This is a genomic window from Streptomyces sp. NPDC086766 (assembly GCF_044746005.1).
GTDB lineage: Bacteria > Actinomycetota > Actinomycetes > Streptomycetales > Streptomycetaceae > Streptomyces.
The window spans coordinates 168,768-222,641 of record NZ_JBIVBI010000011.1; the positions used below are offsets into that span (position 1 = coordinate 168,768).

At 71.5% G+C, this 53,874-nt stretch carries 56 protein-coding genes, 1 tRNA gene and 1 pseudogene; 30 read left to right on the top strand and 28 right to left on the bottom strand.

Annotated elements, in window-relative coordinates; all coding sequences use genetic code 11:
* Positions 1–144 precede the first annotated feature (144 nt).
* Positions 145–1,986 (top strand): FAD-dependent oxidoreductase, encoded by a 1,842-nt coding sequence (locus ACIPM1_RS21275; protein ID WP_402436957.1) that lies wholly within the window; start codon positions 145–147, stop codon positions 1,984–1,986.
* Between the two features lie 68 nt (positions 1,987–2,054).
* Here the strand turns inward: ACIPM1_RS21275 and ACIPM1_RS21280 are convergent.
* Positions 2,055–2,128 (bottom strand) — tRNA-Thr (locus tag ACIPM1_RS21280).
* Positions 2,129–2,360: 232 nt separating this feature from the next.
* Between ACIPM1_RS21280 and ACIPM1_RS21285 the strand changes: the two genes are divergently transcribed.
* The 3 genes from ACIPM1_RS21285 to ACIPM1_RS21295 all read left to right on the top strand — a co-directional run bounded on the left by ACIPM1_RS21285 (position 2,361) and on the right by ACIPM1_RS21295 (position 5,209).
* Positions 2,361–3,497, top strand: coding sequence for a sn-glycerol-3-phosphate ABC transporter ATP-binding protein UgpC (locus tag ACIPM1_RS21285; protein WP_356186307.1), 1,137 nt, complete (start codon positions 2,361–2,363; stop codon positions 3,495–3,497).
* A gap of 252 nt (positions 3,498–3,749) precedes the next feature.
* Positions 3,750–4,220, top strand: a complete 471-nt coding sequence (locus ACIPM1_RS21290) for a hypothetical protein (protein WP_402436959.1) — start codon at positions 3,750–3,752, stop codon at positions 4,218–4,220.
* 257 nt (positions 4,221–4,477) lie between these two features.
* Complete coding sequence (locus ACIPM1_RS21295; protein WP_402436961.1) at positions 4,478–5,209, top strand: NDP-sugar synthase; 732 nt, start codon at positions 4,478–4,480, stop codon at positions 5,207–5,209.
* A gap of 133 nt (positions 5,210–5,342) precedes the next feature.
* On the opposite strand, the gene ACIPM1_RS21300 is transcribed toward ACIPM1_RS21295, so the two are convergent.
* From ACIPM1_RS21300 to ACIPM1_RS21330, 7 genes are all read right to left on the bottom strand, one after another.
* On the bottom strand, positions 5,343–7,139 hold the full coding sequence (locus ACIPM1_RS21300) for a DoxX family membrane protein (RefSeq protein WP_402436963.1): 1,797 nt from the start codon (positions 7,137–7,139) through the stop codon (positions 5,343–5,345).
* Between the two features lie 141 nt (positions 7,140–7,280).
* Positions 7,281–8,222, bottom strand: coding sequence for a 23S rRNA (guanosine(2251)-2'-O)-methyltransferase RlmB (gene rlmB / locus ACIPM1_RS21305; RefSeq protein ID WP_402436965.1), 942 nt, complete (start codon positions 8,220–8,222; stop codon positions 7,281–7,283).
* A gap of 97 nt (positions 8,223–8,319) precedes the next feature.
* Positions 8,320–9,720, bottom strand: coding sequence for a cysteine--tRNA ligase (cysS, locus tag ACIPM1_RS21310; protein ID WP_402436967.1), 1,401 nt, complete (start codon positions 9,718–9,720; stop codon positions 8,320–8,322).
* Between the two features lie 122 nt (positions 9,721–9,842).
* Complete coding sequence (locus tag ACIPM1_RS21315; RefSeq protein WP_356186321.1) at positions 9,843–10,247, bottom strand: PPOX class F420-dependent oxidoreductase; 405 nt, start codon at positions 10,245–10,247, stop codon at positions 9,843–9,845.
* Between the two features lie 57 nt (positions 10,248–10,304).
* Positions 10,305–10,817 carry a 2-C-methyl-D-erythritol 2,4-cyclodiphosphate synthase gene (gene ispF / locus ACIPM1_RS21320; RefSeq protein ID WP_402436969.1) on the bottom strand — a complete coding sequence of 171 codons (513 nt, stop codon included), beginning with the start codon at positions 10,815–10,817 and terminating at the stop codon, positions 10,305–10,307.
* Positions 10,807–11,571: a 2-C-methyl-D-erythritol 4-phosphate cytidylyltransferase gene (gene ispD, locus ACIPM1_RS21325; protein ID WP_402436971.1), complete on the bottom strand. Its 765-nt coding sequence runs from the start codon at positions 11,569–11,571 to the stop codon at positions 10,807–10,809. Before ispD ends, ispF begins: the two co-directional genes overlap by 11 nt.
* Before the next feature lie 332 nt (positions 11,572–11,903).
* Positions 11,904–12,386, bottom strand: coding sequence for a CarD family transcriptional regulator (locus tag ACIPM1_RS21330; RefSeq protein WP_003953493.1), 483 nt, complete (start codon positions 12,384–12,386; stop codon positions 11,904–11,906).
* Between the two features lie 665 nt (positions 12,387–13,051).
* Between ACIPM1_RS21330 and ACIPM1_RS21335 the strand changes: the two genes are divergently transcribed.
* Positions 13,052–13,744 (top strand): DUF461 domain-containing protein, encoded by a 693-nt coding sequence (locus ACIPM1_RS21335; RefSeq protein WP_402436973.1) that lies wholly within the window; start codon positions 13,052–13,054, stop codon positions 13,742–13,744.
* 87 nt (positions 13,745–13,831) lie between these two features.
* Here ACIPM1_RS21335 and ACIPM1_RS21340 read toward each other — a convergent pair whose 3' ends face one another.
* Together ACIPM1_RS21340 and ACIPM1_RS21345 are read right to left on the bottom strand one after the other, a co-directional pair.
* Positions 13,832–14,512: a response regulator transcription factor gene (locus ACIPM1_RS21340; protein WP_010358452.1), complete on the bottom strand. Its 681-nt coding sequence runs from the start codon at positions 14,510–14,512 to the stop codon at positions 13,832–13,834.
* Entirely contained in the window at positions 14,509–15,762 is a 1,254-nt protein-coding gene (locus ACIPM1_RS21345; RefSeq protein WP_402436975.1) for a sensor histidine kinase, read from the bottom strand. The genes ACIPM1_RS21340 and ACIPM1_RS21345 overlap by 4 nt, the downstream gene beginning before the upstream one ends.
* A gap of 222 nt (positions 15,763–15,984) precedes the next feature.
* Between ACIPM1_RS21345 and phoU the strand changes: the two genes are divergently transcribed.
* On the top strand, positions 15,985–16,677 hold the full coding sequence (gene phoU, locus ACIPM1_RS21350; RefSeq protein ID WP_402436977.1) for a phosphate signaling complex protein PhoU: 693 nt from the start codon (positions 15,985–15,987) through the stop codon (positions 16,675–16,677).
* Between the two features lie 403 nt (positions 16,678–17,080).
* Positions 17,081–17,236: a hypothetical protein gene (locus ACIPM1_RS21355; RefSeq protein ID WP_402436979.1), complete on the top strand. Its 156-nt coding sequence runs from the start codon at positions 17,081–17,083 to the stop codon at positions 17,234–17,236.
* Positions 17,237–17,355: 119 nt separating this feature from the next.
* Here ACIPM1_RS21355 and ACIPM1_RS21360 read toward each other — a convergent pair whose 3' ends face one another.
* Positions 17,356–17,712, bottom strand: coding sequence for a carboxymuconolactone decarboxylase (locus ACIPM1_RS21360; RefSeq protein ID WP_356186335.1), 357 nt, complete (start codon positions 17,710–17,712; stop codon positions 17,356–17,358).
* A gap of 264 nt (positions 17,713–17,976) precedes the next feature.
* Between ACIPM1_RS21360 and ACIPM1_RS21365 the strand changes: the two genes are divergently transcribed.
* The 6 genes from ACIPM1_RS21365 (at position 17,977) to ACIPM1_RS21390 (ending at position 22,729) form a co-directional block, all read left to right on the top strand.
* Positions 17,977–18,483: a GNAT family N-acetyltransferase gene (locus ACIPM1_RS21365; RefSeq protein ID WP_402437128.1), complete on the top strand. Its 507-nt coding sequence runs from the start codon at positions 17,977–17,979 to the stop codon at positions 18,481–18,483.
* 123 nt (positions 18,484–18,606) lie between these two features.
* The gene (locus ACIPM1_RS21370) at positions 18,607–18,891 is read left to right on the top strand and encodes an SHOCT domain-containing protein (RefSeq protein WP_356186338.1); all 285 of its coding nucleotides are present in this window, start codon (positions 18,607–18,609) and stop codon (positions 18,889–18,891) included.
* Positions 18,888–19,472, top strand: a complete 585-nt coding sequence (locus ACIPM1_RS21375) for a sulfocyanin-like copper-binding protein (RefSeq protein ID WP_402436981.1) — start codon at positions 18,888–18,890, stop codon at positions 19,470–19,472. Before ACIPM1_RS21370 ends, ACIPM1_RS21375 begins: the two co-directional genes overlap by 4 nt.
* A gap of 501 nt (positions 19,473–19,973) precedes the next feature.
* Positions 19,974–21,293 (top strand): phosphatase PAP2 family protein, encoded by a 1,320-nt coding sequence (locus ACIPM1_RS21380; protein WP_402436983.1) that lies wholly within the window; start codon positions 19,974–19,976, stop codon positions 21,291–21,293.
* Between the two features lie 84 nt (positions 21,294–21,377).
* Positions 21,378–22,091 carry a hypothetical protein gene (locus ACIPM1_RS21385; RefSeq protein WP_402436984.1) on the top strand — a complete coding sequence of 238 codons (714 nt, stop codon included), beginning with the start codon at positions 21,378–21,380 and terminating at the stop codon, positions 22,089–22,091.
* 428 nt (positions 22,092–22,519) lie between these two features.
* Complete coding sequence (locus tag ACIPM1_RS21390; RefSeq protein WP_402436986.1) at positions 22,520–22,729, top strand: hypothetical protein; 210 nt, start codon at positions 22,520–22,522, stop codon at positions 22,727–22,729.
* Positions 22,730–23,645: 916 nt separating this feature from the next.
* Here the strand turns inward: ACIPM1_RS21390 and ACIPM1_RS21395 are convergent.
* The 3 genes from ACIPM1_RS21395 to ACIPM1_RS21405 form a co-directional block, all read right to left on the bottom strand.
* Complete coding sequence (locus tag ACIPM1_RS21395; RefSeq protein WP_402436988.1) at positions 23,646–23,924, bottom strand: hypothetical protein; 279 nt, start codon at positions 23,922–23,924, stop codon at positions 23,646–23,648.
* Positions 23,925–24,222: 298 nt separating this feature from the next.
* A complete protein-coding gene (locus ACIPM1_RS21400) occupies positions 24,223–24,975 on the bottom strand; it encodes a hypothetical protein (protein ID WP_402436990.1) in 753 nt (250 codons plus the stop codon).
* Between the two features lie 407 nt (positions 24,976–25,382).
* Positions 25,383–26,141 (bottom strand): GntR family transcriptional regulator, encoded by a 759-nt coding sequence (locus tag ACIPM1_RS21405; protein ID WP_402436992.1) that lies wholly within the window; start codon positions 26,139–26,141, stop codon positions 25,383–25,385.
* A 187-nt stretch (positions 26,142–26,328) separates the two neighbouring features.
* On the opposite strand from ACIPM1_RS21405, the gene ACIPM1_RS21410 reads away from it, so the two are divergent.
* The 10 genes from ACIPM1_RS21410 (at position 26,329) to ACIPM1_RS21455 (ending at position 32,514) form a co-directional block, all read left to right on the top strand.
* Positions 26,329–26,658, top strand: coding sequence for a hypothetical protein (locus ACIPM1_RS21410; protein ID WP_402436993.1), 330 nt, complete (start codon positions 26,329–26,331; stop codon positions 26,656–26,658).
* A gap of 2 nt (positions 26,659–26,660) precedes the next feature.
* Positions 26,661–28,007, top strand: coding sequence for an FtsK/SpoIIIE domain-containing protein (locus ACIPM1_RS21415; protein WP_402436995.1), 1,347 nt, complete (start codon positions 26,661–26,663; stop codon positions 28,005–28,007).
* Positions 28,008–28,012: 5 nt separating this feature from the next.
* On the top strand, positions 28,013–28,681 hold the full coding sequence (locus ACIPM1_RS21420) for a DUF2637 domain-containing protein (protein WP_402436997.1): 669 nt from the start codon (positions 28,013–28,015) through the stop codon (positions 28,679–28,681).
* Between the two features lie 19 nt (positions 28,682–28,700).
* Positions 28,701–28,886 carry a mobile element transfer protein gene (locus ACIPM1_RS21425; RefSeq protein ID WP_402436999.1) on the top strand — a complete coding sequence of 62 codons (186 nt, stop codon included), beginning with the start codon at positions 28,701–28,703 and terminating at the stop codon, positions 28,884–28,886.
* Positions 28,887–28,902: 16 nt separating this feature from the next.
* Positions 28,903–29,211, top strand: coding sequence for a SpdD protein (locus tag ACIPM1_RS21430; RefSeq protein WP_402437001.1), 309 nt, complete (start codon positions 28,903–28,905; stop codon positions 29,209–29,211).
* 92 nt (positions 29,212–29,303) lie between these two features.
* Positions 29,304–29,483, top strand: coding sequence for a hypothetical protein (locus tag ACIPM1_RS21435; RefSeq protein WP_402437003.1), 180 nt, complete (start codon positions 29,304–29,306; stop codon positions 29,481–29,483).
* Positions 29,483–29,689: a hypothetical protein gene (locus tag ACIPM1_RS21440; protein ID WP_402437004.1), complete on the top strand. Its 207-nt coding sequence runs from the start codon at positions 29,483–29,485 to the stop codon at positions 29,687–29,689. Before ACIPM1_RS21435 ends, ACIPM1_RS21440 begins: the two co-directional genes overlap by 1 nt.
* Positions 29,690–29,693: 4 nt before the next feature.
* Positions 29,694–31,079, top strand: coding sequence for a replication initiator protein RepSA (gene repSA, locus ACIPM1_RS21445; protein WP_402437006.1), 1,386 nt, complete (start codon positions 29,694–29,696; stop codon positions 31,077–31,079).
* A gap of 2 nt (positions 31,080–31,081) precedes the next feature.
* Positions 31,082–31,276: a helix-turn-helix transcriptional regulator gene (locus ACIPM1_RS21450; protein ID WP_402437008.1), complete on the top strand. Its 195-nt coding sequence runs from the start codon at positions 31,082–31,084 to the stop codon at positions 31,274–31,276.
* Positions 31,276–32,514: a tyrosine-type recombinase/integrase gene (locus ACIPM1_RS21455; RefSeq protein ID WP_402437010.1), complete on the top strand. Its 1,239-nt coding sequence runs from the start codon at positions 31,276–31,278 to the stop codon at positions 32,512–32,514. Before ACIPM1_RS21450 ends, ACIPM1_RS21455 begins: the two co-directional genes overlap by 1 nt.
* Positions 32,515–32,594: 80 nt before the next feature.
* Here ACIPM1_RS21455 and ACIPM1_RS21460 read toward each other — a convergent pair whose 3' ends face one another.
* A complete protein-coding gene (locus tag ACIPM1_RS21460; protein WP_402437012.1) occupies positions 32,595–33,356 on the bottom strand; it encodes a phosphoglyceromutase in 762 nt (253 codons plus the stop codon).
* Between the two features lie 166 nt (positions 33,357–33,522).
* Here ACIPM1_RS21460 and ACIPM1_RS21465 point away from each other — a divergent pair, with 166 nt between their 5' ends.
* Complete coding sequence (locus tag ACIPM1_RS21465; RefSeq protein WP_402437014.1) at positions 33,523–34,839, top strand: MDR family MFS transporter; 1,317 nt, start codon at positions 33,523–33,525, stop codon at positions 34,837–34,839.
* A 95-nt stretch (positions 34,840–34,934) separates the two neighbouring features.
* Here ACIPM1_RS21465 and ACIPM1_RS21470 read toward each other — a convergent pair whose 3' ends face one another.
* Entirely contained in the window at positions 34,935–35,399 is a 465-nt protein-coding gene (locus ACIPM1_RS21470; protein ID WP_402437016.1) for a DUF2000 family protein, read from the bottom strand.
* A 49-nt stretch (positions 35,400–35,448) separates the two neighbouring features.
* Here ACIPM1_RS21470 and ACIPM1_RS21475 point away from each other — a divergent pair, with 49 nt between their 5' ends.
* Entirely contained in the window at positions 35,449–36,258 is an 810-nt protein-coding gene (locus ACIPM1_RS21475; RefSeq protein ID WP_402437018.1) for an AraC family transcriptional regulator, read from the top strand.
* A 100-nt stretch (positions 36,259–36,358) separates the two neighbouring features.
* On the opposite strand, the gene ACIPM1_RS21480 is transcribed toward ACIPM1_RS21475, so the two are convergent.
* Positions 36,359–36,865, bottom strand: a complete 507-nt coding sequence (locus ACIPM1_RS21480; protein WP_402437020.1) for a YbjN domain-containing protein — start codon at positions 36,863–36,865, stop codon at positions 36,359–36,361.
* On the bottom strand, positions 36,858–38,195 hold the full coding sequence (gene mshA / locus ACIPM1_RS21485; RefSeq protein WP_402437022.1) for a D-inositol-3-phosphate glycosyltransferase: 1,338 nt from the start codon (positions 38,193–38,195) through the stop codon (positions 36,858–36,860). Before mshA ends, ACIPM1_RS21480 begins: the two co-directional genes overlap by 8 nt.
* A 365-nt stretch (positions 38,196–38,560) precedes the next feature.
* Here mshA and ACIPM1_RS21490 point away from each other — a divergent pair, with 365 nt between their 5' ends.
* The 3 genes from ACIPM1_RS21490 to ACIPM1_RS21500 all read left to right on the top strand — a co-directional run bounded on the left by ACIPM1_RS21490 (position 38,561) and on the right by ACIPM1_RS21500 (position 42,361).
* Positions 38,561–39,373, top strand: coding sequence for a class I SAM-dependent methyltransferase (locus ACIPM1_RS21490; RefSeq protein WP_402437024.1), 813 nt, complete (start codon positions 38,561–38,563; stop codon positions 39,371–39,373).
* A 223-nt stretch (positions 39,374–39,596) separates the two neighbouring features.
* Positions 39,597–40,739, top strand: a complete 1,143-nt coding sequence (locus ACIPM1_RS21495) for an NlpC/P60 family protein (RefSeq protein WP_402437026.1) — start codon at positions 39,597–39,599, stop codon at positions 40,737–40,739.
* A gap of 287 nt (positions 40,740–41,026) precedes the next feature.
* A complete protein-coding gene (locus tag ACIPM1_RS21500) occupies positions 41,027–42,361 on the top strand; it encodes a PP2C family protein-serine/threonine phosphatase (protein WP_402437028.1) in 1,335 nt (444 codons plus the stop codon).
* Positions 42,362–42,454: 93 nt separating this feature from the next.
* Here ACIPM1_RS21500 and ACIPM1_RS21505 read toward each other — a convergent pair whose 3' ends face one another.
* The 3 genes from ACIPM1_RS21505 to ACIPM1_RS21515 form a co-directional block, all read right to left on the bottom strand.
* Positions 42,455–42,799 carry a DUF2516 family protein gene (locus tag ACIPM1_RS21505; RefSeq protein ID WP_392194308.1) on the bottom strand — a complete coding sequence of 115 codons (345 nt, stop codon included), beginning with the start codon at positions 42,797–42,799 and terminating at the stop codon, positions 42,455–42,457.
* A 121-nt stretch (positions 42,800–42,920) separates the two neighbouring features.
* Positions 42,921–43,580, bottom strand: a complete 660-nt coding sequence (locus ACIPM1_RS21510; protein WP_402437030.1) for a hypothetical protein — start codon at positions 43,578–43,580, stop codon at positions 42,921–42,923.
* Between the two features lie 83 nt (positions 43,581–43,663).
* Positions 43,664–44,218: a helix-turn-helix domain-containing protein gene (locus ACIPM1_RS21515; protein ID WP_402437032.1), complete on the bottom strand. Its 555-nt coding sequence runs from the start codon at positions 44,216–44,218 to the stop codon at positions 43,664–43,666.
* Between the two features lie 169 nt (positions 44,219–44,387).
* On the opposite strand from ACIPM1_RS21515, the pseudogene ACIPM1_RS21520 reads away from it, so the two are divergent.
* Positions 44,388–44,636: pseudogene (locus tag ACIPM1_RS21520) on the top strand (helix-turn-helix domain-containing protein); the annotation flags it as partial.
* Between the two features lie 281 nt (positions 44,637–44,917).
* On the opposite strand, the gene ACIPM1_RS21525 reads toward ACIPM1_RS21520, so the two are convergent.
* The 4 genes from ACIPM1_RS21525 to ACIPM1_RS21540 all read right to left on the bottom strand — a co-directional run bounded on the left by ACIPM1_RS21525 (position 44,918) and on the right by ACIPM1_RS21540 (position 49,911).
* Positions 44,918–47,101, bottom strand: a complete 2,184-nt coding sequence (locus tag ACIPM1_RS21525) for a phosphotransferase (protein ID WP_402437034.1) — start codon at positions 47,099–47,101, stop codon at positions 44,918–44,920.
* A 237-nt stretch (positions 47,102–47,338) separates the two neighbouring features.
* Entirely contained in the window at positions 47,339–48,205 is an 867-nt protein-coding gene (locus tag ACIPM1_RS21530) for a winged helix-turn-helix domain-containing protein (RefSeq protein ID WP_402437036.1), read from the bottom strand.
* Positions 48,206–48,277: 72 nt separating this feature from the next.
* Entirely contained in the window at positions 48,278–49,033 is a 756-nt protein-coding gene (locus ACIPM1_RS21535) for an HAD family hydrolase (RefSeq protein ID WP_356186396.1), read from the bottom strand.
* Entirely contained in the window at positions 49,033–49,911 is an 879-nt protein-coding gene (locus ACIPM1_RS21540) for a FadR/GntR family transcriptional regulator (protein WP_402437038.1), read from the bottom strand. Before ACIPM1_RS21540 ends, ACIPM1_RS21535 begins: the two co-directional genes overlap by 1 nt.
* Positions 49,912–50,116: 205 nt before the next feature.
* On the opposite strand from ACIPM1_RS21540, the gene ACIPM1_RS21545 reads away from it, so the two are divergent.
* Positions 50,117–50,305 carry a hypothetical protein gene (locus ACIPM1_RS21545; RefSeq protein WP_402437040.1) on the top strand — a complete coding sequence of 63 codons (189 nt, stop codon included), beginning with the start codon at positions 50,117–50,119 and terminating at the stop codon, positions 50,303–50,305.
* A gap of 114 nt (positions 50,306–50,419) precedes the next feature.
* Here ACIPM1_RS21545 and ACIPM1_RS21550 read toward each other — a convergent pair whose 3' ends face one another.
* The 3 genes from ACIPM1_RS21550 to ACIPM1_RS21560 all read right to left on the bottom strand — a co-directional run bounded on the left by ACIPM1_RS21550 (position 50,420) and on the right by ACIPM1_RS21560 (position 53,867).
* Positions 50,420–51,331 (bottom strand): GntR family transcriptional regulator, encoded by a 912-nt coding sequence (locus ACIPM1_RS21550; protein ID WP_402437042.1) that lies wholly within the window; start codon positions 51,329–51,331, stop codon positions 50,420–50,422.
* A gap of 355 nt (positions 51,332–51,686) precedes the next feature.
* On the bottom strand, positions 51,687–52,943 hold the full coding sequence (locus ACIPM1_RS21555; RefSeq protein ID WP_402437044.1) for a GNAT family N-acetyltransferase: 1,257 nt from the start codon (positions 52,941–52,943) through the stop codon (positions 51,687–51,689).
* Positions 52,944–53,126: 183 nt separating this feature from the next.
* Entirely contained in the window at positions 53,127–53,867 is a 741-nt protein-coding gene (locus ACIPM1_RS21560; RefSeq protein WP_402437046.1) for a hypothetical protein, read from the bottom strand.
* Between the last annotated feature and the right edge of the window lie 7 nt (positions 53,868–53,874).

Here is a 53,874-nt window from a genome sequence, read left to right on the forward strand (position 1 = left end):
CCGTCGCGATCGGGGCGCGACTCGTATGAACCACGTGGGTGATCACACGGGTGATTGGGCGCGCATACGCACGCGGACCGGCTCCCCACAGGGCATGGAACCAGCGATGCGCCCCGCTCCCGCACCCCTGCTCTGGAGACATCGATGCACCAAGAAGCCGACCACCGGGTTCCCGTCCTCATCGTGGGCGGCTCCCTGGTGGGCCTGTCCACGTCGCTGTTCCTGGGCCGCCTCGGCGTGCCGCACCTGCTGGTCGAGCGCCACTCGGGGACCTCCATCCACCCGCGCGGCCGCGGCAACAACGTGCGGACGATGGAGCTGTTCCGGGTGGCCGGCATCGAGCCGGACGTCAAGACGGCGGCGTCGCTGCTCGCCGACAACCACGGCATCCTGCAGACCCCCACCCTGGTCGGCGACGCCGGTGAATGGCTCTTCAAGCACATCGACCCCGGTGGCGGGATGGCGCGGTTCAGTCCCACCGGCTGGTGCCTGTGCAGCCAGAACGACCTGGAGCCCGTCCTGCTCGAAGGCGCCCGCGCCCTCGGCGGCGATCTGCGCTACTCCCACGAGATGGAGTCCTTCGAGCAGGACCGCGACGGGGTGACCGCCGCCGTCCGGGACCGGGCGACCGACGAGCGCTACACGGTCCGCGCCGACTACCTCGTCGCGGCGGACGGGCCGCGCAGCCCGGTCCGGAACCGGCTCGGCATCGGCCAGACCGGGCCCGGCGAACTCTTCGCCAACGTCAGCCTCACCTTCCGCTCCAAGCTGCTCGCCGACGTGGTCGGCGACCGCCGCTTCATCTGCTGCTACCTCACCCACCCCGAGGCCGACGGCGCCCTGCTGCCCGTCGACAACAAGGAGCACTGGGTCTTCCACGCGCCCTGGCACCCCGAACGCGGCGAGGAACTGGAGGAGTTCACCGAGGAGCGGTGCGCCCGGCACATCCGCCGCGCCGTCGGCGTGCCCGACCTCGACGTGGAGATCACCGGCAAGGCGTCCTGGCGCGCGGCCGAGCGGGTCGCCGACCGGTACGCGGCCGGCCGGGTGTTCCTGGCCGGCGACTCCGCCCACGAGATGTCCCCTACCGGGGCGTTCGGCTCCAACACCGGCATCCAGGACGCGCACAACCTGGCCTGGAAGCTGGCCGCCGTGATGCAGGGCTGGGCCGGCCCCGGCCTGCTGGAGACCTACGACACCGAGCGCCGCCCGGTCGCCCGGGCCACCAGCGCCCGCGCCTCGGCCCGCTCCGTGGAGCACAGCCACCCCGGCTTCGCCCCCGCCCCCGGCGTCGGCGGCGGCCCGCGCGGCGGCATCCTCAACGTCGTCCTCGGCTACCGCTACCCGCAGGGCGCCGTCGTGGGCGCCGATCCGGCGCAGGAGGCCGTACCGGAGAACCTGCGGCTGACCGGGGAGCCCGGCAGCCGGGCCCCTCACCTGTGGCTGCGCCGCTTCGGGCAGCGGGTCTCCACGCTCGACCTGTACGAGCGCTCCATGGTGCTGCTCAGCGACGCCCAGGGCACGGGCGGCTGGCACGAGGCGGCCGGGCGCATCGCCGCGGAGGACGGCGTGGCGCTGCAGAGCTACCGGATCGGCACGGGCGCCGACGCCGACCTGACGTACGACCCGACGGCACCGGGCGGGGGCACGGGACGGCCGGGCGGCGCACCGGTGCCCGAGGCCGGGTCCGGAGGCAGGCCGGGCGGCGCCGGTCGGCCGGGGGCCGGCGACGGCGCGGGCGGGCCCGGCGGGGCCCCCGGGTCCACGGGCGGGCCCGGCGGCGACGGCGGCGCGGGGCGGCCGGGGCCCGGCGGCGACGCGGGCGGGGACCAGGCGCCCGACTGGGCGCGGGTCCACGGCACGACGGCCGACGGGGCGGTCCTGGTGCGGCCCGACGGCTTCGTGGCCTGGCGGGCGCCGGGCGCGACCCCGGACCCGGAGGCGACCCTGCGCTCGGTCCTGCGGGCGGTGCTCAGGACCGGCTGACCCGCGGGAAAGCGACACACACGGCCAAGGCCACCCGCACCGGACGGTGCGGGTGGCCTTGGCATGGGAGCCCCCTGTCGGATTCGAACCGACGACCTACGCATTACAAGTGCGTTGCTCTGGCCGGCTGAGCTAAGGAGGCAGTGCACGGACGTGCCCGTGCAGTGTACCCAGGTCCCCGGAGCGTGCCGTCGAGAATTTCGACGAAGGTCACAGGCCCCGGAGTGCTGACAGAGGAGGTGGAGGCCAGGTAGCGTCCTGTGCCAGTTCACCCTTGTGGACTACACCACAACGGCACCGTCCGTAGTGGACCACCACCTTCCTACAACGGATCGTCCGGCACGTTCCTGCCGGTAGAAGGGGGCCCATTCACCATGGCCACTGTCCAGTTCGACAAGGCGACCCGGATCTACCCGGGTTCCGAGAAGCCCGCCGTCGACGCGCTCAACATCGACATCGAGGACGGCGAGTTCCTCGTCCTGGTCGGTCCGTCCGGCTGCGGCAAGTCCACCTCGCTCCGGATGCTCGCGGGGCTCGAGGACGTCAACTCCGGAGCCATCCGGATCGGTGACCGCGACGTCACCCACCTGCCGCCGAAGGACCGGGACATCGCCATGGTGTTCCAGAACTACGCGCTGTACCCGCACATGACGGTCGCCGACAACATGGGCTTCGCGCTCAAGATCGCCGGCGTCAACAAGACGGAGATCCGGCAGAAGGTCGAGGAGGCCGCGAAGATCCTCGACCTCACCGAGTACCTGGACCGCAAGCCGAAGGCGCTCTCCGGCGGTCAGCGCCAGCGTGTGGCCATGGGCCGCGCCATCGTGCGCGAGCCGCAGGTGTTCCTCATGGACGAGCCGCTGTCCAACCTCGACGCCAAGCTCCGCGTCTCCACCCGTACGCAGATCGCGTCGCTGCAGCGCCGGCTCGGCATCACCACCGTCTACGTCACCCACGACCAGGTCGAGGCCATGACGATGGGCGACCGGGTGGCCGTGCTCAAGGACGGTCTGCTCCAGCAGGTCGACACCCCGCGCAACATGTACGACCGGCCCGCCAACCTCTTCGTCGCCGGCTTCATCGGCTCGCCGGCCATGAACCTGGTCGAGGTCCCGATCACCGACGGCGGCGTGAAGTTCGGCAACAGCGTCGTCCCGGTCAACCGCGAGGCCCTCAAGGCCGCCGCCGACAAGGGCGACCGCACGGTGACGGTCGGTGTCCGCCCCGAGCACTTCGACGTGGTCGAGCTGGGCGGCGCCGCGGCCTCGTCGCTGTCGAAGGACACCGAGGACGCCCCGGCCGGTCTCGCCGTCTCGGTGAACGTGGTCGAGGAGCTCGGCGCCGACGGCTACGTCTACGGCACCGCCGAGGTCGGCGGCGAGCGGAAGGACCTGGTGGTCCGCGTCAACGGCCGCCAGGTGCCGGAGAAGGGCGCGCAGCTGCACGTCGTGCCGCGGCCGGGCGAGACCCACGTGTTCTCGACCTCCACGGGCGAGCGCCTCTCCGACTGACACGGGTGACTGCCGCTCCCGGGTGACACCTTCGGGTTGAAACCCCCGACAACCCGGGGCAATTCACCCAGGTTGACGAAAAGGGCCCCGCGAACTGCCGCGGGGCCCTTCTCCATGCCCTCCAGATACCCCGGCGCACCGGACGTTTCGAGCAGTGTGCGTCAACACGTCACTCCGGGACGGAGGGCTCGCCATCCCCCGAAGAGGTGACCGAATGTCGCCAAATCATTACCGGGCGCTACCCTCACTCGCGTGAAGCACTCCACCACCCCACAGACGCGACGCGGCCGGGGCCCCGCCCGCCGGATCGGCCGCTCCCTCGCCCTCGTCCTGCCCGTCGTCCTGGTGCTCTCCGGGACCCTCGCGGTCACCCGAGTCAACTGGTCGGGGGCCTCCTCGAACTCGGTGCTCACCGCGTCCGACACCGCCGTGACCGGCACCGTGACCGGTGTCTCCCCCCGCACCCGCGCCCGCGCCCCGCAGGACGTGCTGCGCGACCGGCTGATGACGGAGCTGCAGGAGAAGGACCCGGGCGTCGTGCTCACCCACCTCCAGGAGGCCGTCAACGGCCGCCCGTCGCTGGCCCGGCACTGCTCCTCCATCGCCCGCGCCCTCGGCCGCGCCGCGGTCCGCATCTACGGGCCCACCCAAGCGCAGTCGTACGCGCGCCCGGTGTGCGACACGTCCTTCGCCTCCGGCGTGCTGAACGCCGCGCGCGACTGACCGGCACGCACCACTGACCGGCACGCACCGCTGACCGGCACGCACCGCTGACCGGCACGCGCGCCTGAACACCGCGCACCACCGAACACCGGACACGGCCGCCCGGCACGCGCATCCGCACGCCGGGCACGGCCGACCGCCGCCCTTCGCCCGCCTCACCCCCGGCCGGGGAGCCCCGGCAGGGGGTGAGGGCGGTCGCCGAGTGCGGAACGGCCGTGGACGAAGGCGGCGTGCGGGGCGCCACGTACAGTTCGGTCATGACCCATCCGAACGCGGCGTCCCGCCCCACTCAAGCCGTCATCCTGGCCGGCGGCCAGGGTTCCCGGCTGCGCCCCTACACCGACGACCGGCCCAAGCCGATGGTCGAGATCCCCGGCACGGGCACTCCGATCATCGGCCACCAGATCGCCTGGCTCGCCGAGGAGGGCGTGACGGACGTGGTGGTCTCCTGCGGCCACCTCGCCGAGGTCCTGCAGACCTGGCTGAAGGGGGCGGATCTTCCCGTCAAGGTCACCACCGTCGTGGAGACGGAGCCCCTCGGCCGCGGCGGCGGCCTGAAGTTCGCCGCCGCCCATCTCCCGCACCCCGAGCGGCCCTGGTACGCCACCAACGGCGACATCTGGACCCGCTTCTCGCTGCGCGACATGGCGGACTTCCACACCGAGCGCGACGCGGTCGCGACCCTCGCGCTGGCCCGCCCGCGCCTTCCCTGGGGTGCCGTGAAGACGGACGGCTTCGGCCACATCACGGACTTCATCGAGGCACCGCCGTCCACCGTCGAGATCAACGCGGGCGTCTACGTCTTCTCCCCCGAGTTCGCCGGCCTGCTCCCGGAGCGCGGTGACCACGAACGGACGACGTTCCCCCGGCTGGCCCGCGAACGCCGGCTGGCGGGCTTCCCCCTCCCCCAGGGTGCCTACTGGCGCGCCATCGACACCGCGAAGGACCTCACCGAGGCCGCGAAGGAACTCGCCGCCCTGAACCGCTGACCTGCCCTCATCCCGCGGGCTCCGGGGCTCGGGTCTCGGGCGAGGCCACGGCCGGGGCTTCGGCGTCGCCGCGCACGCCGACGGGGTCCCGCGCGTCGTGCGTGCGGGACCCCGTCGGCGTGCTGCGGAGGGACTAGCCGAGAAGGCCGCCCACCAGGCCCGGCTGACCGGAGGAGGCGCCCGAGGACCCCTCGCCGCCGCCGGAGCCCGTGCCGCCGGTCGCGGTGCCGCCGGAGGTCGGGCCCGAGCTGGTGCTGGGGGCCTGCTGGACCGGGGAGGAGTGACGCGGCGGGGTCTGGCCGGTGCCCTGGGTCTCGCTGGGCGAACCGCCGGTGGCGGTACCCGTCTCGCGGGCCGCGCCCGGCGTGGTGGCCGGGCCGCCGGACGGGCTGGCCGAGGAGCTGTCCCGGGTCGGCGAGGTGGAGGCCGACGGCGCCTTCCTCTGCCGCTGCCCGGGCTCCTGCGGGAGCGGCGAGCCGGGCAGCTCGTTGCGCGGGGCCTCGCCGGGGCCGGGCACGACCACCCGGCCGGCGTCACGGACCGCGCCGCCGAGCAGCGACCCGACGAGCAGCGTGAGCCCGGCGACGAGGAGGGTGAGCAGGGCGCCCCGGCGCAGCACGAACTGGCGCAGCTCCCAGATGTCGGAGCGCGGACCGAGCCGCCGCCAGGCGGAGGCGGCGAGGCGGCCGTCGACCGAGTAGACGGGGGCGCCGGCGATGATCAGCGGCGACCAGGCTGCGAGGTAGATGATGTCGGGCGCGTCGTAGGCGGGGACCGTCTTCCAGCTGACGGTGACGATGAGCGCGGCCGAGAGCAGCGCACCGCCGACCGCGGCGACCCGCTGCCAGCAGCCCAGCACCGTCAGGACGCCGATGACGACCTGCAGGAAGGCGATGACGAGCCCGGAGCCGACCGGGTGGTGGAGCGCGAACTGGCGCAGCGGCTCGGCCACTTCCCACGGGTGCAGGGTGTTGAGCCACTTCACCATCGAGCCGCGCTTGCCCCCGTCGAAGTAGAGCGGGTCGCACAGCTTGCCCATGCCGGCGTAGATGGAGATGAAGCCGAGGAAGATCCTCAGGGGGAGCAGGACCACCCCGAGGTTCATCCGGCGGCCCGGGTAGTAGGCGTGGCGGGCCGGGTCGTCGGCGTGCCGCCGGCCCCGGCCGAACTCGTCCTCGGCCGGCTCGTCGAGGTCCTCGTCCGCGAAGTCGTCCTGGTCGTAACCGGGTTCGGCGTGGCCGGGGCCGGCGTAGGCGTGATCACCGTAGGGTGACCCGCCGTACGGCGTGTCCCCGTAGCCCGAGTCGCCGTACGCCGGATCGCCGTACGCGGGATTGCCGTAGGCGGGATCGCCGTAGGCGGGATCGCCGTAAGCGCTGCCGACGGTGCGCATGTGCGGCAGGAGCCGGGTCCCGCCGGGCTCGGGCGTGCGCTGGGCGCCCACGACGGGGGTCTCGACGGTCTGGTCCGGATCGACGTACCCGTCGGGGCCGTAGCCCTGACGGCCGTAGTCCTCGTCGACGCCGATGCGGGGGATGACCCGGGTCGCCCCGGCGCCGGCGGACGGCTCGTCGGCGTACTGGACGCTCCCGCTCCGCGCGGCCTGCAGCAGCCGGTGGGTGCCGGTGTCGTCGGGTGCGGACCTGCCGCTCCAGACGAGCGGACGGCGGTGGGCGGCGGCCCCGGCCCGGCGGGCCGTGCCGGCCACGGGCGCCCGGAAGGGGTCTGCGGTGGCGCTCGGGTGGCGGGCGAGGCGCGAGGACTGGATACGCCGCGTCGCGGCGCCCAACTGCACGCGGAAACTGGCGTGGTTGACGATGACCTGCGCCGGATCGCTCGGCACCTTCACCATGCTCAGCGCGGGAGCGTCGTCGATTCCCGACGAGCGGTCCCCCGTGGGTGTGCGGGGTGTTCTGGTGTCCACACTCATCTAACCGAGTGATGTGGAGTTAGGACACTGCCTTGACCCCGCCGGAACTGTCCGGACCGCGTCAAGGTTGCACCGCTCGCCCCGATTTACCCGGGTGGGTGACCGGACGGACTCCCGTTCGGTCACCCGGCACCGGCCGGTTCAGGCGCGCCTGCGGGCCGCCTCGTACAGCACGATGCCCGCCGCCACACCGGCGTTGAGCGACTCGGCGCCGCCCGGCATCGGGATCCGCACCCGGACGTCGCAGGTCTCGCCGACGAGGCGGGACAGCCCCTTGCCCTCGCTGCCGACCACGATGGCGACCGGACCGCCCAGGGCCTCCAGGTCGCCCAGCTCGACCTCGCCGTCCGCGGCGAGACCGACCACCGTGATGCCCGCCTTCTTGTACGCCTCCAGCGCGCGCGTCAGGTTGGTGGCGCGGGCGACGGGAGTGCGGGCCGCCGTACCGGCGGAGGTCTTCCAGGCCCCGGCGGTCATGCCGGCCGCGCGCCGCTCCGGCACGACGACGCCGTGGCCGCCGAAGGCGGACACCGAGCGGACGACGGCGCCCAGGTTGCGCGGGTCGGTCACCCCGTCCAGGGCGACGATCAGCGGGTCCGCGCCCTCGTCGTAGGCGGCCTCGGCGAGGTCCTCGGGGTGGGCGTACTCGTACGGCGGGACCTGGAGGACGAGTCCCTGGTGGTTGAGCCCGTTCGTCATCCGGTCGAGCTCCGGGCGCGGGGCCTCCATGAGGTTGATGCCGCCGCGTTCGGCCGCGAGGTGGAGCGCCTCGCGGACCCGCTCGTCGTTGTCGACGAACTGCTGGACGTAGAGCGTCGAGGCGGGCACGCCCTCGCGCAGCGCCTCCACGACCGGGTTGCGGCCGACGACCAGTTCGGAGGTGGAGCGGCCGCCGCCGCGGCGCTGCTGAGGGCGCCCCTGGGTGCGGCGGGTCTTCGCCGCGGCGGCGCGCTGCTTGGCGTGTCCCTTGCGCATCTCGGCGGGGGGCGTGGGGCCCTTGCCCTCCAGACCCCGGCGCCGCTGGCCGCCACTGCCGACCTGCGCGCCCTTCTTGCCGGACATGCGACGGTTGTTCGCGGCCATGACCTACCTGTCTCTGTGTTGCGTTCGAATGCGTACGTCTATGCAGTGTGCCGCCCGGAAGGCCGGGCGGCACAATCGATCACCGCTCGAGGCGGGATCAGCGGGGGCCGAAGCTCCAGCGCGGTCCCTGCGGGCTGTCCTCGATGACCAGCCCGGACTGGTTGAGCTGGTCGCGGATGGCGTCCGCGGTGGCCCAGTCCTTGCGGGCGCGGGCGGCCTCGCGCTGGTCCAGCACCATCCGGACCAGGGTGTCGACCGCCCCGTGCAGGTCCTCGCCGCGGTCGCCCTCGCCGGCCCAGTGCGCATCCAGCGGGTCGAGGCCGAGGACGCCGAGCATGGCGCGCACCTCGGCGAGCCGGGCGACGGCGGCCTCCTTGTCGTCGGCGGCCAGCGCGGAGTTGCCCTGCCGGACCGTGGTGTGCACGACGGCCAGCGCCTGCGGGACGCCCAGGTCGTCGTCCATCGCCTCGGCGAAGGCGAGCGGGACCTCGGCGGCCGGCTCGACCACTCCCCCGGCCTTCTCCACCACGCGCTGCACGAAGCCCTCGATCCGCGCGAACGCCGACTCGGCCTCGCGCAGCGACTCCTCGCTGTACTCGATCATCGAGCGGTAGTGCGGGGTGCCGAGGTAGTAGCGCAGGACGATGGGGCGCCACTGCTTGACCATGTCCGCGACCAGCACGGAGTTGCCGAGCGACTTGGACATCTTGTCGCCGGCCATGGTCACCCAGGCGTTGTGCACCCAGTACCGGGCGAACTCGTCGCCGAAGGCCTTGGCCTGGGCGATCTCGTTCTCGTGGTGCGGGAAGATCAGGTCCAGGCCGCCGCCGTGGATGTCGAAGGCGGAGCCGAGGTACTTGTGCGCCATCGCCGAGCACTCCAGGTGCCAGCCCGGCCGGCCCCGCCCCCACGGCGTGGGCCAGGAGGGCTCGCCCGGCTTGGCGCTCTTCCACATCGCGAAGTCGCGCGAGTCGCGCTTGCCGGTCTCCCCCTTGCCCGAGGGCTGCTGGAGGTTGTCCAGCTCGTGGCGGGACAGCTCGAGGTAGCCCGGGTAGGAGCGCACGTCGAAGTAGACGTTGCCGTCGGCCGCGTAGGCGTGCCCGCGGTCGATGAGCGTCTGCATCATCTCGACCATCTCCGGCACATGGCCGGTGGCGCGGGGCTCGTAGGTGGGCGGCAGGCAGCCCAGCGCGGTGTAGCCGTCGTCGAAGGCGCGCTCGTTCTCGTAGCCGATCGCCCACCACGGACGGTTCTGCTCGTGCGACTTGGCGATGATCTTGTCGTCGATGTCCGTGACGTTGCGGATGAACGTCACGTCGTAGCCGCGGTACGCGAACCAGCGGCGCATGATGTCGAAGTTGAGCCCCGAGCGGATGTGCCCGATGTGCGGTGCCGCCTGCACGGTGGCGCCACAGAGGTAGATCGAGACGCAGCCCGGCCGGAGCGGGGTGAAGTCACGGATCTGCCGGGCGCTGGTGTCGTACAGGCGAATAGTCACCACTCCAGGGTAGTGGGCGCCGGGCAGTGCCCCATGCCCCTTCCCGCGCGTGGCCGCCGTTTCGTGACGTCGCCCGCCTCACAGCGCCGCGGCCGACTCCGGCGGGGCGCTCGCGGCACCCGTCACAGGCTTCCGACGACCTTGCGCGGAGTGATCCGTACGACCACCCGCTCCGCGTCCTGCACCGAGGACGGGTTGAACTCCGCGTACTCCTTGCCGGTGTACTTCAGGGACAGCTCGTCGATGAGCTCCCGGCCGCCCCGCGTGGTCATCTCCACGGACCCGCGGATCTCGGCGTACTCGTAGGGCGAGCGGGGGTCCAGGACGACGACGTCGACCCGGGGGTCGGCGTCCAGGTTCTTCTTCTTGCGGCGGTCGACGGTGGTGGAGAACAGGAGCTGGTCGCCGTCCCGCTTCACCCAGACCGGCGACATCTGCGGGCTGCCGTCGGGCTGGAGCGTGCCCACGACGACGAAGACGGGGCTGTCGAGGAGAGCCTTGAGCCGGTCGGACAGGGCGGCGGACATGGGGGTACCTCCGGAGATCTCGGTCGGCGACGACTCTCCGGGTACCCTCGCACGCTCTCAGCGCACGCGCACCACGAGCGCCGTGGCCACCGCCATCAGCCCCTCCTCGCGGCCCGGGAAGCCGAGCCCGTCCGTCGTCGCGCCGGAGACGGACACCGGCGCGCCGGCCGCCTCGGACAGGAGCTTCTGCGCCTCGTCCCGCCGCTTGCCGATCTTCGGCCGGGGGCCGACGACCTGCACCGCGACGTTCCCGATCCGGAACCCGGCCGCGCGCACGATCCGCGCGGCCTCGGTCAGCAGGGTGATCCCGGACGCGCCCGACCACTCGGGGCGGCCGGTGCCGAAGTGCTGCCCGAGGTCGCCGAGCCCGGCGGCGGAGAACAGCGCGTTGCACGCGGCGTGCGCGACGACGTCCGCGTCGGAGTGCCCGGCAAGACCGGACCCCTCGCCCTCCCACTTCAGGCCCGCGCACCACAGTTCGCGGCCCTCCTCGAAGGCGTGGATGTCGGTGCCGACGCCGACCTGGGGCAGCGGCGCCTCCGCGAAGCCGGCGGGGGTCTCAGAAGCCATCGTTCAGCCTCCTGCGGGCCAGGACCGCTTCCGCGAGGACCATGTCGAGGGGCCGGGTGACCTTGAAGGCCTCCTCGTGGCCGGGCACGGCCACCACCCGCTCGCCGAGCTGCTCGACCATGCTCGCGTCGTCGGTGACGTCGTCGGTGACCGTCTCGTGGGCGCGGACCAGGGTCGCCCGGTCGAAGCCCTGCGGGGTCTGCACGGAGCGCAGCCGCGACCGGTCCGGTGTCGCGACGACCGGCTCGGGCGCGCCGGGCTCCGTCGCGGGCTCGACCTGCTTGACGGTGTCCGCGAGCGGGAGCGCCGGGACGACGGCCCGTGCCCCGTCCCGTACCGCCTCGATGACCGCGTCGACGGTGTCGACGGGCACCAGCGGGCGGGCCGCGTCGTGCACGAGGACGACGTCGTGGCCGGGCGGCAGCGCCTCCAGGCCGAGCCTGACGGACTCCTGGCGCGACTCGCCGCCGGGGACGACGAGGACGTCGGTCCGGTCGGGCAGCGCGTGGGTGTCCAGCAGGGACTTCACCTCGTCGGCGCCGTCGGGCGGGGCGACGACCACGACGAGGGAGACGGCGCGGGAGGCGGCCAGGGCGCGCACCGCGTGGACGAGCATCGGCGTGCCGCCCAGCGTGCGGAGCGCCTTCGGGGCACCCGGACCGAGGCGTACCCCGCGGCCGGCGGCCGGGATCACGGCGGCGACGGGCGTCACCCGCGAGCCGTCCGCCGGCGAAGGGCGCGAATCGTCAGACATCGGTTCCTGTTCAGGTTTGTGTGCTCGGCCTACGTGGGTATGGCCACAGGCAGCACCCCCGGCCGCGGCCGGGGGACGTGCCGGCCGCGACGCCTTGACCGGACCCTTCCGTGACCCCGGTCGAGCCGCTCGTCCGGGCCCGGCACGACAGTAGCGGGGGCTTTCCCCCGTTGTGGGGGACGTGGGCGTCGTCGTAGGACGTCGGCGTCATGTGCGCGGGTACGAACATGCCGCAGCGCCCGGCGACTGGAAACATGTCATCGGGCACCGCGGCATCGCAGTGTGCTGATGTGAGGCGGGTGTCGCGGCCTCGCGTCAGGAAACGCCTCGCGTCAGGACGCGAGAACCTCGTCGAGCAGGGCCTCGGCCTTGTCCTCGTTGGTGTTCTCCGCGAGAGCCAGTTCGCTCACCAGGATCTGGCGGGCCTTGGCGAGCATGCGCTTCTCACCGGCGGAGAGTCCGCGCTCACGCTCGCGACGCCACAGGTCGCGCACGACTTCCGCGACCTTGATGACATCGCCGGAGGCGAGCTTCTCCAGATTTGCCTTGTAGCGACGCGACCAGTTCGTGGGCTCCTCGGCGTACGGAGCGCGCAGCACCTCGAAGACCCGGTCCAGCCCGTCCTGACCGACCACATCACGCACGCCGACGAACTCCGCATTGTCCGCTGGCACACGCACCGTCAGGTCGCCCTGGGCGACCTTCAGCACCAAGTAGGTCTTGTCCACGCCTTTGATCTGGCGAGTTTCGATAGCCTCGATCAGCGCGGCCCCGTGATGGGGATAGACCACGGTGTCGCCAACCTTGAACGTCATGTGACAGGTACCCCTTCCGTGGCTATCCAGGGTAACACGGATACGGCGTCTTCTGAATGGCGTTTTCGCAGGTCAGGGCATATCTCGGGGCTTGACAACAGCGACAGGGACGTGCTTCGGAAGGGTCGGGCGGGCCAAGAGGAAGCAGGTATTCGCAGGTCGGAGGGGTACTTCACGCGGAGTGAAACCCGTACGTTACACACATCCGGCGGCCCGTCCAAACGGCTGAACATCCCGATTTGTCTGCTTCCAGATGCTCGACTTCCGCTACTCCGTTCGGTGAGACGCGTCGTGTCCCGGACGATTCCGGAATTGATCACGACCCCTGTCACAAGCGCCGGCGGAACGGCGGGTGATCAATTACCCGGCCGCCCCGCTTTCCCGCACGGATAATCCCGGCCCGCGGCACGAGGCCATACCACTGGGACTTATGTGAATGGCGGGTCGGCAGCGACCTATGTGACTGGCGGGTCACATGTGAGCCTCGTGACCAGGGGGACAGAGGGTGAGTTCGGGCGGTCTGGGAGCACCCCGGGGGCCATAGGGGCGGGTCGGGTGCGAAGGCCCGGGAACGGCTCGGTAACCTAAGGCCGCTGACAGACACTTAGGGTGGCTTTATAAGGGAGCCGCCCTGCTCCGCCCACGTTCAAGGAGTTGCCGCCGCCGTGAGCAGCAGCCTTCGACGCGGCGCCCTCGCCGCCGCCGCCATCGCGTTCTCGATCGCCTCGCTCGCCGCGTGCGGCGCCGGCAACAACGCCCAGACGCTCCAGGTCAAGCCCGACAACGCGGCCACCAGGGTCGGCGACATCGCCATCCAGAACGCCGTGGTCATCACCCAGCCGGACACCTCGCAGACGAAGGGCCCGGCCGTCGTCTCCGCGACGCTCTTCAACTCCGGCAGCACCGACCAGACGCTGGACGCGGTGCGCGTCGGCGGCAACGGCACCGCCCAGCTCACGCCCGCGAAGGGCAAGGGCAAGCTGGTCGTCCCGGCGGGCGGCTCCGTGGTCATCGGCGGCAAGGGCAACGCCTCGGCCGCGCTGACCGACCCGGGCACCGCCGTCCAGAACGGCAACGCGCAGCAGCTGACCTTCAGCTTCAGCAAGACCGGTGACGTGAGCCTGCGCGCCTTCGTCGTCCCGGCCGTGAGCTACTTCGACAAGTGGGGCCCGAGCAACATCCCGGCGGCGCCGGGTGCCACGGGCTCGCCGTCGGCGTCCGCCTCCGAGTCCGCGTCGAAGTCCGGCAGGCCGTCGAAGCCCTCGAAGTCGTCGGCCGCCTCCCCGGCGGCGTCGGAGTCCGCCGGCACCACCGCGACCCCGAGCGACTCGGCCTCGCAGTCCGCGGCCGGCAACTGAGTCCCGGGACGAACGCCGAAGGGCGGCACCCCCTCCGCGGGGGTGCCGCCCTTCGGCGTTCGTGCGGGTGCGGGTCCCGGGCGCGGTCTACGGCTCGAACTTGTAGCCGAGGCCGCGGACCGTCACCAGGTAGCGCGGGGCGCCCGGGTCCGGCTCGATCTTGGCCCGCAGGCGCTTGACGTGGACGTCCAGGGTCTTGGTGTCGCCCACGTAGTCCGCGCCCCAGACCCGGTCGATGAGCTGCATCCGGGTCAGCACGCGCCCGGCGTTGCGCAGCAGCATCTCCAGCAGGTCGAACTCCTTCAGCGGCAGGTCGACCTTGGAGCCTGAGACGGTGACCACGTGCCGGTCGACGTCCATCCGGACCGGACCGGCCTCCAGCGCGGCCGGGGTGACCTCCTCCGGCTCGCCGCGGCGGCGCAGCACGGCGCGGATCCGGGCGACCAGCTCACGGGAGGAGAAGGGCTTGGTGACGTAGTCGTCGGCTCCTATCTCCAGCCCGACGACCTTGTCGATCTCGCTGTCCTTGGCGGTGACCATGATCACGGGGACGTTGGAGCGGCCGCGCAGCTGGCGGCACACCTCGGTGCCGGGCAGGCCCGGCAGCATCAGGTCGAGGAGGACGAGGTCGGCGCCGTTGCGCTCGAACTCGTCGAGTCCGTCGGGCCCGGTCGCCGCGACGGCGACCTCGAAGCCCTCCTTGCGGAGCATGTACGACAGGGCGTCGGAGAAGGACTCCTCGTCCTCGACGACGAGCACTCGGGTCACGGAAGGACCTCCGGGGCGGGAAGCGATGCGTACGGGGATGACTGGGTGGGCTGCCCGGCCTCGTCGTCGAGGGCGGGGTGCTGCTGTGCACGGTCGCGGGCCGCAGCCGCCTCCGGCAGCCGCAGGGTGAAGGTGGAACCCTGACCCTCGGCGCTCCACACCGTGACCTCCCCGCCGTGCGAGGCGGCCACGTGCTTGACGATCGCCAGTCCCAGACCGGTTCCGCCGGTGGCGCGGGAGCGGGCCGGGTCGACGCGGTAGAAGCGCTCGAAGATGCGCTCCTTGTCCTTGTCCGAGATGCCGATGCCCTGGTCGGTGACGGCGATCTCGATCATGTCCCCGCCGGGCGAGGTCACCGTGCGGGCGGCGATGCCGACACGGGTGCGGGCCGGGGAGTAGTTGACGGCGTTCTCGACGAGGTTGCCGAGCGCGGCGGCGAGCTGGCCGCGGTTGCCCCACACGTGCAGGTCGGCGGTGCCCCCGGCGGCCATCGTGATCTGCTTGGCGCCGGCCTGGTGCCGGCAGCGGTCGACGGCCTCGGCGACCAGTTCGTCCACGCGGACCGGCTCGGCGTCCTCGAGGGGATCGTCGTTCTGCACCCGGGACAGGTCGATGAGCTCCTGCACCAGGTTGGTGAGCCGGGTCGCCTCGATCTGCATGCGCCCGGCGAACCGCTGCACGGCCTCCGGTTCGTCGGAGGCGTCCATGACGGCCTCGGACAGCAGCGAGAGCGCGCCGACGGGGGTCTTGAGCTCATGGCTGACGTTGGCGACGAAGTCGCGGCGCACGGCCTCGATACGGCGGGCCTCGGTGAGGTCCTCCACGAGCAGGAGGACCAGCCGCGAGCCCAGGGGGGCGACTCTGGCGGAGACCGCCAGTGCCTCGCCGCGTCCGGTCCCGCGCCGCGGAAGGTCCAGTTCCACCTGGCGTATCTCGCCGTCCCGCCGGGTGTCCCGCGCCATCTGGATCATGGGCTCGACGGCGAGCTTGCCGCCGCGGACCAGCCCGAGGGCGTACGCGGCGGAGCTGGCCTTCACAACGCCGTCGGCCTCGTCGAGTACGACGGCGGAGGAGCGCAGTACGGACAGCACGGTGTCCACGCCGGGCGGGAGCACGGCGTCGGTGTGCAGGGAAGTACGAGTCGGGCGCTTCTGCTCGCGCTCGCTCCAGCGGAACGCCAGCATGGCGATCACACCGGTGAGCACACCGGCGATCGCCGCCGCTGCGGCGACCGCCGCGTTCACGTCCATGCATCCAGGTTAGGCATGGCGTGGGAGGTGACCACAGCCGTCCGCGTGCGAGCTCGGACACTCGTCGCCCAGAGTTCACCTTGGAGCCAGTATTGGTTCATTTGGGAGGTCGGAAACGGACGCGTACGGGCCGGAACGTGGGAGCGTGGGGTTCGTACCGCTGGTTCGACCAGGGGCTCCGGCCCCGAACCCCGAACGAAGACGCACGAGAGGGAAACCCTGATGCGGGACGCGTACCACGAGGAACTGGACTCGATCGGCGACGGTCTGGTGGAGATGGCCCGGCTGGTCGGGTCGGCGATCGGGCGCGCCACCACGGCCATCCTCGACTCCGACCTCAAGCTGGCCGAGAGCGTGATCGAGGGAGACAAGAAGGTCGACGAGCTCCAGCACGACCTGGAGGCCAAGGCCATAGCCCTGCTGGCGCGCCAGCAGCCGGTCGCCACCGACCTGCGGATCGTCGTCACGTCGCTGCGCATGTCCGCCGACCTGGAGCGCTCGGGCGACCTCGCCCAGCACGTGGCGAAGCTCGCCCGGCTGCGCTTCCCGCAGCGCGCGGTCCCGCAGGACCTGCACGCGACGATCCTGGAGATGGGCCAGCTCGCGCAGCGCCTGATGGCGAAGGCGGCCGAGGTGATCGTGACCAAGGACGTCGACCTCGCGCTCCAGCTGGAGCAGGACGACGACGAGATGGACCTGCTCCACCGCACCCTCTTCCAGCACCTGATCGACGACCGCTGGAAGCACGGCATCGAGACCGCCGTCGACGTCACCCTGCTCGGCCGCTACTACGAGCGTTACGCCGACCACGCGGTCGCGGTGGCCAAGCGCGTGGTGTACCTGGTGACGGGCGAGCACGCGGACGAGATCCAGGCCTCGGACATCCCGCCGGTGGCGGGGGTCGAGGGCACCTGAGGGGCGAGGGGCTCGGGCTTGGTCCGGGGGCTTTGCCGGGCCTGGGCCGGGGGCGTTCCTGGGCCTGGTCCGGCGGCTCGGCGGGCTTTCCCGGGCCTGGGCCGGGGGCTCGGCAGGCTTTCCCGGGCGCCTGGTGCCGGGGGCTCGGCAGGCTTTCCCGGGCGCCTGGTGCCGGGGGCTCGGCAGGCTTTCCGCGGCCCGGTCCAGGGGCTCGGCGGCTTTCCCGGGCCGGGCTCGGCGGCTTTCCCGGGCCGGGCCCGGCGGGACCGCCCGGCGCGGGACTCCTCGGGCCTGAGCAGGCGCGAAGGGGGGCGGCTGGGCTTGCGTGAGCCACTGTGCGCCGTTGATGCGCCCAGTGCGGCGGGCATCCAATGGGCACAGGCACCAGCCTCTAGGAGGACCCATGGCCGATTCCCCCAGCACCACGCCCGACCCCACGCAGGAGCGGGAGACCGAGCAGCCCGCCGAGATCAGGAGCCTCCCGCTCTTCGGCGCCTGCGGCTGCGGCTCGGGCTGCGGCTGCGGCTGCCAGTCGGGCGGCCCCTGCCAGTGCGGCTGACGGCACGACCGACGGCTCGTACGGACGCACGTGACGCACGTGCGTCCGTACGCCGTACGGGGCCCCGGCGCACATGATGCGCCGGGGCCCCGCCGTTCCCACGTGCCAGGACCCGCCGGTCAGCCCTTGCCGCGGCTCTGTGCCTCGGCCTCCGCCATGGCCTGCGCCTCGGCGTCGGCCAGGGCGATGGTGAAGCCGAGGGCCTTGGTGATGTGACCGGCCGCGGCCATCACGCGCGCCGTGCCGATGACGGGGGCGACCGCCACGAGGACGTCCTGCACCTGCTCGACCGTCAGGTTGGCCCGCGCGGCCGGACCGACGTGGGCGAGGTAGGAGACGGCCGGTGCGTCCATCGCCGCGAGGGCGGCGATCCGGGTACAGATGAGCGTGCTCTCGTCCAGGCCGCAGCGTTCGAGCGAGTCGATGGTCATGGCGGCGAGCGTGTCGAGAACAGGGGTGTCCGAACTGGTGGTCATGGTGGAGCCGCCTTCCGGGCGTGCGGAGCCGGCACGCGCGCCCCGCGGAGCGGAGCTCCTCACACGCCGGCGACTGGCATTTCCACCGTAAGCAGCACCCGAGCACCCCGCATGCCGGGCCATCCGGGTGAATCACCCTCCGAAACGGACGGCCGGCCCCCTCAGGTGGATGCCTGTCGGCACGGACCTTTGCGCGCGCTCCCCCACGGCGCTCACCATGGGCGGATGACGAACATCGACGAGACCTCCCCCGGCGGCGCGGGCATGACGGCCCCGGCGGGAGCGCGTGTCGTGGCGATGGGCCCCGAGCACGCCGACGAGGTCCTGGCGATCTACCGGCTCGGCATCGAGGAGGGCGACGCGACCTTCGAGACGGCGCCGCCCACCTGGGAGCAGTTCGACGCCGCCAGGCTGCCCGGCCACCGCTATGTCGCCGTGGCCGGGACGGGCCGTGTCCTGGGCTGGGTCGCCGCGACGCGGGTCTCGGACCGATGCGCGTACGCGGGCGTCGTCGAGCACTCCGTGTACGTCCATCCGGACGCCCGCGGCCGCGGCATCGGCCTGCTCCTGCTGAACGCCCTGATCGACTCGACCGAGACGGCGGGCGTCTGGACCATCCAGTCGGGCGTCTTCCCCGAGAACACCGGCAGCCTCGCCCTGCACGAGAAGGCCGGGTTCCGTGTCATCGGCACGCGTGAACGCATCGGCCGGCACCACGGCGTATGGCGCGACGTCGTCCTGATCGAGCGCCGCAGCCGTACGGTCGTCTGACGCCCACCAGAGGGCCGTCCGGCCCTGCGCCGGGGAACGATGGCCCACCCCCGGCGAGGCGCCGCCGCCCCATCCTGGAACCGGAGATCGGAAATCCGGAATCGGCCGGGGGAAGTGATCCTCATGATGTGGTACGACGGCGGATGGGGCTGGGGCGGCTGGTTCGTCATGGCCGCGTTCATGGTGCTGTTCTGGGCGCTGGTGATCGCCGGAATCGTCGCACTGGCCCGCTACTTCGGCGGTGGCCGCCACCAGCAGCCCGGTCCTCCCACGCAGTCCGGCGCCCCCGGTGAACAGGGCTGGGGCAACCGCCGGGCGGAGGACGTTCTCGCCGAGCGCTTCGCCCGCGGGGAGATCGACGAGGAGGAGTACAAGCGCCGCCTCACGCTGCTGCGGGAGCACCGGTGAGCACGCGCCGCCGCCCAGGTGTGTGGCAGATCGTCGCCGCGGCGGCCGCCGCCCTGGTCCTGGGCATCGCCTCGACGGTCCTGCTGGCCGCCACCCATCCCTTCTCGTCCGTGGGCCCCTCGTCCTGGAGGGCGCACGGGGGACGGTGCGCGGCACCGGCGCCCGCCGGCCGTACGGTCGACGTGCTCGCCAGCGACATGGGACACATGGGGCTCGCTCCGGGCAGCCGGCACGGCATGAGCATGATGAACCTGACGGTCCACCCGGCGACGGTCCCGGCCGGAAAGGTGACGCTGCGGGTGTTCAACGCGGGACGGCTCGCCCACGAGGTCGTCGTCCTGCCCCTGCCGGCCGGCCAGTCCGCGGGCAGCCGGGCCATCGGCTCCGACCTGAAGATCGCCGAGACGGGCAGCCGCGGCGAGGCCTCCCGCACCTGCGGCGCGGGAACCGGCGACGGCATCGCCCCCGGCTCCCGGGGCTGGACGACCCTGACCCTCGCCCCGGGCCGCTACGAACTCGTCTGCAACTTCCCCGGCCACTACGCGTCCGGCATGTACACCGAACTCGACGTCACCCGCTGACGCTCCTCCAGTGTTACGGAACGCGAAAATCGAAGGCGACGACTGCGCGGATCGCCCGGCAACCGGCCGAACGGCGCAGTCGCCGGCCGGCGGGCCCAGGGAAGGCCCCGGCACAGCGGCAAGCCTCCTACCGGCGGAGACGCCGCAGCCGCGCGCCGGATGTGTGCACCCGCGATACCTCCCGTGCGGACCTCCACCCCCGAACCGTCGAGCCCTCAGCTTGGTGATCGACGGTGCTTGTGTGACCACAAGGCTATTGACCTGCACAAATCCGCTGTGCTTCCCTCCGTTGGGGCCCGGGGCACCGCTGTCGACGGCGGCTGTCCGCTCTGAAGGGCACAGGGGACGGGTGGCGTGCAGGGGCAGGCCGAGGGGGGATGAGGGGTGTCTCGGAGCTCTGGGAGATGCGCGGGGAGTGCGGGGAGTGCGGGCGAAGCGGCCGCTCCGCCCCTGCGCCTACCTCTTCCGGGCCTGACCCGGCGACGGGCGGGACTCTGGGCCGTGGCGGGCGTCGTGGTCCTGGGATTCCTCGTCGCGCTGGAACTCGCCGCGCGTCACTACGGGCTGCCGGGGCCGATCACCAACCAGGTGCGAGAGGTGGTGGGCGCCCCCAAGTCGGGCGGCCTGCTGTACGCCGCCTTGGCGTTGACGATGGTGGTCCTCACCTGGCGGGAACGGTTCGTCGCGGCAGGTGCGGCGATCGGTATCGACATCGCCTTCTCGCTGGTCCGCTGGGCAGTGGACGCCAAGACGACCGGCGGCCAGCCCTTCGGCAACGGCGCGTTGTGGGTGATCCTGGGCTACGCGGTCATCGCCGGCACCCGTCGCACCGGCCGGGAACGTGTCCTGCTGCTGAAGGGCGTCGGGCTGGGCCTGATCCTGGTGACCGGACGCAAGACCGGCGACACCTGGCTGCTCATCACCTCGAAGACCCGCCCGGCGGTCCTCGACCAGTACGTGGCGACAGCCGATCACGCGCTGGGCAATCCTTCATGGCTGGTGGGCCGGGTCGTCACGGCCACCGGCCCCATCGGCTTCAATTTCCTCGACATCGTCTACGGTCAGCTCGCCGTGGCCGCGGTGGTCGTCGCGCTGTATCAACTGCGCGGCGTGGCGGCCGAGCGCCGCTTCCCGGGCCATCACCTGGTGCGCACCTTCCTGGTGATCGGCCTTCTCGGGCCGGCCGTCTACATGATCTTTCCGGTGGTCGGGCCGATCTTCGCCTATGGCGACGGCACCGCGCACTGGGTGAAGGTCAGCCTGTGGGCGGCGGAGATCCCGTCCAGCGGGCACTGGGCGGTGGCCGACGTGTGGCCCCACATGCCGCCACCGATCACCACCCCGCGTCCCATGCCCTTCGACGGGATCACCCCGCGCAACTGCATGCCCAGCCTGCACACGGCGTGGGCTGCCGCGATCTTCATTCACTCCCGGAAGGGCCCACGCCTTCTGCGGTACGCGGGCACGTTCTGGCTGATCGCCACACTCACCGCAACCCTGGGATTCGGCTACCACTACGGCGTGGATCTCATCGCCGGCGTGGTGTTCGCGGTGACGATCGAGGCAGCTCTGCGGTCGTTCGACAGCGGCTGGGATCGATCAGGGCTCCAGCTGGTCGCCTACGGGGCCACGGTCTTCGCCGCGCTGCTGGTGTCCTACCGCTTCCTGCCGTTGAAGATGGCCGAGCATCCATGGGTGTCCGCATCCCTGCTCATGCTGACGATGTCCTCGGTGGTCTACGGCTTCGTCCGGACCACCGCGGCGCGGGAACCGAAGGCCACACCAGTGCCACAACCGGAACCACAACCAGAACCGATCTGAACCTCTCGACGGCACGAGGCCGGCGGCGCCGCGGGCCGCGCCCGGCCCGCGGTCGTCACCACGACGTCCGGAGGGTGCTGCGGCATGAACCGTGGTGCGCGGAGCCGCGTCGGCAGTCTGCGCCATCGGGCGCCGGTGGCGAGCGGCCTCGTCTTGATCCTGAGTCTGGCCATGACCGGCTCTGTACCGGCGACGAGCGCCGCTTCGGGTCCCAGGCCACCGGGATGGGCCCGGCTCTGCGACTCCTCGTTGAACGGACCTGCCGCTGAAGCGCTGGTACGTCTCACCGGACGCAGGCACGTTCAGGAGTATCCGGGGATGATGCACGCCTCGCTCGCGAAGGCCGCTGCCAGTGTGCGGGGATGGGATGAGGACGGCTTCGGCTTCTGCACGCTCTACACCCGAAAACGGCTCGCTCCGGCAGAGTGGGAGATGGCCGCAGACATCTGGGTCGGCATAGCCCCGTACCCCATGACGAACAGGTCGGATGAAGAGGGCTACCTGTATTTCGGTATGGGAGAGACCACCGAAACCTTCGCCGTCGCGGGGGCCAGGCCCGGTCGGTTCGGGCGTCACGCATGGCTCGACTTCCACTGTCAGGGCATGGGAGGGGACTCGGTACGGATGGCACTGACGGTCGACTGGCCCTTTCGCGGCGATGCCCGCCGGCAGGCTGCCGACATGGTCACCGTGATCCACTCCGTGGCCTTGAAGTTCAGTGAGGAGCTGAGTTGCGGCCCGGAGGACGAACTGCCGGCTACGCCACCGACAGAACCGACCGAGGAGTCCGCACCATGACGCCGGCCGCGGGTCGGAGACCCGGCAGGTCGGCACCGCGGAGCCGGGCTGTTCGGCGGTCGGCGAGTCGCTGACGGCCCAGAGACGACCCGGCCCCACCAGAAAGCCCCCGCCCCGCGAAGAACTCGCAGGGCGGAGGCTTATAGGTGTGTGCTTACTTCTTCTTGCCCTGGGTCTTGCCGGGGATCTTGGGGAGCTGGGTTTTTGCTGTTCAGGAGCGGTGGACTCGTGCGCCTGGTGGTCGTTGTTGGTCGTCGTTGGCCACTGTTAGGCGGCCTCGGACGGCCCAGGGACGGCCCAGGATCGCCCGGGTCGCCGCGCGGGGCACAACGCATGCCACGCCACGGCAGGACTCTTCTGGCCCTAGGTACTCTGTGGCGGCAAAACCTTGTTGCCCGGTGAGCCGCCTATCGGATTCGATCGCAGCCATGACCGATGGTGCCGCAGTGGACGTTGCCGACGAACAGATCCTCAGCAACCAAATCATCCGGGGTCTCAAGACACTCCGTGATCATCTGGGCTGCTCGCTTCATGAGGCCCTGGTCGTCTTTGCCGCCAGGTACGAGGTGCTGAGAGTGGAGCGTCCGGGCGACTTCGTATGCGGTCATGACGAGTACTGGGTCGGCTTCTACTCGTGAGGATGTGCCGGCCGCTGACTAGGCTTGAGGTCAAGAGCACTCAGCTTGGGAAGCTGAGGTGATCTAGGGCTCGCTGCGGGCTGACCTGCTGCGGAAGGGCGTCGCCGACCAGCGGCGCGTCCGTTGCTTCCCCGGTGTTCCCCGTGGTTCCCCGCACGATCTGGCACGCCTGTGGCACGACCGCTTTCCTGTGGGCGGGCACCCCTGGGTACCAGGCGCTTAGGAAATGTGGGCACGCCCCAGTGGCGCAGCCCGGCAGCCACGTGCCGTTTCCGTGACAAGCTGCCGGGGACCGCCGTCGTCCAAGCGCGTTGCCGTCAGCGTTGCCGTCTCGGCCGTCGGCCTGGTGGCTGCATAGCCGTGACGCCTGCACAGCTACCTCTTGCAGTGTTGGCAGGCCGTGAGCCCCTGCTTCTTGGCCTCGTCCTCGGGTATCGATTCCCGGCCCATGTATGTGTCCTGCTTTCCATTAAGCGAGGGACAGTCAAGGGCGACGGCAGCACCGGGCGCCGCCCCGTCCTCACCCTCGCCGACAGGCTCCTGGCCGCGCTCCTCCACTACCGGCTCGGCCTGCCCCAGGTCACCCTCGCCGCCCTGTTCCGCGTCTGACCAGAGACGATCAACAGGCGCCTCCGCGACATCCGGTGTCTGCTGGAACAGGCAGACCACAGCATCCAACCCGCCGGACAGCGACTGGACACCCTGGACCAGCTTTACGACCTCGCAAGCACGGTGGGCATCGCCCTCCCAGCAGTGATCAAGACCGCGAGTTAATGATCTGCGGGCCCGGCGGTGGCGAGTTCGACGTCGGACAGTGTCTTCCACGGCCGCTGGTGAGGGCGCCTGCGCACCCAGATGCCCGAGCAGCGGCACGCCCGCCCCCACGGCCCGAAGGCGGGCGCGGTAACGCTACTGGTCAGCTGGCCTTCTGCTCTTCTCGCAGTTCGTGGACGTTGGCGGCGGTGAGGGTGCCGTCTTGCAGTTCGTAGTGCGAGAGGGCGAGGCCGAGGCCGAAGAAGGTGGGTGCCCATTCGCCGACAAAGATGCCCCATCGGTCGGCTCGGTCGAGGCCTCTTCCGGATTCGGCTTTGAGGCTGCCAGCCCAGGCGGCGATGCTGAAGCCGATGGAGGCGAGGCCCGCCGTGTAGGCGTGTTCGCTGCGGATGCCCATTTCGTGCATCTTCTTGATGATCATTCGATGGGTCTCCGTTCTGTCGGGTTCCGAGCGAGTCCCCTGTCTGCGTGACTCTTATGCGCCGATTTATCACACTTTAACCGCTGCCTGCTTCCTGCGCCGCTCGTAGGCTGGTGAGGCTCGGGGCTAGTGTCTCGAAGTGTAGGGCCGGGTCTGTGACCTGCGGCCGCATAATCGATCAACGCCGCGACCTGCGACTTGGCTGTCGGTAGTTGTCAGCGTTGGTCGTCGTTGAGCGCCTGCGCACGGCTCAGAGACGGCTCGAGCGAGGGCGCCGCGGGGTGCCTCTCGATGCGAACTATGGGCGGGAAATGCCGCGCAGAGAGCCTGCCAGCTCGGAAACGTGTCGGGCCTGGTCGGCGGACAGCCGTCGCGCCTCCCACAGCAGCGCCGCGGTGTCCACGACCTCCGGGGACGGAGAGGGTGGCTTCACAGGCAGAATGACGCCCGTTAGGGCGGCCAGTTCGCTGGCATCCATCCCCAGCACGGCAGCGAAGTCCGTCACCAAGCGCGGGGTTAGCTCCATACGACCGGAGCCGATCACGCCGTACGTGGCCGCCGAGAGGTTTGTAGGCGTCATGAACGCAAGCGTCTTCGCCATGCCCAGCCAGTTCAGGTTGCGGTACTGAAGCATGCGGATCACCCAAGCGCCCGGTCCGCTGGCGAGGGGTATGAGCGGCTTCGGGGTGAAGCTGGATCGCCGTTCCTCCTGCGGCAGTGAGCGGATCAGCCGCAGAAGTTCACGGCGTCCCGCCGCGGGGAGACGCACTGCATCCGTCACTGTGCTCGCCACCCAATTCGCGGCCGTGGCGTCCAACGGTGCCATATCTTCAGGGACCGCCAACCCCGCAAGGACGAACAGATCGACGGCGTGGAAACCCAGTGCGGACGCAAGCCCTCGGAGCGGCCTCTCGCCTGGGCTCTGCCCTGAGAGCACCGCGCGGATCTCGTCTGCGGTCACCCCAGCCCGGTCGGCCAACTCCTGCACGCCAAGGTGTCGATCGTCCAGCAACCACGCCAGCATCGCGCCGAAGCCAGGATGCTTCATCATGCCCGCAGCCTAGCCAGAAGCGCGGACCCCAATCCTGGCATGCCCACGCGGTCGGTGCAGCGACTTTGGCCGGGAGCTGCTTTGGCGCGAGTGATCATGGCCCCGTAAGCTTCCGGCGCGTCGGGCAGTCTGTGGACCTGCCCGATAAAGCACGACGTTGGGGCCATGATCTTCGAGGCTCGCGCCAAAGTGGCTGGCTAAAGTCGCGGAGCCGACCGCCCCAGCCACGACGTGTTCTGACCTCATGCTCTGTGTGCCTGCCTCTTGGGCGGGAGCGGGCGGCCGGCGGTGCCGAGCGGGGCGGAGACATGAGCGCGGGCGCCGTCGGCCGCCCGCGCCCGCCCGGAGGAGCGAAGCGACGACGGGTGCTTGATGAGGTAGAGAAACCTGTAACAACTCGCGTGGGCTCACGCGTCGAAGTCGTACTCCAGGATGTAGGAGGCAGCGTCCAGCGTCATTTCGTTGATCTCGACGGGGCGGCCTTCGTCTGCGAACGCGGTACGGCAGATGAGGATGACAGGCGTGCCCGCGGAGATGTTCAACTGTGCCGCCTCCTCCTTCGAGGGCATGCGGGAGCGGATCTCCTCGCGGAAGTGCACTGGCTTGCAGCCGAGTTCGGCAAGCCTGGCGTACGTTCCGCCCGGCCCGGTGTCCTCCTGGGTGATCGCGGACCCGGCAACCACTGACGTGGGCAGGTAGCTCGTCGCGAGCAGCACGGGTTTCCCGTCCAGGACGAAGCGCCGCCGCCTCACGCATACCGTTTCCTCGGCGGCCAGGTCCAGAACCGCACTGATGCGCTCGGGCGCGGCCTCCTCGGACACGGCGACCTGGTCCACCTCAAGTGCGCGGTTCTCGATGTCCGCGGACCAGATGGAACGGCCGCTGCCCCACTGCTCCTGGGAAAGCCGCTGGATGCCTCGGCGCCGAAGCGGGCGGAAGGCCCGGACAAACACGCCGGCACCCTTGCGGGCCTCGGCGACGCCTTCGTCTCGGAGCACGCTCAGCGCCTGTCGTGCCGTCATGCGGGCCACGCCGTGCGCGGCCATCAGCTCGTTCTCTCCGGGGAGGCGATCACCGGGGCCGTACTCGCCCGACTGGATCGCCTCGCGCAGGGAGTCCGCGATCCGCTGGTACTTCGGCCGACGGTCGTTGTCGGTGTTGGCCATTCCGGAGCCCTCCTCTCTTCTCTAGACAGCCTAGGCCATGGGTATGGCGCTCGCTCTCTGCGTGTAGCCGCGATCTTCCACTCTGCACCTCTCTAGACATCACGCTTGACATCTCTAGAGATGCATCCCAAAGTGGAGATGTCTAGAGAGGTCGCGTCGGGCGGCCTCCTGAACGAGGGATGTGCTCATGCCGTCTTTCAAGATCGACCTTTCGTCCGCTGTGGTGTTCGTGGCGACCGCGCCGACGCCGAAGCTGGCCAACGCGAAGACCGGTGAGCGTGCGATGGACCGGGAGACCGGGGCGCCGCTGTCGACGGTGGGCCTGCTGGTCTCGGACGAGGGAGAGGGGAACCTCTACCAGGTCACCATCCCGGAGACCGGTTACCCCGAGGGTCTGGCGCCGGGTCTGCCGGTGAAGGTGGTCGGGCTCAAGGCGCGGGACTGGGAGAACGAGTTCAACGGCCAGAAGCGACACGGCATCTCGTTCCGCGCGGTCGCGATCACCTCGGCGGCCTGACCATGACCGACCTGTCCATGGTCCTGGAGACCACGGGCGCCCTGGCGGGGGCCGGCGGTCTCGGCTACGCGAAGGTACGCGCACCGCGCCTGTACTGGTCGCTGGTCGGACTGCCGGTCACCTGGGGCCGGTTCACCCTCTCCTACCGCTCCACGATGGACGTGTGCGGGCTGACGGTGCAGCCGTCGCGCCTGCGGGCCTTCATCACGCGGAACGTGGCCCGGCGTGAGGTGCTGCCGGTCCCGCCGAAGGTCCGCCGGGTCTGCGGTACGTCGACCGGACTGCGGGTGACCCTCAGGCTTCCCGCCGGCCTGGAGCCGGGCGACCTGATGGCCGCCTCGGAACGGCTGCGGCACGCCTGGGGCGTCCACTCGGTCACCGTCGTCGAGACCAAGCCGGGGTACGTCCAGCTCCGCATGACCGGCTATGACGTGCTGCGCCGGGTGAAGATGCCCCGTGGGGCCCGCCCCGATGGCCTGGCCGTGCCGGTGGCGCTGCGGGAAGACGGGACGGCGTTCGTCCGGGACTACCGCAAGGTGCCCATGGCGCTGACGCTCGGCGCGAACAACTCGGGCAAGTCCGTGTACCAGCGCAACCTGATCAAGGGCTTGGCGCGGCTGCCGGTGGCGCTGGTCGGGATTGACTGCAAGCGCGGAGTCGAACAGTCGGCGTACGCGTCCCGGCTGTCGGCACTGGCCACGACACCGGACGATTCCGCCTCGCTGCTCGACGTCCTGGTCGCGGAGATGGAATCCCGCTTCGACCTGCTGAGCGAGCATGGCGTCTCGGACATGTGGGACCTGCCCGAGGACTTACGGCCCGTGCCGGTCGTCCTCCTGGTCGACGAGGTAGCCGAACTGTTCCTGATCTCCTCCCGCAAGGACGAGGAGCGGCGGGAACGGATCGTCACCGCCCTGATCCGGCTGGCGCAGATGGCCCGCGCGGTCGGGATCTACCTGGAGGTGTGCGGGCAGCGCTTCGGCTCCGAGCTGGGCAAGGGCGCGACCATGCTGCGCGCCCAGCTCACCGGACGAGTGGTGCACCGGGTCAACGACAAGCAGACCGCCGAAATGGGCCTCGCCGACGTGGCCCCGGATGCGGTCACGGCCGCCGGCCTGATCCCCGCGGAGCGTCCCGGAACGGCGGTCGCGGCGGACTCCTCCGGGGGCTGGGCGAAGATCCGCACCCCGCACACCTCACGGGATGAGGCCATGGCGGTGTGCCGGGAGTTCGCCCACCTCCTCCCGGAGCTGCCCGCCCTGGACCCGTACCGGCCGCACGTGCCCACCGAGACCCCGGCGGCCGGTCCGTCGCTGCTCAAGCCGCTGCCAGTCACGGACCCGGGGTGATCACGGTGAACCGCTCGCGCCGCCCTGATGCCGTCCTCATCCAAGCCGTGATCGCCGGTGCCCTGTCCTTCGCCCATCTGCATGACCTGGCTGCGGCGGCTGGGCAGTCCGGATGGAAGGCGTGGGCCTATCCGGTCTCGGTCGACCTGCTGTTGGTCGCCGCCTGGCGTCGACTGCGCACCGGCCGGGACCGGTCCTCCTGGACCTGGTTCGCCATCGCCCTGGCGGCCTCGCTCGGCGCCAACGTCGCCACCGCCGGGCTGCTCGACCTGCACAACGTGCCCGCATGGCTGCGCATCCTCGTCGCCGGATGGCCCGCCCTCGCCTTCCTCGGCGGAACCCTCCTCGTCCACGCCCCCGCTTCCGCCCCGGTCACCTCGGAGCCGGAGCCGGGCGAAGGACCGGTGGCCCCGGAAGTCGATGTGCACCGCACCGACACACCCGAACCGGCGGCCCCGACTTCTGTCGCGGCGGCGGAACTGACGACCGCGTCACCCAAGCCGCCCGCCGACACCCCGGCCGTCCCGCCGGCCTTGCTCGCTCACGCCCGCTCGATCGCCGACGCGCACCGGGATACCACCGGCGAGCCGATGACCGCCGATGCGCTCACCGTCCGGCTCGGCCTGCCCGCCCCGACCTGCCAAGCGATCGCCGCACAACTCCAACTCATCTGACACCGAGGGGGGTCCACCCATGCGTCCGAACCGCTTCTACGACGTGATCCAGATCGGGCCGGTCAAGGTCGGCACCTACAACAACGGCCGTGGCCAGACCAAGCACACCGCCGCCTGCACCGCTCCCGGCTGCGGCTTCTCCACCGACTACCGCGACCGCTCGGCCGCGGAACTGGCCGCCCGCACCCACCGCTGCAACGTCTGACAGGAGGAAAGGTCCCGTGCTCACTCCGAAGTACCCGACCCCGGACACCGCCCCCGTGGCCCCGGCACCGGTAGCCACGACCGACAACACTCCGGCCACCATCACCCCGACCCGGGCACCAGTTGCCCCGGCATCGAACCGGCCCACGGTCCAGCTCACCCCGGGCAGCGCGCTCGCCCTCGCAGCTGGCGGCGGCGCCGTGGTCCTGGTCGTCGGCGCGGTCCTGGTCTCCATGCTCCTGGCGGTCGCCATCACCGGCGTCTCCGTCGCCCTGGTCGCCGTCGTCCTGCGTTCGCTCGTCAAGGACCTGCACAACCACCGCTGAACGGCCCCCGGAGCGGCCTCGGTCGCCAAACTTCCGCCGCTCCGGGCGCCTGCACCCATCAGATCTAACGGACCCGAAAGGGAAGCCTCATCATGCCCCAGCGCTCGCAGACCACGCGTGTCTGCCGCAACTGCGACGGCTTCGCCGCCGCCGCGATCACCACCGGTACCCGCCACCGCGACGGCACCCGCGTCACCCTCCGCGTGGCCTGCCCCACCTGCAAGGGCACCGGCACCGCCCGTCGCGTGCGCACGCAGGAGGTGACCGTCTAATGCCCCGCAACTGGAGCCGTGGAGTCGAACGCATCGCCTACGAGGGCATCGACGGCGAGTACGACCGCCTGAAGAAAACCGCCAAGGCGCACGATCTGCACGACAGCAAGCGTGACGCCAAGCCGTCCCGCACCGGCCGCACGGACCTGTCCGGGCCGACCAGCAACGACGCCAACACCCCGAAGAAGCGTCGTTGGGGCCGGTGATCAAGTGACCGACACCGCCACCATGGCGGGCCTGGACCCGGCCACCCTCGCCGACGTGCTGAGGCTGGTCGGGTCAGACGGCTTCGACCGCATCCAAGACCAGATCCGCCGCACCGGCGGCTGCACCGACCCCATCCGCCTGCAGGGCACCACCGTCACCCGCGACCGCCTGAGCGGACACGTCCTGCACTCCTACTCGACCGACACCGAACCGGGCGGCGTCCTCCGCGTGGCCTGCGGCAACCGCCGGGCCTCCCGTTGCCCGTCTTGCGCCTGGACCTACGCCGGGGACACCTACCACCTCATCCGCGCCGGCCTCGTCGGCGACCCGGACAAGGGCACCCCCGAAACGATCCGCGACCACCCCCGCATGTTCGCCACCCTCACCGCGCCCTCGTTCGGCCCGGTCCACAACCGCCCCGGCAACCGGCCCTGCCGCTGCGGCACCCACCACCCCGAGGACGCCCCGGAACTGGGCACCCCGCTCGACCCGGACTCGTACGACTACGCGGGCGCGGTGCTGTGGAACAACCACGCCTCCGACCTGTGGCGCTACTTCACGATCTACCTGCGCCGCGAGATCGCACGCCGCGCTGGCCTCACCCAGAAAGCCGCCCGCGAACAGTCCCGCGTCTCCTTCGGCAAGGTCGCCGAATACCAAAAGCGCGGAGCCGTCCACTTCCACGCCGTGATCCGCTTCGACGGCCCCGAAGGACCCGACGACCCGCCGCCGGCCTGGGCCACCCTCGACCTGCTCACCGACGCCATCCACGCCGCTGCCGCCCGCGTCGCCGTCGACGTGCCCCCGGCCGGGGACCAACCCGCCCGCACGCTGCGCTGGGGCACCCAGCTCGACGTCCAGCCCATCGGCGCCTTCGGCCAGGGCGAAGAGATCACCGAACAGGCCGTCGCCTCCTACGTCGCCAAGTACGCCACCAAGGCCGCCGAGACCACCGGCACCGTAGACCGCCGCCTCGGCAACAAAGAGGCCCTGGACCTGCTCGGCGTCCCTGAGCATCCGGCTCGGCTCATCGCCGCCTGCCTCGACCTGCACGCGCTCTACCCCGACCGGAAGTTACGCGACTGGGCCCACATGCTCGGCTTCCGCGGCCACTTCTCAACCAAGTCCCGCAGCTACTCCACCACCCTCGGCGCCCTCCGCCAGACCCGTGCCGACTACCGCGCCGCCCAGCAACGCGAAGCACTCGGCCTGCCCGACCCCGACGACCAGGAGGCGACCACGCTCACCCTCGCTCACTGGACTTATGCCGGCCACGGCCACACCCCCGGCGAATCCTGGCTCGCCGCCAACGTCCGCCGCGACATCCAGCACAACCGCGAAACCGCCCGCGAAGCCCTCGCCGACCTCGACGCCGACGGGGAGTGGTGACCATGAGCCGCCCCCTCCCGGACCGCTACCTGACGCCCGTCGACGTCGCCGACCTCCTGGGCGTGCCCATCGAGACCGTCTACCAGTGGCGCCGCAAGCGCACCGGGCCCCGCGGCTTCCGCGTCGGCCGACACGTCCGCTACGACCCCGAAGACGTCCGCGCCTGGGTCGCCTCCCTCATCGAGGAGACCGCCTGATGGCCGGGCACATCCAAGACCGCTGGTACAAGACCGTCACCGGCCCCGACGGCAAGGCCGTCAAGCTCAAGACCGACCGCTACGGCTCGCGCTCCCGTTACCGCGCCCGGTACATCGGCCCCGACGGCACCGAGAAGTCCAAGAGCTTCCCCGACAAGCAGAAGCGGCTGGCGGAGCAGTGGCTCGCGCACATCGAGGCCGACATGTCACGTGGCCAGTACATTGATCCCCGCGTGGCGCGTACGACCTTCCGGCAGTACGCGGATCGGTGGGTGGCCACACAGGGAGCTGATCCGAACACGCAGGCGTCGATGGAGTCGCAGCTACGACTGCATGCCTACCCATACCTGGGCACGAGGCCGCTGGGATCCTTCCAGCCCGAACACATCCGCGAGTGGGTGCGGCTTCTCCAGGAGAACGGCGTTCGTGGGTCGTACGCCCGGACCATCTACTCCAACGTGCGCGCCGCTCTCAGCGCGGCCGTGGACGACGGCCACCTTCCCCGCAACCCATACGCCGCCCGATCGGTCCGTGCGCCGGCCATTGACACCAGGCGGCTGGCTCCCTGGAGCCGGGAGCGGGTCTTCGCCGTACGGTCGGCCATGCCTGAGCGGTATCAGGCGATGGTCGACCTGGGCGCGGGCTGCGGCCTCCGGCAGGGCGAAATCCTGGGCCTGGCCGTGGACGCCATCGACTTCCAGTCCATGACGCTGCACGTCGTCCAGCAGCTCAAGCTCAGCCGCAGCAAGCCCGTGTTCGCTCCGCCCAAGGGTGGCAAGCTCCGCGACGTTCCTCTTCCCGGCCCGATCTCGGATGCGCTGCGTGCACACACTGAGCGCTTCCCGCCGGTCGAGATCACGCTGCCCTGGAAGGTCGCAGACGGTCCGCCGGTGACGAGACGCCTTGTCTTCTTCGGCCCACGTGGAGGGCACGTCTGGCGGACGTCACTGAACGAGGAGGCGTGGAAACCCGCGCTGGCGGCGGCCGGAGTCATTCCCACGCCCGAGCGAGGCCAGCCGTACCCCGAGTCACGCGAGAACGGGATGCACGCGCTCCGGCACTTCTACGCCTCCGTGCTCCTGGACGCCGGGGAGAGCATCAAGGCCGTGGCCGAGTACCTCGGGCACTCCGACCCCGGCCTCACTCTGCGGGTGTATGCACACCTCATGCCGTCGAGCCAGGAGCGCACCCGGGCCGCGCTTGCGAGCGTCTTTCTTCCGGCCCAACCGGACCCCTGACGGCCCACAGACGGCCCACAGGCACGAAAGAGCCCCCCATCTACGACAGAACCGCAGGTGGGGGGCTTCTTCGGGGCCGGTTACTTCTTCTTGCCCTGGTTCTTGACCGCCTCGATCGCTGCCGCGGCCGCCTCGGGGTCGAGGTAGCGGCCGCCGGGGGTGACCGGCTTGAAGTCGGCGTCCAGTTCGTAGACAAGGGGGATGCCGGTCGGGATGTTCAGGCCCGCGATGTCGGCGTCCGAGATGCCGTCCAGGTGCTTGACCAGGGCGCGCAGGCTGTTGCCGTGGGCGGCGACGAGGACCGTGCGGCCGGTCAGCAGGTCCGGGACGATGCCGTCGTACCAGTACGGGAGCATCCGGAAGACGACGTCCTTCAGGCACTCCGTCCTCGGGCGCAGCTCCGGCGGGATGGAGGCGTAGCGCGGGTCGTCGGACTGGGAGAACTCCGTGCCGTCCTCGAGCGCCGGCGGCGGGGTGTCGTAGGACCGGCGCCACAGCATGAACTGCTCCTCGCCGAACTCCGCGAGGGTCTGCGCCTTGTCCTTGCCCTGCAGGGCGCCGTAGTGGCGCTCGTTGAGGCGCCAGGTGCGGTGGACCGGGATCCAGTGCCGGTCGGCCGCCTCCAGCGCGAGCTGCGCGGTACGGATCGCGCGCTTCTGGAGGGACGTGTGGACCACGTCGGGGAGGAGGTCGGCGTCCTTCAGGAGCTCGCCACCGCGGACTGCCTCCTTCTCGCCCTTCTCGTTCAGGTTGACGTCCACCCAGCCGGTGAACAGGTTCTTCGCGTTCCACTCGCTCTCGCCGTGGCGGAGGAGGATCAGCTTGTACGGTGCGTCGGCCATGCCTCAGAGCGTAATCCACGCATTCGAACCCCTGCGTGGCCTGCCCGGCAGGCGGACGGTTGACGGCTTCTGTTAATTGAGTGGCCCCTACGGAGCGCCCGGTCGTAAGTTGTGCTCGCCGCTTGAGCCGCTTACATCACCGCCGCAGCCGTAGGGGGATCCCGTCATGTCCGTCGCCCGTCTCAGAGGTGCCGCCCGGGAGACCGTCTCGGGGCTCCCCCGTGCGTTCTGGTGGCTGTGGACCAGCACCCTGGTCAACCGGCTGGGCGCCTTCGTCGCCACCTTCATGGCGCTGTACCTGACCCTGGACCGCGGCTACTCCGCCACGTACGCCGGTCTCGTCGCCTCGCTCCACGGGCTCGGCGGTGTCGTCTCCTCCCTCGGCGGCGGTGTGATGGCCGACCGGCTCGGGCGGCGGCCGACCCTGCTCGTCGCCCAGTCCGCCACCGCCGTCTCCGTGGCGGTGCTCGGCTTCGTGCACGACCCCGTCGCCATCGCCGCCGTCGCCTTCCTCGTCGGCCTGAGCAGCAACGCGTCCCGGCCGGCCGTGCAGGCGATGATGGCCGACATCGTGCGGCCCGAGGACCGGGTGCGGGCCTTCTCGCTCAACTACTGGGCGATCAACCTCGGCTTCGCCGTCTCCTCCATGGCCGCCGGCTTCATCGCCGAGTTCAGCTATCTCGCCGGTTTCCTGATCGAGGCGGGGATGACCCTGCTCTGCGCCGTCGTCGTCTTCCTGAAGCTGCCCGAGTCCCGGCCGACCGTGCCGTCCGGCGCGCAGGGCGGCGTGTCGCAGGCCGTCGGCCTCGCCGACGTGCTCCGCGACGGGCGTTTCATGGCCGTCGTCGGGCTGTCCTTCCTGGTCGCCCTGATCTTCCAGCAGGGGTCGGTCGGCCTGCCGGTGGCCATGGGCACGGCCGGGTTCGCGCCCGCCGACTACGGCATGGCGCTCGCCGTCAACGGTGTGCTGATCGTGGCGCTGCAGATCCCGGTCACCCGGTTCATCGAGCACCGCGACCCGCGCCGGCTGCTGGTCGTCTCGTCCCTGCTCGCCGGGTACGGCTTCGGGCTCACCGCCTTCGCCGGCTCGGTCGGCGCGTTCGCCCTGACGGTCTGTGTGTGGACCCTCGGCGAGATGCTCAACGCGCCCACGCAGACCGGGCTGGTCGTCCAGCTGTCCCCGGTGCACGGGCGCGGGCGCTACCAGGGCGTGTACACCCTGTCCTGGTCGCTGGCGGCCCTGATCGCCCCGCTGATGTCCGGCTACGTCATCGACCGCCTCGGCGCCGGATGGCTGTGGGGCCTGTGCGCACTCGTCGGCACCGCGGCGGCCGTCGGGTACGGCGTGCTGATGCGCAGCCTGCCCAAGGAGCAGCCGACCGGTGCCGAGGTCGCGGAGTGCACCGAGGTCTCGGAGAGCGCCACGGTCCCGGAGAGTACCGAGGTGGCGGGGAGCGCCGCGCCCCAGGTGACGGCCGCGTGAGCGTGCGTCCGGGCGCCCTCGGCGCGTGATCGCGGCGGCAGGCCCCGTGCGGGCCTGCCGCCGACGTCACGCCCGCGGCACCTTCGCACCCGCTCTCACGGATGCATCCGCGCCCCCTTCAGCACCTTGTCCACCGCGTTCCGCGGTCCGTACACCGCCAGTCCCACCAGGTCCAGCTCGCCGGTCGGTACGGCGCGCACCGCCGCGCGGTTGTCTCGGTCGTTGCCCGTCGTGAACAGGTCGCCGGTGAACACCGCCCGGGGCAGCGCCCGGCAGAGCGCCCGGGCGTGCGCCGCCGTCAGGGTCTTTCCGGTGCCCTCGAACACCAGGACCGGCTGGCGGAACATCGAGAGGTACGGCACACCGTCGGCGTCCTCGTACGGCTCGCCGACCACCTCGGGGACCGCCGTGCCGAGGCCGCTGACCAGGAACGCGGTGACGTTCAGCCGCTGCCAGGGCTCCAGGTCCGCGCGCAGCAGGACGGCGATCTTGGTGTCGAAGCGGACCGGGGCCTCGCAGGAGGTCTCGGCGGGGGGCCGGCCGTGGGTCTCGATGCTCATGCCGTGAGACTGCCGTCCGCCGTACGGCATCGTCTTGTACGTTCTTTGCATGGCCGCGCAGCCCGAGGTCACCGCCTGGCGCCCCCACGTCCCGGGGGTCGTGGAGGTCTTCCACGCGCACTTCACCGAGTACGCCTATCCGATGCATGTGCACGAGGCGTGGACGCTGCTCGTCGTGGACGACGGCGCCGTACGGTACGACCTGGACCGGCACGAGTACGGCACTCCGCACGACACGGTCTCGCTGCTGCCGCCGCACGTCCCGCACAACGGCTCCCCCGCCACCCCGCACGGCTTCCGCAAACGCGTCCTCTACCTGGACGCCACGGTCCTCGGCACCGACCTGATCGGCCCGGCCGTGGACGGGCCCGGCCTGCGCGACCCCTTGCTGCGCCGGCGCGTCGGGCAGCTGCACACCGTGCTCGCCCGCCCCGGCGACGAACTGGAGGCCGAGAGCCGGCTCACCCTCGTCGGCGAGCGGCTGCGCACCCATCTGCGGCCGCGGCTCGCCGCCGGGCCCGCGCGCGACGACGGCACCGTCGCCCACCGGCTGCGCGAGCTCCTCGACGAACGGGTCACGGAAGGCATCGCCCTCGGCGAGGCCGCGCGGCTCGTCCAGGCCCATCCCGCGCACCTGGTACGGGCGTTCAGCGGCGCCTACGGCATCGCGCCGCACCAGTACCTCATGTCCCGCCGCGTCGACCGCGCCCGGCGGCTGCTGCTGGAGGGGCTGCGGCCGGCCGAGGTGGCCACGACGACCGGTTTCTACGACCAGGCCCATCTCACCCGGCACTTCAGAAGGCTCGTGGGGGTGACGCCGGGCCGCTACGGCGGGAGCTTCCGGCCGGGCGGACGCTGAGCGCGCTGAGCCTCGTACGGGTGCCGTCAGTGCCGTACGAGCTGGCCCGGGGCCGTGGCCAGTCGGCCCGGGTCCGTAGTGAATCGGCCCGAGTCCGTGGTCAGTCGGACGGGCGCTCGGTCAGGTGCGCGAACGCCTCCAGGTTCCGCGTCGACTCGCCGCGGGACACGCGCCAGGCGTACTCCCGGCGGATCGCGGAGGCGAAGCCGAGTTCCAGCAGGGTGTTGAAGCTGCCGTCGGCGGCCTCCAGCACCTGCCCGAGCAGCCGGTCGACCTCGTCGGGCGTGACGGCGGCGAGCGGCAGGCGGCCGGTGACGTACACGTCGCCCAGCTGGTCGACGGCGTAACTCACGCCGTACAGCTTGAGGTTGCGCTCCAGCAACCAGCGGTGGACGGCGTCCTCGTTCTCGTCGGGGTGGCGGATGACGAAGGCGTTGAGGGAGAGCGAGTGCCTGCCGACGATCAGGGACAGGGTGGTCGACAGCTTGCGGGTGCCGGGGAGTTTGGTGACGTACGTGCCCGACTCCGGGCTCTCGAAGTCCAGTTCGGCGTCCTTGAGCACGCCCTCGATGACCTGCGCCGCCCGCTGCTGCTCTGCCTCACCCATGGTGCGAGCGTACGCGACGGCGGTGGGCCTGCATCGCGGCCGTGTAGACGTCGGCCGTGGCGGCGGCCGAGGCGTCCCAGCCGAAGGAGCGCGCGTGCCGGGCGGCCGCGGCGCCCATCCGGTCCGGCAGGTGGGGGTCGTCGGCGAAGCCGCGCAGCACGCGCGCGTAGTCGGCCGGGTCGTGCCCGCGCACCAGGTACCCCGTCTCCCCGTCCCGCACGGCCACCGGCAGCCCGCCCACCGCGGCCGCGAGCACCGGCGTGCCGGCGGCCTGGGCCTCTATCGCGACCAGGCCGAAGGACTCGCTGTAGGAGGGCATGACCAGGACCGAGGCGGCCCGGAACCAGTCCGCGAGCTGTTCCTGCCCGACCGGCGGCCGGAACCGTACGACGTCGGCGATGCCGAGCCGGGCCGCCAGTTTCTGCAGCCCCTCCGGCTTGGCCAGGCCGCTGCCGCTGGGGCCGCCGACTATGGGCACGACGAGGCGGGAGCGCAGTTCGGGCCGCTCGTCCAGGAGGGCGCCGACGGCCCTGATCAGCACGTCGGGCGCCTTCAGCGGCTGGATGCGGCCGGCGAAGAGCGGGACGAGCGCGTCCTGCGGCAGGCCGAGGCGCGCGCGGGCGGCGGCGCGGCCGTCGCCGGGGCGGAACCGGCCGAGGTTGACGCCGGGGTGCACGACGGCGACCTTGTCGGGGTCGGCGGCGTAGTGCCGGACGAGTTCGTCGGCCTCCTCGGCGGTGTTGGCGACGAGCCGGTCGGCGGCGGCGACGATCTGGGTCTCGCCGATGACGCGGGCGGCGGGCTCGGGGGTGTCGCCGTCGGCCAGGTTGGCGTTCTTGACCTTGGCCATGGTGTGCATGGCGTGCACCAGGGGGACGCCCCAGCGCTGGGCGGCGAGCCAGCCGACGTGGCCGGAGAGCCAGTAGTGCGAGTGGACGAGGTCGTAGTGGCCCGGGCGGTGGCCGGCCCATGCCTGCATCACGCCGTGGGTGAAGGCGCACAGCTGGGCCGGGAGCTCCTCCTTGGCGAGGCCCTCGTAGGGGCCCGCGTCGACGTGCCGGACAAGGACGCCGGGGGCGAGTTCGACGGACGGCGGGAGGTCGCCCGCGGTGGCCCGGGTGAAGATCTCGACCTCGATGTTGATCGCGGCGAGGCGCTGGGCGAGTTCCACGATGTAGACGTTCATGCCGCCGGCGTCGCCCGTGCCGGGCTGGTGGAGCGGTGAGGTGTGCACGGAGAGCAGGGCGACGCGGCGGGGCCGCCGGTGCAGCCTGAGCCGCGAGGGCGCCGCCGCGGAGCGACGCCCGAGCCTGCTGACGTACTGGCTCACGTGGCGTTCCTCCTCGCTGCGGGCATGCCGTACGGCGGGCGCCGAGCGCCCTTCAGGGGCTAACGCCGGAGGTGTTGGCTCCATTTCCGGTGCGGGCCCCTTTGCCCAATCATTACTTGATCTCGCTCAACCGTTCGAGGGGGCGGCGGATGGGGTCGGGAGGGGGCCCAAGGGGGGCCGGGCGGACCCGGATTAGGGCCCGGGCAGGGCTCAGGCGGGCCGGCGCGGGGCCCGAGCGGGGGCTGGGGCCCGGGCGGGAGCGAGGGTGGCCGGAACGAAAGCCGGAAGAAGACGAGGGTACGGCCCCGACCGCGGCGTGCGTCCCCTTCCGGGTGCCCACCCGGTGCCCGCATACCCTCGTATCCATGACATCCCGCGCAGCGACCCGCCCCGTGGGCACGGTGACGCGCGGGACGACCAACCCGAACCGGCTCCGCCGGATGGACCGCTGGATCGCGGTCACGCACGGCGCCGAGCTGCGCCGGGCCACCGACCCGGTGGCCGTCGACCTCGGCTACGGCGCCGCCCCGTGGACGGCGGTCGAACTGCTGCACCGGCTGCGCACCGCCGCGCCCCGCGCGCGTGTGGTGGGCGTCGAGATCGAACCGGCGCGGGTGGCGGCCGCGAAGCCGTACGAACGCGAGGGGCTGGTCTTCCGGCACGGCGGCTTCGAGGTTCCCGTCGCCCGGCGGCCGCACCTCATCCGCGCGGCGAACGTGCTGCGGCAGTACGACGAGGCCGAGGTCGCCGCCGTCTGGGAGCGGCTGTGCGCGCGGCTCGCCCCGCCGGAGGCGCACTCGCGCGGAGGGCTGCTCGTCGAGGGCACCTGCGACGAGGTCGGCCGGCGGCACGTCTGGGTCGCGCTCGGCCCCGAGGGCCCCCGTACGGTCACCTTCGCGACCCGCCTCGGCTCCCTGGACCGCCCCTCCGACCTCGCCGAGCGCCTCCCGAAGGCGCTCATCCACCGCAACGTCCCCGGTGAGCCGGTGCACGCCTTCCTGCGCGACTTCGACCGCGCCTGGGCGGCCGCCGCGCCCTACGCCTCCTACGGCGCCCGCCAGCGCTGGATCCGCGCGGTGCGGGACCTGACGGCCGGCTGGCCGGTGACGGACGGGCCCGCGCGGTGGCGGCAGGGCGAAGTCACGGTGGCCTGGAAGGCGTTGGCACCGCGCGGCTGACCGCATGACCCGCCCCGACCTGCGGGGAACGATCTTCGTGCGTCGTTCGTCACACAGGCGGGGAGATCGTCCTGGCCGGCGCCCGCGAGGGGGAGGGAAGCCGTCGTACAGCCGGGTGCCGTCCGCGCAACGCCGAGCGCGCCTCTGTCGCTTTTCGCCCGAACATGGCACGATCCCCCCGGTGTCGTAAGTTACTGACGGTAAATCAGCTTGGGGGCTGAGTATGGGACGGGGCAGGAGCAGTGCGCTCGCGGCGGCTGTGGCCGTGGTCTGCGCGGTCACCGTGCTGGGGGCGCCGGGCACGGCATTCGCGAGCGCGGGGCCCGCGCCCACTCCTCCCGCCTCCGCCTCTCCCGGCGCGTCGCCGGCCGACTCACCCACGGCCCCACCGTCCGGCTCGCCCTCCACCCCCGCGAGCCCGCCCGCGGACAAGGACCTCGAAGCCGTCCGCGCCAAGCTCGACAAGCTCTACCACGACGCCGCGGTGGCCACGGACGCGTACAACGCCGCCGAGGAGAAGGCCCGCAAGCAGTCCGCCGAGATCGTCGACCTGGCCCGGAAGATCGTCAAAGGACAGCAGCGGCTGGACGAGTTGAAGGACCGGGCCGGTGCCGCCGCCCGCGCGCAGTACCGCACCGGGGGACTGCCGCCCGCGGCTCAGCTCGTGCTCAGCGACGATCCGCAGCAGTTCCTCGACGGCGCGGGCCGCGTGCTGCAGGGCGAGCGGGCCACCAGGGACCTGCTCGCGGAACTGAGCCGTACCCAGAAGGACTTGAAGAAGTACGCGCAGGACGCCGCCGACCGCTGGCAGAGACTGGAGGCGAACCGCAAGGCGAAGGCCTCGGCGAAGAAGAAGATCCAGCAGCGGATCAAGACGGCCGAGGAACTGCAGTCCACGCTGGAGAAGCGGCAGCAGGAGCGCCTGGAGCGGCTGGAGCAGGAGGCCGCCCTGAAGGCGCAGACGGCCTGGCTCGACACGGGCGTGCTCAAGGAGATCAGCGGCAAGGCGTCCGAGGCCGGCCGCGAGGCGGTGAAGTACGCCACCGCCCAGATCGGCAAGCCGTACGAGTGGGGCGCCGAGGGGCCGAAGACGTACGACTGCTCCGGGCTGACCTCGCAGGCCTGGGCCGCGGGCGGCCATCCCATCCCGCGCACCTCCCAGGAGCAGTGGAAGCAGCTCCCGCACGTGGACGTGAAGGACATGCGCCCCGGCGACCTGATCATCTATTTCGACGACGCCAGCCATGTGGCGATGTACGTCGGCGACGGCACGATCGTGCACGCCCCGCGGCCGGGGCGGACGGTGACCGTCGCGGGCGCCGGTTCGATGCCGATCCTGGGGGTCGTACGGCCGGACGCGGGCTGACCGTCCCGGACGCGGACCGAACAGGAATACGGTCGTGACCTGGACCATGTGACGGATCGCACTCGGGCGCGCCCTCAAACCCCGCCCCGGCGTGAGCTACGTCATGCCAGCCTCGGAGGAGCCCTGTCCAACTCCGGCAGGAAACGCGGCATATGACGCTGGCCGAGGCCCGAGCGACGCGCCTCACACCATTCCGCTGCCGCGCCTACTACCGCTAGTGTCCCCGTCGGTGGAGCGAGATCCCTCGCGCCCGCCATGCCCTCGGGGGGAGGGAAGGAACCAACACGATGCCCGTGCCCGTACCGCGGCAGAAAGCGTTCCCGGCCGCGGAGAGCGGTCAGGCGCAGACCGTGCCCCACGGCGGCGGCCCCTCCGCAGCCCAGGCCCTGCCCAAGGAAGCCACGGTCGAGAAGAACACCCGCGACACCGCCCACGCCCACGCCCACAGCACCAACCTCACGCTGCTGCTGATCGAGGACGACCCCGGCGGCTCGCCGATCGTGCCCGACCTGCTCGACCAGGCCGGCAAGCCCATCCGCGTCCGGACGGCCCGCAACCTCACCGAGGCCGGGCGGCTGCTCACGGACGACGTCCACTGCATCCTGCTGGACCTCGCCCTGTCCGCGCCCGGCCGGGCGGGTGCCGACGACGACGAGCTGGCCGTGCTCAAACACGTGCTCGAGCTCGCGCCCCGGCACGCCGTCCTCGCGCTGACCGCGTCCGGCGACGCCGAGCGCGGCGCGGAGGCGGTACGGGTCGGCGCCCAGGACTACCTGTTCCGCGACGAGCTGGACGGGCGGCTGCTGAGCCGTGCGATCCGCTACGCGGTGGAGCGCAAACGCTCCGACACGGCCGAGCGCCGGCTCGCCGAGGGCAGACTGCGCGCGCAGGAGAACCGCCGCCTGGAGCGCGGTCTGCTGCCGACCCCCCTGCTGGACGGGGCCTCGCTGCGCTTCGCCGCCCGCTACCGGCCCGGCCGCTCGCGCGCATTGCTCGGCGGCGACTTCTACGACGCCGTGCGCACGCCCGACGGCACCGTGCACGCCATGATCGGCGACGTCTGCGGGCACGGCCCGGACGAGGCCGCGCTCGGCGTGGAGCTGCGCATCGCCTGGCGGGCGCTGACGCTGGCGGGGCTGTGCGGGGACGAACTGCTGAACACCCTGCAGCAGGTGCTGGAGCACGAGCGCGCCGACGACGAGATCTTCGCGACGCTCTGCACGGTCGACATCGCGCCCGACGGGCGCCGGGCGGGCCTGTGCCTGGCCGGCCATCCGGCGCCGCTGGTCGCCCACCCGGGCCGGCCCGCCAAGCTGCTGCCCTACGACAACAACGGCCCGGCCCTCGGCCTGCTGCCGGGCGCCCGCTGGCCCCGGATGCAGGTCGAGCTGGGGGCCGAGTGGAGCCTGATGCTCTACACCGACGGCCTGATCGAGGGCCGGGTCGGCGCGGACGGCGAGCGGCTCGGCCAGGACGGCATGGTGGAGATGGTCCGCCGCCAGCTGGCCGAGGGCCTGCGCGGCGAGGCTCTGCTGCGCGCGGCGGTGAACGAGGTCCGCGACCTCAACGGCGGCGAGCTGACCGACGACGTGGCGGTGGTCCTGCTGGACCGGGAGCCGTAGCGGCTCGATCGGGGCCCCTTACGGGCCCGCCGCGTTCCGAGCAGCGGGCCCGGAGTGCCCCTTTTGAGACGGCCCCCCGAGACGTCCCCGGGCTCAGCGTCCGCCGTTGTAAGGGCCGTACGGGCCGTCACTGCTGCTGCCGCGGCGGCGGCCCCAGCCGCTGCCGCCCGACACCTGCTTCAGCGCGGGCCGTACGTCGACGATGTAGACGATGCTCGCGATCACGCCGATGATCGGCAGGAACGACAGGATCGAGAACAGGTAGCTCACGACGAGCGCCAGGGCCAGGATGATCAGCCAGAACACCTTGTTCTGCTTGTCGGCCGCGCGGAAGGCGTCCTCGCGCCGGAAGGCGGCGTCGAACAGCCCGAACGCGGCCAGGGCCATGAGCAGGATCTTCAACAGCCCCAGGAACCCCGCGAAGCCCAACATCAGCATGCTGTCCACCGCCCGATCTCTCCCGTTTCCTTTGCGGCCACCGTACCCGTAGAACGGGCCGGACACCCCAAGGGTGCCCGGCCCGCGGAACCCGCCCGGAAGCGCCGGGCGCGGGTGCCCTCTACTTGGCGGGCGGCGTGGTCTTCTTGGTGGCCGTGGGCTTGCGGGTCACCGGAGCCTTCTTCGGCGGCGCCGGCTTGTTCGCCGCGGCGGCCTCGGCGGGCTTGGGCTGCTTGACCTCGACCGGCTCGGTCCTCGGCTCGACCGCGATGGCGAGCTCCTCGACCTCCTCGGCGATGTCCTCGATGCCCTCGGCCGCCTGGCCGCGCCAGGTCCGCACGGTCTGCTCGCCGTGCTCGGCGACCTTCTCGTAGGTCTCACGGGCCTTCACGGCGTACTCGGCGGCGACGCCGACGCCGCGCAGGGCGAGGTCCTGGGCGGTCTCGCCGAGCTTCTTCAGGTCGGCGTCGAGGTTGGTGGAGAGCTTCTTCAGGTCGGAGTCCAGGGAGTTGATGAACTCGCCGACCCGGGTCTGGATGGTCGACTGCGTCTCCCGGACGCGAGTGCCGGCCTCCTTGGCGCGGGCGGCGGCCCGCTCCTGAACGACCTTGGGGTCGGTGTTGCGCACCGCGTCGATACGGGCCGGGGCCTCGGCGCGCAGCTGCTCCACCAGGGCGGGCACCTTCTTGGCCTGCTGCAGGGCCAGGTCCGCGGTGCCCGCGGCGAAGTAGAGCGGCGTCGGGTCGCTGAGGGTCTTGCGCAGGTCGTCGGTGATGGCCATGGTGATGGACCTCCCGGTCGCTTTCGGCTGAGGGTTGTGGTGTTCCGCGATCGGCCGGCCGCGCGGCCCCTGGGGGCGCGGGTTCAGCCGGCCTCCTTCCGCGGATCGGCGTCACTGCCGCGGGACGTGCGGGTACCGGTGGCGTCACTGGTGTCCTCGGCGCCGCCGCCCCGGGTGCGCGGGGCGCCGGGCACGTCCGGAACGTCTGCTCGGGGCGCGCGGACACCGTCCGCGCCGCGGACCTCGTCGTCCGTCCGCCCGTCCGCCGGGCCGTCCGCCTTGGTGATCCCGAACCCGTTCTCCTTGCGGAAGGACTCGTAGATCTGGAGCAGCACCTGCTTCTGCCGCTCGTGCAGCGAGGGGTCGGCGAGGATGACGGCGCGCGTCTCCACCTCGTCCCGTGCGCGCTCGGCGTCGAGGATGCCGGCCCGCACGTACAGCGTCTCGGCAGAGATGCGCAGCGCCTTGGCGACCTGCTGGAGCACCTCCGCGCTCGGCTTGCGCAGCCCGCGCTCGATCTGGCTCAGATACGGATTGGACACCCCGGCGGCGTCGGCGAGCTGCCGCAGCGACAGCTGCGCGTTGCGCCGCTGCTCGCGCAGGTACTCACCGAGATTGCCGACGTTGAGCGATGCCATGCCTCCACCTTGCACCACCCTCGCTAACAATTGCAAGCACCCGCTTGCAAGAGTGCGCTACGCCACCCGGCGGTCAGGGAGCGGAGAACCCGTGGTTGACCTTCACCTTGGGGGAGCCCACAGCATCGGTGAGGCCGGGCGACGTGCTCGGCACGAGGAGGGGGAGAGCATGGGGTTGCTGACCATCGGGGCGTTCGCCAAGGCGTCCCGGCTGTCGCCGAAGGCGCTGCGGCTTTACGACGAGCTCGGCCTGCTGACCCCCGCTCGCGTCGACCCGGTGACCGGCTACCGCCTCTACGCACCGGAGCAACTGGACCAGGCCCGACTGGTCGCCTGGCTCCGGCGCCTGGGGATGCCTCTCGCCCGCATCCAGAAGGTCTGCGCGCTGGAGGCGGGTGCGGTACCTGCTCTGCTCCGACGGCCTGTCGACCGTCGTGCCGGCCGAGAGATCCACGGAGTGCTCTCCGGGACGACGGAGCCCGAACAGGCGGTCCGCGCACTCGTCGCCCTCGCCAACGACTCCGGCGGCCCCGACAACGTCAGTTGCGTGGTCGCCGAGGTCGTGGAGCTCCAGCAGTAGGAGCGAGCGGCAGGCATGTCGAGTCGGCTCCCGATCCGGCATGCGCGCATGACCTTCTGCGAGCGGGCCCCGGGTTGGCGGAGAGGCCCTTCAGGCGGGGATACAGCGGCACGGTGGCCCTAGGCCAAAGCCCGGGCAAGATAGGGGTTCGCCGTCGGGCGGACGGGCAGACCCAGGGAGCCCGTGGCCACTGCGAGGGTCATCGCGTACGAGTCGACGGCCCGGCGGACGTTGGGGGCGTCCAGGCTCGCCCCGGTCACCAGACGGTCCAGGTCCACGTAGGCGGACCGGACGGTCTCCAGCCACCGGTACACCCGCCAGTCCTCCCGCCAGTCGGCCGTGTACTCGCCGGGCAGGAGACGCTCCCAGCGCCGGAACATCCGCTCGCGGATCTCGGGGCGGGTGGGGGTGAGGTGCATGTGCCGGACGAGGTCGTACAACGGGTCGCCGACCAGGGCCATCTCCCAGTCGATGATGGTCAGCGCCTGACCGTCCTTGGGGCGCACGAGGTTCCACGGGTTCAGGTCGCCGTGCAGCAGGGCCGGTCGGCGGTCGCTCACCCGATGGCGGGACAGGATCTGCCGGAGCCGGGGCGCATCAGGCAACCCGAGGAGGCGGGCCAGCTGCTGGGACTCCTTCGGCAGACCGGCCACCAGGATCACGAGTTGTTCGCACAGCCAGGCGAAGAAGGCCCCTTCGCCGGCGGCGGGATCGAGTTCCGTGTAGTCCACGCCGGTCAGCGCGCACAGCTGATCGACCAGCCCGTCCGCCTCGTGCGGCAGCAGCCCGTGCACGGGATGGCTGGGCGGGCGGTCGGTGTCCTCGGGACCGACATACGTGTGAATGGCGAAGGGATGCCCTCCGTGGCTGTGTCCCAGTGCGAGAGCCCTGGGCGCCGCCACCGCGACGCCGGACTGTTCGATGGCCCGCAGCACGGCGTGCTCGCTGAGGAAACTGGGCTCGCGGCGGCAACTGTTGGCCACCTTCCGCCGCACCACGACCGGGTGGCCGAACCCGGGCACGCGGACCACCGAATTGAGGTGCGCCGTGCCCTTGAACACCCTGCTGGCCGACGCCATGCCTTCGGCGAGCAGGGCGTCGCCCACGGCGGTCGCCGGAAAGTCGTCCCGTCTCGGAAGACGCGCGTCCCAGGTCCACGAGATCGTGTCGGCCGCGCTGCCCGAGCCGCGGGTCCTGAACACCGTGCGGGGGGCGCGCCACCGGTAGAGGATCCGCTCCACCTCCGCCGCGTCGGGGATATTGCGCAGCCCGAGCGGTTGTGCGGCCGCTTCCAGCGCCCGGTGCACGGAGGCGGTCGCCTCGTCCAGGCTCTTCTGGTCGGGCGTGCTCGCCAGGGCCTCAGCGGCGCGCATCACGTCCGGGTAGACGGACTGCGCCCGCTCGAAGGCCACGTAGTGGCGCAGATCCTTGTCCAGGCCGTTCACCGCCGCGGGGCGGATCCGCCGCATCGCCTCCGCCCACGCGCCGATCACCTCGTCCCACTGGTGGGCGGGATACTGCATCCGCACGAGGTGCGTGGCGAGGTCGTGCAGCGGGTCGCCGTAGGTCGCCAGCTCCCAGTCGACGCAGATCAGCGGCGGCACGCCCCCGTACGACATGATCAGGTTGTCCCGGTGCAGATCCGCGTGGAGCAGGCTGTACGGCCGCCTCGTCATCACGGGTACGCGCTCGGCCAGCCGGATCATGGCGTCCTCCGGGATTCCCAGCTGCGCGAACAGTCCTCCGAAAGCGGGCCAATTGGGCTGACGGATCTGCCGGTCCGCCAGCCTGGCCAGTGTCTGCAGGAACCCCTGGCTGTCCGAGTGGTTGCCGGGCCAGCCGGCCGGCAGCGGAGGGAGCGCCCCTCTGCGCACCTGGGCCATCTGGGCCAGCAGCCCGGCCAGTGCCCTGATCAGGAGCGTGTCGAGGGGTTTGCCGTTGGCGCAGACGCTGGAGAGCGGTACGCCCTCCACATAGCTGTGGATGGTGAAGCCGCCCCCGTCCAGGAGGCACTGGGGCGCGTGCGGCAGGACGCCTTTGACGGCGTCCAGGATCCGGGCCTCGTCGCCCCACGTCCTGATCACCACGGGCAGCGCATCGGCGCGCCGGATCCGTACGGTCACCTTGGTGCCGGTCGGCCTGCCCAGCAGGTTCGCCACCCGGTCCGTCAGGGGCAGCACGTAGTTCTGGTTGTGGTGCCCGCTGCTCGCCTCACCGCGTTCGGCGGCGAGCCGCACGAACGTCTGGACGTCGCGCGCGGCAAGCTCCCCGAGGGAGGGACGGGGGGGAGGAGGTGCGCCCACGGCCGCTCCCTGACTCACGCAAGCACGAACGAAGGTATGGCAAAAGGTACGACATCAGGACATACTGCGCACTGTCGGAGCGCGGCCGGGGTGAGCAGAAGGGTGGTGCACCCTCAGCCGGGTGTCCTGCGGGTCGGGCCAGTGCGGTGGGACGGAGCGGCTGCTCGCGCGGTGCCGGAGATGCTACCGGAGACCTCCGGTGCTTTTGAGCCACTCAGCACACCACGGCCTCGGACGCTACTCGGACAGCAGCGTCCAGACCGATGCGAACCACGCCTGCATCGACGTCACGAAGACCGACCCCGGCGAGTTCGGGTCGTCGTCACGCACATGGTGCGTCAGCGTGGCACCGAGCCCCAGCACGTCCAGCGCCCTGATCTCCTCGCCGCTGTCGAGCAGCACCGGGCGCTCGATCACCTCGTAGGGGCCGAAGAGGACCTCCACCTCATTGATCACGTACAGCTTGAACGCCGGCGTCAGCGGTGTGTGCCGGATCTGCACGTCGACGGAGGGCACCAGCTTCTCGGTCTGCAGGTCGCGCAGCACTCCGCGCAGGGAGTCCGTATGGCGCTCCGTGATGACGTGCAGCCGGTCACGCAGGAGCGGAGCGTGCTGGTCCTCCTTCGCCCGCGGATAGGGCAGGGGCAGTGACGTGGACGGCAGGAGCATGCGCAGGGAGATGCGCCTGGGCTGGATGATGCCGACCCTGATCCGTTCCGCCTGGAGCCTCATGTGGGCGTCGAGCGACTCGGACGTCAACGTGTAGACGTCCAGCGTCACTTCTTCCTGTTCGAACGCCTCACTGATGAGCGGCCCCAGCGTCACGCCCCGGCGCGACCGGGTGGCCTTGGCCGCCGAGGACTGTATGCGCTGGTTCTTGAGGACACGGGAGCCGCTGCCCCGCCGCGACTGGATCCAGCCCTCGTTGCTCAACTCCCGCAGTACGCGCTGCACGGTGTCACGGGAGACCCCGAACTCCTTGGCGAGATCACGCTGGGAGGGCAGGAAGGAACTCTGCGGGTAGGTGCTGTCCGCCATCCGGGCCCGCAGTTCTTCGGAAACGCGGCGGAACTCCCTGCCCCCGCCCTCGCGCTCTTCCCTCATACGGCCATCCATACCGTCGGCGCTGCCCCGTCAACCTCCTCCTAGGGCCCGGGGGAGGCGGGCATCGAGGGTTCAGGCTCGGTCCCGTGGGTCCCGCAGGGTGCGGAGGATGCGTAGGAGGGGTTCCAGGGAGTCCACGATGGTTTCGGCGCCGGATTCGCGGAGGAGTTTGGCCTTGCGGGGGTTGCGGGCGTAGCCGAGGAAGGGGACGCCGGCGCGGAGGGACGCCTCGTGGTCCGAGGGGGTGTCGCCGATCATCAGGGCGTCACGCGGGGCCACGCCGGTCGCGGTGAGGGCACGGTTCAGGCAGTGCGGGTCCGGCTTGAGGTGGTGCAGGTCCTGGGTGCGGCCGTAGATGTGGGGGGCGAAACAGGAGAGCACGCCGCGGCTGTCCAGGTACCTGCGGACCACGACCGGCGAGTTGTTCGTGGCGATGGCCAGACGGGAGCCGAGTGCCGTCCAGGTGCGGATCAGCGGGTCGGCGTACGGGGTGGGCCAGGCGGAGGCGGCGGCCCGCAGCTCCTCCTGGGTGAGGCGCTCCTCCAGTTCGGCCACGAGATCGCTGCCGGGGTGCCGGCGGTCGACGGCGCGCAGGACGACGTGCGGGTCCAGCGACTCCCGTTCGGTCCCGGTCAGCAGCCCGTGCAGTCCACGCCCCTCCAGCCAGTCGACCAGGTCGGTCGCCACCCGGTCCGCCGAGTGCCCGGCGAAGAGGCGGCAGATCGGGCCGTCGAAGTCCCAGAGCACGACACGTGCGCGCGTGATCAGGTCCCGCAGGTTCTCGGTCTCCGCTGTCACCGGTTCGGTCTGTGTCGTATCAGAAGTCACTAGGAGAGTGTCAGGTCCGTGGTGATGGTTTCCCAGAGGGCGTCGAACCACTTCTGGGATTCCTCCACGAACGCCGCGTCCCGCCGGCCCGCCGCCCGCTCGAAGGAGAACAGCAGGGACTCCGTGCCCATGACGTCGTACATGTCCAGCGTTCCGCCGTCGGACGGCTCCTCGCGGCGGGTGATCATGTAGTACGCGATGAGCGCCTCCTCGCCGTTGAGCAGGTACAGCTTCACCGGCGGGGTGAAGGGCAGGGCGCGGAACCTCACGCGGACGTCGACCCCGTGGGTGGCGCGCAGGGCGTTGAGGTTGTGGCGCAGCACGTGCCCCTGGGCGTTGCGCTGGGCCAGCCAGCGCTGGTGGACCGGGTCGTCGTCGCTGTCGCGGTCCACCGAGATCGGGAAGGCCAGGTTGATGTCCCGGGAGGGCAGCAGGATGCGCACGTCGATCGACTCGGGCCGTATGCGGCCCTCGTGGATCAGGCGGACCGGCTCGCCGAGCGCCAGCATCAGCGTCTCGGCGGTCAGGCACGCCGCGTCGATGCGGACCTGCCGGGCCGCGAAGGCCGCCGCGAGCCGGGGGGCGAGCCCCACCATCGTGGGCTGGGGCTCCGCGCGGGCCGGGGTCGGGGCCGCGACCCTCGGCGGACTGCCCTTGCTCACGTTGCTGAGCAGGCCGCCCTCCTGGAGTGACCGCAGGGCCTGACGGACGGCGCCGCGCTCCACACCGAACTCCTGGGCGAGTTCGGCCTGAGTGGGCAGCCGGTCGCCCGGCTTGAGCTCGCCCGCGCGGATCCGTTCCCGCAGGTTGTCGGCGATCTCCTGGGGGGAGCTCCTTCTGCTTCCGTTCACGGCCACGCTCTCCTGGGTCACGACCAAACGCTACAACTTTGATCCATCTAAAGGGAGTTGTTTGGAACTTGTTTGTAAGTAGGTTCCAAGTGGGCACAAGTTAAGCAGAGTTGGTTGCCAACTTGATTGAGTTGGCGGAGGTTTTGCCTCCCGATCTCCGTGCCCCGCACCCGGCTCCGCGCTCTCCGCTCTCCCGTCCGCACCGCCCAGGCAGCCCGAAGGGGGAATCGCCGTGCCTGCTCTCGCTCTCGTCTCCGCCGTCCTCGTCATCGGCTTCGAACAGCTCGTCCAGTGGAAGTTCGGGGCGATGGGCATCGTCGGCCTGCTGCTGCTCACCATCGGCGTCAAGGCCAGGAACCCGACCATCGGCTCCATCGGGGCCGTGGTGCTCGCGATACTGGTCGCCGGTCCCATCCTGTGAGGCACGCCTCCGGCGAGGCGCTCCTCCTCCCGGGCGCTCCTCCTCCCAGGCGCTCGTGGTCCCGGGCGCTCGCGCTCCTCCCGCGAGGTGCGCCTCTCGTGCGGCGCGGCCGCCTCAGCTCGTGAGCAGCAGCTCCGAACTGATCGTCTCCCACAGTGCGTTGAACCACACGTGCGACTGCTCGACGAACGTCGTCTCGCGCGCCCCGGCCCCCTGCTCGAAGGCGAACAGCATCGACTGCGTGCCCTCGGCGTCGTACAGCTCCAGGTGCTCCTGGTCGATCTCCTCCGCGCGCCGCCGCAGCGTGTAGTACGCGAAGAGCGCCTCCGTCCCGTTGAGCAGGTACAGCTTGACGGGCGGGGTGAACGGCAGGGCGCGGAAGGTGACCCGCACGTCGATGCCGTGGGTGGAGCGCAGGGCCAGCAGGTTGTGCCGGAGCACCTGCCCCTGCGCGTTGCGCTGGGCCAGCCAGCGCCCGCGCAGCCGGCCGGCGGCCGAGGCGGCGTCCACCGGCGCCGGGAAGGCCAGCTCGATGTCACGACTGGGCAGCAGGACCCGGACGTCGACCTTGGCCGGTTTCAGTCGCCCGGCATGGATCTGGCGCAACGGTTCGCCGATGGCGAGCGTGAGCGAGATCGCGGTCAGGCACAGGGCGTCTATCTCCACGTGCGGGGCCGCGAAGGCGGCGGCGACGCGGCGCCCGAGGGCGGCCGAGGTGGGCTGGGGCAGGCCGTCCGGGCCGGTCAGGGCCAGGGCCGGGTCGGACACGACCGTCGCCGGGCTTCCTTTGGAGACGTTCGTCAGCAGGTGCTCGGCCTGCAGGATGCGCAGGGCCTGCCGTACCGCCCCGCGCTCCACGCCGAACTCGTGGGACAGCTCGGCCTGCGTGGGCATGCGCTGACCCGGCCGCAGCACGCCGGTCCTGATCCGGTGCCGCAATTCGTCGGCCACCTCACGGTGTGACCGCTGTGGCCGTTGTGGCCTCTTCCGCCCACTGGCGGAGGCGTGTTCCGGGTCCACGGCCAAACAGTACAACTTCCCGCCATCTTCGGGCAGTTCGCGGAAAGGTGGTTATGAGCCGCTTCCAAGCGGAGATAACAGGAGTGAAGTTGGTAGCCAACTTCTACGACATGGTCAAACTTCCCGAGTGTTGGCCACCAGGGTGACAGTCGGGGAACGTAGGCCCGGGCTCCCTTCCGGAGGGGAGCCGGGAGCTCGGCCCACGCGCACCGCCACAAGTGAACAGCCGTCGCAGCCACAACCGAACACCGGCACAGCCACAACAGAACATCGCGCACAGCCACAACCGCATACGGGCACAGCCACAACCGAACAGCCAGGCTACGGATGCCTCAGCCCTGTCGGCGACGGGAAGGAGCGCTCAGAAGACGTCCGGGCACCAAGGGCGCCTGGACGTACGCAGCAGGGCGTCGGCCACTCGGCCGGCGCCCGCCCTGTCTTCCCGGACCCTGCCGAGCGCCGCCAGCCGCACCGCCGACTCGTCGCCGAGCCACAGGGCCGACAGCTCCCCCACGCCCAGCGTGAGGTCCGGGTTCTGCCTCGTCGGCGTGCAGGACGCGCCGCCGGCCGACGCCTCCAGCCGCAGCCGCCCGCCGGTCAGCCCGTCCGGGTCGACCACCTCGAGGACCAGCGTCCCCTCCCCCTCGTACGTCCGCGCCTCCAGCGCCCGTTCGACGTGCAGGATCCGCACCCACAGCCAGTCCGCCTGCATGGTGATCCTGGCCGCCCGCGGGTCCGGCAGGAAGAACGGGAGCAGGTCGTCGGGGGACCGCCAGCCGCTCTTGACCGTGGTGACCCAGTCGATCGAGCACAGATAGCGCCACAGGGCGCGCTCGGCGGCCGGGCTCACGGCGATCAGGCCCTTCACCGTGGCGGTGTTCAGGGGCTGCTTGGCGTCGGCCCAGGTGTTGTCGCACACGTAGGTGACCAGTCCCTCGACCGTGCCGTCCGCGGAGCGGTACACGGCGTGGAAGGGCTCGGTCCACGGGAAGCGGTCCTGGCGCAGCGCGCCGGTGCTGAGCTGCCACCAGCGTTCGTCGCGGTCGACCACGCCGGGCCGGCCGGCGCGCAGCCGCTCGTGCAGTTCGGGGCCCAGCTTGCGCACCTCCTCGCCCGTCACGAGGTCGATGCGGCCGCCGTCCGGCGGGACGGACAGGCGGGGGTCGAGACCGGCGCGGGGCACGTCGACGGTCCACTCGGTCGCCCAGGTGGCGGGGCCGAAGCCGTAGCGGCCGTAGATCGGGTACTCGGCGGCGATCAGGGTGGCGACGACGTCACCGCGCTCCTTCGCGGCCGCCAGGTCCTGGCCCATCATGCGGGTGAGCAGACCGCGGCGGCGGTGGGTGGCGGTGACGGTGACGTTGGTGATGGCGTCCGCGGGCACCGGGGCGCCGCCGACAGCCGTGAGCTCCTGCGCGAAGGAGCGGAACGTGGCGACGCACCGCCGGTCGTCGAAGGCGCCGAGGGTGCGGGAGGGAACGATGTACGGACTGCGCTCGGCGACCTCGCGGTCGGAGACCTCGGGCGCGCGCAGAAAGCCGGTGTGCACCGCCCGGATCCAGTCGGGTATCTCATCCTCGCGGATCGGACGGACGTCGATGTCGGGGCGGGCGCTCATGGGCCGACGGTAGGCGGCGGCGGTGGGAGGTGTCGCGCGATTTTCCCGGGCACCGCGCACCACGCACCGGCGTCCCACGCACCACGCGCCCACACCGACCGGTGCCGCCCGTTGTCCTCCGGTGGCGGGCGGCCCCGGGACCGCCCGCGGCCGCCACGTCCCCTGTGTCGCACGACCAGGTCGTCACATGAGGAGGTCGTCCACCTGGGCCTCCCCCTCCCGGTACCTGCGGGCGATCTCGGCGCTGCAGTCGTCGGCCGTCCGCTGGAGGCGCTGCCGGCGCCGCGACACCTGCTGCTCGTAGCGCACCAGCCGCCCCATCGCCGCGTTCAGCTCCAGGTCGGTGCGGGCGCCGAGGTCCGACAGCTCGACCTCGCCGAGCATCTCGGCGGCCAGCCGCCGGTACTCCTCGCTGTGCGGGGGACCGAGCGTCACATGCCGCGCGGAGGAACGCTGCCGGGCGGGCGCGTCCCGCAGGATCTCCGCGAGCCGCTCGACGACCGACCCACGCCCGGACCCAGGCCCGGACTCGGTCTGGGAAGCGGCCCCGGCCCCGGTCCCGGACGACCGCCCGGGCGCCCCACTCCCCCCGCCCGCCTCCGCGGCATGCCCGGCCGCGCCCGCGCGGGCCGTTCCGGCGGGCGCGGGCTGCGCGGGTCCGCGCCGGGCCAGTTCCGCGCGCAGGATGTCGATGCGGCCCTGCAGCAGCCGCCGTACGTAGCTCAGGTCGGCCTCGTCGCGCTGAGCCTGGCGGCGCAGGGTGCGCAACTCCGGCAGGCTGGGCACGGTCAGGTCACGCTCCGGCAGGTCCGTCGGCAGCCAGGGGCTGTCCGTGCGCTGCACGGGAGGCCGGTGGGTCTCCGCACCCGCCGCCCGGATCAGCGAGACTGCCACGGGCGGCTGCCCGGTACTCGATGTGCTCATGCGCCCC

What these genes read in the sequence shown, in the direction of transcription:
- ACIPM1_RS21460 (WP_402437012.1), bottom strand. Translation starts at nt 33,356, where the DNA reads ATGGCCGACGCACCGTACAAGCTGATCCTCCTCCGCCACGGCGAGAGC.
- ACIPM1_RS21275 (WP_402436957.1), top strand. Translation starts at nt 145, where the DNA reads ATGCACCAAGAAGCCGACCACCGGGTTCCCGTCCTCATCGTGGGCGGC.
- ACIPM1_RS21400 (WP_402436990.1), bottom strand. Translation starts at nt 24,975, where the DNA reads ATGATGAAGCATCCTGGCTTCGGCGCGATGCTGGCGTGGTTGCTGGAC.
- ACIPM1_RS21345 (WP_402436975.1), bottom strand. Translation starts at nt 15,762, where the DNA reads ATGGACGTGAACGCGGCGGTCGCCGCAGCGGCGGCGATCGCCGGTGTG.
- ACIPM1_RS21475 (WP_402437018.1), top strand. Translation starts at nt 35,449, where the DNA reads ATGGCCGCGCAGCCCGAGGTCACCGCCTGGCGCCCCCACGTCCCGGGG.
- ACIPM1_RS21425 (WP_402436999.1), top strand. Translation starts at nt 28,701, where the DNA reads ATGCGTCCGAACCGCTTCTACGACGTGATCCAGATCGGGCCGGTCAAG.
- ACIPM1_RS21355 (WP_402436979.1), top strand. Translation starts at nt 17,081, where the DNA reads ATGGCCGATTCCCCCAGCACCACGCCCGACCCCACGCAGGAGCGGGAG.
- ACIPM1_RS21295 (WP_402436961.1), top strand. Translation starts at nt 4,478, where the DNA reads ATGACCCATCCGAACGCGGCGTCCCGCCCCACTCAAGCCGTCATCCTG.
- ACIPM1_RS21365 (WP_402437128.1), top strand. Translation starts at nt 17,977, where the DNA reads ATGACGGCCCCGGCGGGAGCGCGTGTCGTGGCGATGGGCCCCGAGCAC.
- rlmB (WP_402436965.1), bottom strand. Translation starts at nt 8,222, where the DNA reads ATGGCCGCGAACAACCGTCGCATGTCCGGCAAGAAGGGCGCGCAGGTC.
- ACIPM1_RS21555 (WP_402437044.1), bottom strand. Translation starts at nt 52,943, where the DNA reads ATGAGCGCCCGCCCCGACATCGACGTCCGTCCGATCCGCGAGGATGAG.
- ACIPM1_RS21405 (WP_402436992.1), bottom strand. Translation starts at nt 26,141, where the DNA reads ATGGCCAACACCGACAACGACCGTCGGCCGAAGTACCAGCGGATCGCG.
- ACIPM1_RS21300 (WP_402436963.1), bottom strand. Translation starts at nt 7,139, where the DNA reads ATGAGTGTGGACACCAGAACACCCCGCACACCCACGGGGGACCGCTCG.
- ACIPM1_RS21450 (WP_402437008.1), top strand. Translation starts at nt 31,082, where the DNA reads ATGAGCCGCCCCCTCCCGGACCGCTACCTGACGCCCGTCGACGTCGCC.
- ACIPM1_RS21515 (WP_402437032.1), bottom strand. Translation starts at nt 44,218, where the DNA reads ATGGCATCGCTCAACGTCGGCAATCTCGGTGAGTACCTGCGCGAGCAG.
- ACIPM1_RS21410 (WP_402436993.1), top strand. Translation starts at nt 26,329, where the DNA reads ATGCCGTCTTTCAAGATCGACCTTTCGTCCGCTGTGGTGTTCGTGGCG.
- ACIPM1_RS21395 (WP_402436988.1), bottom strand. Translation starts at nt 23,924, where the DNA reads ATGATCATCAAGAAGATGCACGAAATGGGCATCCGCAGCGAACACGCC.
- ACIPM1_RS21495 (WP_402437026.1), top strand. Translation starts at nt 39,597, where the DNA reads ATGGGACGGGGCAGGAGCAGTGCGCTCGCGGCGGCTGTGGCCGTGGTC.
- ACIPM1_RS21465 (WP_402437014.1), top strand. Translation starts at nt 33,523, where the DNA reads ATGTCCGTCGCCCGTCTCAGAGGTGCCGCCCGGGAGACCGTCTCGGGG.
- ACIPM1_RS21415 (WP_402436995.1), top strand. Translation starts at nt 26,661, where the DNA reads ATGACCGACCTGTCCATGGTCCTGGAGACCACGGGCGCCCTGGCGGGG.
- ACIPM1_RS21480 (WP_402437020.1), bottom strand. Translation starts at nt 36,865, where the DNA reads ATGGGTGAGGCAGAGCAGCAGCGGGCGGCGCAGGTCATCGAGGGCGTG.
- ACIPM1_RS21440 (WP_402437004.1), top strand. Translation starts at nt 29,483, where the DNA reads ATGCCCCGCAACTGGAGCCGTGGAGTCGAACGCATCGCCTACGAGGGC.
- ACIPM1_RS21470 (WP_402437016.1), bottom strand. Translation starts at nt 35,399, where the DNA reads ATGAGCATCGAGACCCACGGCCGGCCCCCCGCCGAGACCTCCTGCGAG.
- ACIPM1_RS21285 (WP_356186307.1), top strand. Translation starts at nt 2,361, where the DNA reads ATGGCCACTGTCCAGTTCGACAAGGCGACCCGGATCTACCCGGGTTCC.
- ACIPM1_RS21560 (WP_402437046.1), bottom strand. Translation starts at nt 53,867, where the DNA reads ATGAGCACATCGAGTACCGGGCAGCCGCCCGTGGCAGTCTCGCTGATC.
- ACIPM1_RS21360 (WP_356186335.1), bottom strand. Translation starts at nt 17,712, where the DNA reads ATGACCACCAGTTCGGACACCCCTGTTCTCGACACGCTCGCCGCCATG.
- ACIPM1_RS21385 (WP_402436984.1), top strand. Translation starts at nt 21,378, where the DNA reads ATGAACCGTGGTGCGCGGAGCCGCGTCGGCAGTCTGCGCCATCGGGCG.
- ispD (WP_402436971.1), bottom strand. Translation starts at nt 11,571, where the DNA reads ATGTCTGACGATTCGCGCCCTTCGCCGGCGGACGGCTCGCGGGTGACG.
- ACIPM1_RS21500 (WP_402437028.1), top strand. Translation starts at nt 41,027, where the DNA reads ATGCCCGTGCCCGTACCGCGGCAGAAAGCGTTCCCGGCCGCGGAGAGC.
- ispF (WP_402436969.1), bottom strand. Translation starts at nt 10,817, where the DNA reads ATGGCTTCTGAGACCCCCGCCGGCTTCGCGGAGGCGCCGCTGCCCCAG.
- ACIPM1_RS21370 (WP_356186338.1), top strand. Translation starts at nt 18,607, where the DNA reads ATGATGTGGTACGACGGCGGATGGGGCTGGGGCGGCTGGTTCGTCATG.
- ACIPM1_RS21530 (WP_402437036.1), bottom strand. Translation starts at nt 48,205, where the DNA reads ATGAGGGAAGAGCGCGAGGGCGGGGGCAGGGAGTTCCGCCGCGTTTCC.
- ACIPM1_RS21315 (WP_356186321.1), bottom strand. Translation starts at nt 10,247, where the DNA reads ATGTCCGCCGCCCTGTCCGACCGGCTCAAGGCTCTCCTCGACAGCCCC.
- ACIPM1_RS21455 (WP_402437010.1), top strand. Translation starts at nt 31,276, where the DNA reads ATGGCCGGGCACATCCAAGACCGCTGGTACAAGACCGTCACCGGCCCC.
- phoU (WP_402436977.1), top strand. Translation starts at nt 15,985, where the DNA reads ATGCGGGACGCGTACCACGAGGAACTGGACTCGATCGGCGACGGTCTG.
- ACIPM1_RS21490 (WP_402437024.1), top strand. Translation starts at nt 38,561, where the DNA reads ATGACATCCCGCGCAGCGACCCGCCCCGTGGGCACGGTGACGCGCGGG.
- ACIPM1_RS21505 (WP_392194308.1), bottom strand. Translation starts at nt 42,799, where the DNA reads ATGCTGATGTTGGGCTTCGCGGGGTTCCTGGGGCTGTTGAAGATCCTG.
- ACIPM1_RS21330 (WP_003953493.1), bottom strand. Translation starts at nt 12,386, where the DNA reads ATGACGTTCAAGGTTGGCGACACCGTGGTCTATCCCCATCACGGGGCC.
- ACIPM1_RS21390 (WP_402436986.1), top strand. Translation starts at nt 22,520, where the DNA reads ATGACCGATGGTGCCGCAGTGGACGTTGCCGACGAACAGATCCTCAGC.
- ACIPM1_RS21435 (WP_402437003.1), top strand. Translation starts at nt 29,304, where the DNA reads ATGCCCCAGCGCTCGCAGACCACGCGTGTCTGCCGCAACTGCGACGGC.
- ACIPM1_RS21510 (WP_402437030.1), bottom strand. Translation starts at nt 43,580, where the DNA reads ATGGCCATCACCGACGACCTGCGCAAGACCCTCAGCGACCCGACGCCG.